The 44,232-nt window shown below is 59.7% G+C and carries 39 protein-coding genes, 1 pseudogene and 1 riboswitch; of the genes and pseudogenes, 14 read left to right on the top strand and 26 right to left on the bottom strand.

The window, feature by feature from the left end; genetic code table 11:
• Positions 1–237: 237 nt before the first annotated feature.
• The 9 genes from AC3WK5_RS27900 to AC3WK5_RS27860 all read right to left on the bottom strand — a co-directional run bounded on the left by AC3WK5_RS27900 (position 238) and on the right by AC3WK5_RS27860 (position 9,119).
• Positions 238–975 (bottom strand): YiaD family glycine zipper/OmpA-like lipoprotein, encoded by a 738-nt coding sequence (locus tag AC3WK5_RS27900; protein ID WP_103320519.1) that lies wholly within the window; start codon positions 973–975, stop codon positions 238–240.
• Positions 976–1,091: 116 nt separating this feature from the next.
• Positions 1,092–1,736 (bottom strand): MBL fold metallo-hydrolase, encoded by a 645-nt coding sequence (locus AC3WK5_RS27895; RefSeq protein ID WP_103320521.1) that lies wholly within the window; start codon positions 1,734–1,736, stop codon positions 1,092–1,094.
• 341 nt (positions 1,737–2,077) lie between these two features.
• Positions 2,078–2,902, bottom strand: coding sequence for a 3-methyl-2-oxobutanoate hydroxymethyltransferase (gene panB / locus AC3WK5_RS27890; RefSeq protein ID WP_054595686.1), 825 nt, complete (start codon positions 2,900–2,902; stop codon positions 2,078–2,080).
• 42 nt (positions 2,903–2,944) lie between these two features.
• On the bottom strand, positions 2,945–3,742 hold the full coding sequence (locus AC3WK5_RS27885) for an alpha/beta fold hydrolase (RefSeq protein WP_103320522.1): 798 nt from the start codon (positions 3,740–3,742) through the stop codon (positions 2,945–2,947).
• Positions 3,739–4,941 (bottom strand): MFS transporter, encoded by a 1,203-nt coding sequence (locus AC3WK5_RS27880; RefSeq protein WP_103322146.1) that lies wholly within the window; start codon positions 4,939–4,941, stop codon positions 3,739–3,741. Before AC3WK5_RS27880 ends, AC3WK5_RS27885 begins: the two co-directional genes overlap by 4 nt.
• A 6-nt stretch (positions 4,942–4,947) precedes the next feature.
• Positions 4,948–6,129, bottom strand: a complete 1,182-nt coding sequence (locus AC3WK5_RS27875; RefSeq protein WP_081013737.1) for an acyl-CoA dehydrogenase family protein — start codon at positions 6,127–6,129, stop codon at positions 4,948–4,950.
• A 44-nt stretch (positions 6,130–6,173) separates the two neighbouring features.
• Positions 6,174–7,301, bottom strand: a complete 1,128-nt coding sequence (locus AC3WK5_RS27870) for an acyl-CoA dehydrogenase family protein (RefSeq protein ID WP_103320430.1) — start codon at positions 7,299–7,301, stop codon at positions 6,174–6,176.
• A 29-nt stretch (positions 7,302–7,330) separates the two neighbouring features.
• On the bottom strand, positions 7,331–7,591 hold the full coding sequence (locus AC3WK5_RS27865; protein WP_054595683.1) for an acyl carrier protein: 261 nt from the start codon (positions 7,589–7,591) through the stop codon (positions 7,331–7,333).
• Positions 7,578–9,119, bottom strand: coding sequence for an AMP-binding protein (locus AC3WK5_RS27860; RefSeq protein ID WP_103320429.1), 1,542 nt, complete (start codon positions 9,117–9,119; stop codon positions 7,578–7,580). Before AC3WK5_RS27860 ends, AC3WK5_RS27865 begins: the two co-directional genes overlap by 14 nt.
• 94 nt (positions 9,120–9,213) lie before the next feature.
• On the opposite strand from AC3WK5_RS27860, the gene AC3WK5_RS27855 reads away from it, so the two are divergent.
• The 4 genes from AC3WK5_RS27855 to AC3WK5_RS27840 all read left to right on the top strand — a co-directional run bounded on the left by AC3WK5_RS27855 (position 9,214) and on the right by AC3WK5_RS27840 (position 14,539).
• Complete coding sequence (locus tag AC3WK5_RS27855; protein ID WP_146016070.1) at positions 9,214–10,143, top strand: LysR family transcriptional regulator; 930 nt, start codon at positions 9,214–9,216, stop codon at positions 10,141–10,143.
• 156 nt (positions 10,144–10,299) lie between these two features.
• Positions 10,300–11,688: an amidase gene (locus AC3WK5_RS27850; RefSeq protein WP_103320426.1), complete on the top strand. Its 1,389-nt coding sequence runs from the start codon at positions 10,300–10,302 to the stop codon at positions 11,686–11,688.
• An 83-nt stretch (positions 11,689–11,771) separates the two neighbouring features.
• Positions 11,772–13,118 carry a citrate-proton symporter gene (locus AC3WK5_RS27845; RefSeq protein ID WP_256585334.1) on the top strand — a complete coding sequence of 449 codons (1,347 nt, stop codon included), beginning with the start codon at positions 11,772–11,774 and terminating at the stop codon, positions 13,116–13,118.
• Between the two features lie 62 nt (positions 13,119–13,180).
• On the top strand, positions 13,181–14,539 hold the full coding sequence (locus tag AC3WK5_RS27840; RefSeq protein ID WP_103320424.1) for an OprD family outer membrane porin: 1,359 nt from the start codon (positions 13,181–13,183) through the stop codon (positions 14,537–14,539).
• A 61-nt stretch (positions 14,540–14,600) separates the two neighbouring features.
• Here AC3WK5_RS27840 and AC3WK5_RS27835 read toward each other — a convergent pair whose 3' ends face one another.
• A complete protein-coding gene (locus AC3WK5_RS27835; protein ID WP_103322147.1) occupies positions 14,601–15,101 on the bottom strand; it encodes a methylated-DNA--[protein]-cysteine S-methyltransferase in 501 nt (166 codons plus the stop codon).
• Positions 15,102–15,262: 161 nt separating this feature from the next.
• Positions 15,263–15,523, bottom strand: coding sequence for a hypothetical protein (locus AC3WK5_RS27830; RefSeq protein WP_054595675.1), 261 nt, complete (start codon positions 15,521–15,523; stop codon positions 15,263–15,265).
• 129 nt (positions 15,524–15,652) lie between these two features.
• Here AC3WK5_RS27830 and AC3WK5_RS27825 point away from each other — a divergent pair, with 129 nt between their 5' ends.
• Positions 15,653–16,336: a response regulator transcription factor gene (locus AC3WK5_RS27825; RefSeq protein WP_103320504.1), complete on the top strand. Its 684-nt coding sequence runs from the start codon at positions 15,653–15,655 to the stop codon at positions 16,334–16,336.
• Positions 16,321–17,640 carry a sensor histidine kinase gene (locus tag AC3WK5_RS27820; RefSeq protein ID WP_103320499.1) on the top strand — a complete coding sequence of 440 codons (1,320 nt, stop codon included), beginning with the start codon at positions 16,321–16,323 and terminating at the stop codon, positions 17,638–17,640. Before AC3WK5_RS27825 ends, AC3WK5_RS27820 begins: the two co-directional genes overlap by 16 nt.
• A gap of 485 nt (positions 17,641–18,125) precedes the next feature.
• On the opposite strand, the gene AC3WK5_RS27815 is transcribed toward AC3WK5_RS27820, so the two are convergent.
• The 5 genes from AC3WK5_RS27815 to AC3WK5_RS27795 all read right to left on the bottom strand — a co-directional run bounded on the left by AC3WK5_RS27815 (position 18,126) and on the right by AC3WK5_RS27795 (position 24,029).
• On the bottom strand, positions 18,126–18,962 hold the full coding sequence (locus AC3WK5_RS27815; protein WP_103320501.1) for an ABC transporter ATP-binding protein: 837 nt from the start codon (positions 18,960–18,962) through the stop codon (positions 18,126–18,128).
• Positions 18,950–19,753 carry an ABC transporter permease gene (locus AC3WK5_RS27810; RefSeq protein ID WP_054595672.1) on the bottom strand — a complete coding sequence of 268 codons (804 nt, stop codon included), beginning with the start codon at positions 19,751–19,753 and terminating at the stop codon, positions 18,950–18,952. Before AC3WK5_RS27810 ends, AC3WK5_RS27815 begins: the two co-directional genes overlap by 13 nt.
• A gap of 9 nt (positions 19,754–19,762) precedes the next feature.
• Positions 19,763–20,749 carry an ABC transporter substrate-binding protein gene (locus AC3WK5_RS27805; RefSeq protein ID WP_103320502.1) on the bottom strand — a complete coding sequence of 329 codons (987 nt, stop codon included), beginning with the start codon at positions 20,747–20,749 and terminating at the stop codon, positions 19,763–19,765.
• A gap of 397 nt (positions 20,750–21,146) precedes the next feature.
• The gene (locus tag AC3WK5_RS27800) at positions 21,147–22,517 is read right to left on the bottom strand and encodes an aspartate aminotransferase family protein (protein ID WP_103320232.1); all 1,371 of its coding nucleotides are present in this window, start codon (positions 22,515–22,517) and stop codon (positions 21,147–21,149) included.
• A 21-nt stretch (positions 22,518–22,538) separates the two neighbouring features.
• Positions 22,539–24,029 carry an aldehyde dehydrogenase gene (locus tag AC3WK5_RS27795; RefSeq protein WP_103320230.1) on the bottom strand — a complete coding sequence of 497 codons (1,491 nt, stop codon included), beginning with the start codon at positions 24,027–24,029 and terminating at the stop codon, positions 22,539–22,541.
• A gap of 245 nt (positions 24,030–24,274) precedes the next feature.
• On the opposite strand from AC3WK5_RS27795, the gene AC3WK5_RS27790 reads away from it, so the two are divergent.
• A complete protein-coding gene (locus AC3WK5_RS27790) occupies positions 24,275–25,189 on the top strand; it encodes a LysR family transcriptional regulator (RefSeq protein WP_054598237.1) in 915 nt (304 codons plus the stop codon).
• 10 nt (positions 25,190–25,199) lie between these two features.
• Here the strand turns inward: AC3WK5_RS27790 and AC3WK5_RS27785 are convergent, their stop codons facing one another.
• From AC3WK5_RS27785 to AC3WK5_RS27765, 5 genes are all read right to left on the bottom strand, one after another.
• Positions 25,200–27,938, bottom strand: coding sequence for a winged helix-turn-helix domain-containing protein (locus AC3WK5_RS27785; RefSeq protein ID WP_103320228.1), 2,739 nt, complete (start codon positions 27,936–27,938; stop codon positions 25,200–25,202).
• A gap of 217 nt (positions 27,939–28,155) precedes the next feature.
• Positions 28,156–29,520 (bottom strand): DUF1329 domain-containing protein, encoded by a 1,365-nt coding sequence (locus AC3WK5_RS27780; protein ID WP_103320225.1) that lies wholly within the window; start codon positions 29,518–29,520, stop codon positions 28,156–28,158.
• Positions 29,521–29,548: 28 nt separating this feature from the next.
• A complete protein-coding gene (locus tag AC3WK5_RS27775; protein ID WP_103320223.1) occupies positions 29,549–31,438 on the bottom strand; it encodes a DUF1302 domain-containing protein in 1,890 nt (629 codons plus the stop codon).
• Between the two features lie 337 nt (positions 31,439–31,775).
• Positions 31,776–33,458: a fatty acid--CoA ligase gene (locus tag AC3WK5_RS27770; RefSeq protein WP_054595665.1), complete on the bottom strand. Its 1,683-nt coding sequence runs from the start codon at positions 33,456–33,458 to the stop codon at positions 31,776–31,778.
• Between the two features lie 145 nt (positions 33,459–33,603).
• A complete protein-coding gene (locus tag AC3WK5_RS27765; protein WP_103320221.1) occupies positions 33,604–34,233 on the bottom strand; it encodes a LysE family translocator in 630 nt (209 codons plus the stop codon).
• A 286-nt stretch (positions 34,234–34,519) separates the two neighbouring features.
• On the opposite strand from AC3WK5_RS27765, the gene AC3WK5_RS27760 reads away from it, so the two are divergent.
• From AC3WK5_RS27760 to AC3WK5_RS27750, 3 genes are all read left to right on the top strand, one after another.
• Positions 34,520–35,485 (top strand): 2-hydroxyacid dehydrogenase, encoded by a 966-nt coding sequence (locus AC3WK5_RS27760; protein WP_103320217.1) that lies wholly within the window; start codon positions 34,520–34,522, stop codon positions 35,483–35,485.
• Positions 35,486–35,518: 33 nt separating this feature from the next.
• Positions 35,519–36,517 carry a methyltransferase gene (locus tag AC3WK5_RS27755; RefSeq protein ID WP_103320215.1) on the top strand — a complete coding sequence of 333 codons (999 nt, stop codon included), beginning with the start codon at positions 35,519–35,521 and terminating at the stop codon, positions 36,515–36,517.
• Between the two features lie 39 nt (positions 36,518–36,556).
• A riboswitch (yybP-ykoY riboswitch) is annotated at positions 36,557–36,680 on the top strand.
• 88 nt (positions 36,681–36,768) lie between these two features.
• The gene (locus AC3WK5_RS27750; RefSeq protein ID WP_054595661.1) at positions 36,769–37,353 is read left to right on the top strand and encodes a TMEM165/GDT1 family protein; all 585 of its coding nucleotides are present in this window, start codon (positions 36,769–36,771) and stop codon (positions 37,351–37,353) included.
• A 225-nt stretch (positions 37,354–37,578) separates the two neighbouring features.
• Here the strand turns inward: AC3WK5_RS27750 and AC3WK5_RS27745 are convergent, their stop codons facing one another.
• Positions 37,579–38,397 (bottom strand): M48 family metallopeptidase, encoded by an 819-nt coding sequence (locus AC3WK5_RS27745; RefSeq protein ID WP_054595660.1) that lies wholly within the window; start codon positions 38,395–38,397, stop codon positions 37,579–37,581.
• Positions 38,398–38,563: 166 nt separating this feature from the next.
• Here AC3WK5_RS27745 and AC3WK5_RS27740 point away from each other — a divergent pair.
• A pseudogene (locus AC3WK5_RS27740) lies at positions 38,564–39,958 on the top strand (methyl-accepting chemotaxis protein); the annotation flags it as partial.
• A gap of 12 nt (positions 39,959–39,970) precedes the next feature.
• Positions 39,971–40,813, top strand: a complete 843-nt coding sequence (locus tag AC3WK5_RS27735) for a methyl-accepting chemotaxis protein (RefSeq protein ID WP_371919156.1) — start codon at positions 39,971–39,973, stop codon at positions 40,811–40,813.
• A 126-nt stretch (positions 40,814–40,939) separates the two neighbouring features.
• Here the strand turns inward: AC3WK5_RS27735 and AC3WK5_RS27730 are convergent, their stop codons facing one another.
• Genes AC3WK5_RS27730 through AC3WK5_RS27720 form a run of 3 tightly spaced genes read right to left on the bottom strand, consistent with a single transcriptional unit; the run spans position 40,940 to position 42,052 of the window.
• Positions 40,940–41,560: an SOS response-associated peptidase gene (locus AC3WK5_RS27730; protein WP_103320210.1), complete on the bottom strand. Its 621-nt coding sequence runs from the start codon at positions 41,558–41,560 to the stop codon at positions 40,940–40,942.
• Between the two features lie 36 nt (positions 41,561–41,596).
• Positions 41,597–41,857, bottom strand: coding sequence for a putative signal transducing protein (locus AC3WK5_RS27725; RefSeq protein ID WP_103320207.1), 261 nt, complete (start codon positions 41,855–41,857; stop codon positions 41,597–41,599).
• Positions 41,858–41,869: 12 nt separating this feature from the next.
• Entirely contained in the window at positions 41,870–42,052 is a 183-nt protein-coding gene (locus AC3WK5_RS27720) for a CPXCG motif-containing cysteine-rich protein (protein ID WP_081013733.1), read from the bottom strand.
• 140 nt (positions 42,053–42,192) lie between these two features.
• Between AC3WK5_RS27720 and AC3WK5_RS27715 the strand changes: the two genes are divergently transcribed.
• The gene (locus AC3WK5_RS27715) at positions 42,193–43,359 is read left to right on the top strand and encodes a 1-acyl-sn-glycerol-3-phosphate acyltransferase (protein WP_103320205.1); all 1,167 of its coding nucleotides are present in this window, start codon (positions 42,193–42,195) and stop codon (positions 43,357–43,359) included.
• Positions 43,360–43,419: 60 nt separating this feature from the next.
• Here AC3WK5_RS27715 and AC3WK5_RS27710 read toward each other — a convergent pair whose 3' ends face one another.
• Complete coding sequence (locus tag AC3WK5_RS27710) at positions 43,420–43,707, bottom strand: hypothetical protein (RefSeq protein ID WP_173859996.1); 288 nt, start codon at positions 43,705–43,707, stop codon at positions 43,420–43,422.
• A 182-nt stretch (positions 43,708–43,889) separates the two neighbouring features.
• On the opposite strand from AC3WK5_RS27710, the gene AC3WK5_RS27705 reads away from it, so the two are divergent.
• Complete coding sequence (locus AC3WK5_RS27705; protein ID WP_054595654.1) at positions 43,890–44,096, top strand: hypothetical protein; 207 nt, start codon at positions 43,890–43,892, stop codon at positions 44,094–44,096.
• The last annotated feature ends 136 nt before the right edge of the window (positions 44,097–44,232 follow it).

The following is a 44,232-nucleotide window of genomic DNA, read 5'->3' as shown; positions in this document are numbered from 1 at the left end:
GCCCTGATGAAAAACCAGAGCGAATACCAACCGAATCGACCGTTGCAGGGTTGTCCTGCAACATAGAATCTCCCACACTGGACCGCGTAGGGCACAGATTTTGTGTCCACCGAAGATCAAATGTGGGAGCGGGCTTGCTCGCGAAGAGGCCCGCACAGGCAACAAAAAAAAAAAGCCCACCCGATCTGCTGAGAATCGGGCGGGCTTTCTACACCTGGGGTTCAGTCAGGTTTTTTGTTACTGGTACTGCTGACCTTGCTGCTGGGCAGGTTGGCCATACTGCTGGCCCGGAATCGCCTTGAGGTTAACCTCTACACGACGGTTCTGCGCCCGACCATTGACATCGCCATTGCTGGCAATCGGGTTATCCGGACCGGCACCACGTGCCGACAGGTTGGCACCGCTGACACCTTGCGACGTCAGGTAAGTTGCCACGCTTTGAGCACGACGCTGGGACAGGTCCATGTTGTGCTGGCGGCTGCCGGTGCTGTCAGTGTAGCCGACGATTTCAATCTGGTTCTGACTGAACTCTTTAAGCGAACCGGCCAGGTTGTTCAGCGGCTGGTAGAAGCTTGGAGCGATGTTTGCCGAGTCGGTACCGAACGTAATGTTGCCCGGCATGATCAGCTTGATCTGATCGCCTTGACGCTGCACTTCAACCCCGGTGTTGGCCATGCTGGCGCGCAGTTTCTTTTCCTGCTGGTCAGCGTAGTAACCGTAACCGGCGGCGGAAGCACCGACAACAGCGGCGCCAATCAGCGCGCCCTTGCCACGGTTGTTGTGGTCGATGGCTGCACCGGCCAAAGCACCGGCCAGCGCACCCAGGCCGCCGTACTTGGCGGTTTTGCTCATGCCCGTGGAGCCCGTGGAGCCGCTGTCAGCCTGCCCCTGATTGTCATACGGGTTCTGGTTGGCACAGCCAGCCAGCATGGCCACGGCAGTAGCGACAATAATCAAACGACTCGAGGTGAACATGGAGAGCTCCTACTTTTACATTCTGTGGTGCAACGGACGTTGGCAATAGACCCCTGCGGGCGTTGGAACACGACCTAAGGCAAAAATTCCATCAGGCCATTACGCAGCCCGGAAAATCAGGCCCGCACAAAAGGATTTTCACGCATTTCATCGCCCAGACGAGTATCGGGACCGTGTCCGGTGATGACTGTCGCCTCTTCATCAAGGGTGTACAAACGCTGCTTGATCGAACGCACGATGGTCGTCTGATCACCGCCCCACAAGTCCGTACGCCCTACCCCGCGACGAAACAGCGTGTCGCCGGCAATCAGCAGCTTAGCCTCAGAAAACCAAAAGCTCATGGAACCCGGTGTATGACCCGGCGTGTGCAATGCCACGCCACAACCGCAGGCAAGCTCTTCATCATCGGCCAACCAACGATCCGGCGATGGCACCGGCGTGTATGGCACCCTGAACATCTGGCACTGCATCTCCAGATTGTCCCAAAGGAACTGATCCTCTTTATGCAGGTGCAACGTCGCGCCGGTTTTCTCTTTCAACTGGCCCGACGCAAGGAAGTGATCCAGATGCGCGTGTGTATGAATGATGCTCACCACCTTCAACCCCAACGCCTCGAGCCGCGCCAGAATCAACTCATGATTGCCACCCGGATCGACAACGATGGCCTTCTTGGTGATCGGATCACCGATGATCGTGCAGTTGCACTGCAACGGCCCAACGGGAAAGGTCTCGCGGATCAGAGCGGGTTTGACAGCGTCCATGGGCGTTCCTGAAAGGTTAATGGCACATTTTTGGCACAGTGCGAAAAGCGATGGCGAGGTTTAGAAAGAAAGGCCCCCACCAATGGCACGCCCAAATCAGACGTAAAGGTTGACCCCAACAGACACACACATTCAATACCCAGCTCGAAGCAAAACCCCGGGCGACCATGATAGAGCGGGAAATGGATGCCGGCGCGTTCGTCAGCCGCAGCGAAGCTGAAGCGACCCCGCTTGTGCATAGACTTCCTCTATCAGTCTGCGCGCAATCCCCTTAAGGTCTGAGTTTTAAGAGGGGATAGCTCGGACGCTTGCCGAGCATTCCGAGTCAAGCAGTATTAATGTCAGCGTTTCACTCCAAAGCAGTGCGAGAGTTCAGGAAAGCAGCCATTGCGGACATCCGATGCGTACTGGCCCACTGCATCGCGGATAACCGCATGGGCATCGACATAACGTTTCGCGAAACGCGGTACGAACTCACCACCAAGACCCAGGATATCTTCGATCACCAGCACCTGGCCATCGCACGCGGGCGAGGCCCCGATTCCGATCGTCGGCACGCGCAGTACCTCGGTCAACTCTCGGGCCAGCGGCTCTGCTACCCCCTCCAGCACAATGCAAAAGGCCCCTGCTGATTCCATCGCCATGGCTGCCTCACAGATAGAGTCTGCCGATTGCTCATCCATACCTTGGGCTTTGAACCCACCCATGGTGTTGACGAACTGGGGCATCAACCCGATATGCGCCATCACTGGAATGCCCCGCTCCACCAGAAACTGCACGGTGGGCGCCATGGCCGCATTACCTTCCACTTTTACCGCTGCGACATTCGCTTCCTTCATCAACCGCGCTGCACTGCGGAAAGCCTGAGCCGGCGACTCCTGATAGGAGGCGAACGGCAGATCAGCCACCACACACGCGCGACGTGTAGCACGCACTACCGCGCGACTGTGTTGGATCGTCTGATCCAAAGTGAAATCCAGTGTGTTGGGCTGCCCGTAGGCAACCATCGCGGTCGAATCCCCCATCAGGATAACGTCGACAAATTCGTCAACGATTTCAGCGAGCGATCGATTGTGCGCGGTCAACGACACGATCTTGCGGTTGCCCTTGCAAGCCCTGATGTCGGGTACGGTTAGACGGCGGGTTTCACTGATTGCGGTACTCATGAAGTTAGCTCCTCGCGAAAATAGCGTTGAAGGAAGGACCTCTTAAATCGACGCGGACGCCAATTCGGCTCTGGGCGATACGCCCGTCATCTGGTCAAAGAATTCGACTATCAGATCAAGTGTGTGGGCGGTCTGATCAAGATGCGGCGAGTGTCCGCAATCGATCAGGTAATGCGGGGTGACCACTGCGGGTACCTTGCGTTGAATCGCGCTCAGCTGCGCCAGCGTTCCGTACTCGTCTCGATCTCCCTGCAACAACAAGACAGGGCAATGGATATCGGCCAGGCACGGCTCAATATTCCAGTCAAGAAAATGATCGGACCTCCAGACACTGCTCCACCCCTCGAAGACTGCTTTGGGGTCGGGGTGAAACAGAGCGAGTTGTCGTTCCAGGTTCCCGGCCAGGAACGAATTTCGCGCGGCGTCGATGCCACTCAAGGTGATGGATTCGACGAAAACATGTGGAGCAAACAGCACCAGCCCCGCAACAGGGAATTTGCTCGCATGGAGCAGCGCGATAGACGCGCCATCGCTATGCCCCACCAGCACTGGATTGCGAAGCTGCAGTTTTTCCAGCAGTTCAGGCAATACCTGCTGCGCCTCCACGTGCATATAGTCAGAACGACGTGGCAAATCCGCTCGAGACGAGTGACCGTAACCATAGCGGCTATAAGTGAGCACTCGGCGTCCGGTCATTGCTGCCAGTCGATAAGGGAAACGTCGCCACATCGCAATGCAACCGAGTCCCTCATGCAGCAGTACAAGCGGAGGAAGATCTGACTCACCGTCGATCAGCAAATAATCAATTTCTCCGCCATTCAGCGAGATCGTCGCCATCATTCACCCCCTACTGCGATAGGCAAACCGGGTGCGGGGCCAAGCCCCAAAACCGCACGGCTGCTGAAAATCACCAATATCGTCACCAGTGCGCCGAACAGGCCAATGGTTGAAGACATATCCCATACGGACAAAAGCAAACCCACCCCGACCACGGGCACAATCAACCCCAAATAGGCCGCGACGAAAAAGCCTGAACTGACCTCCGCAATACGATCGGCAGGAGACAACATCGTCACCAGTCCCAGACCTGCGCGCAGCACCATGCCCGCCCCCATCCCTCCCAAGACCGCTCCCCCCAGGAACAAGGACAAGGATGCAAAATGAAAGGCCAGCCAGACACAGGCCAAAGCCAAGGGCAGCAGCCAGACACCAACGGGAACGACTCGACGGGGCGACAATCGCAACACCAGCAACTGGCCGATTGCAGCACTGCAGAAAGTCAAAAAGACAATGCCTCCGCTCAACAGAAGGCCACTGTGATGCAATCCAATTGCGAGGAAACGACCAGCCAGTGCGGCGAACAAGCCAAGAAAGCTAAAGCCGCACAACACCGACATTGCCACGGCCATAAAGGCTTGCCGCATCTCACTCGGTATCCTCAATCGCTGCAATCGCAACGGTGGGCGAGTACCTCCGTGGATCACTGTTTCGGGTAGCCATGGCAACAGCAAACCCGGCAACAGCATGAACAGCAGCGCGATATAACTGGCATGGAGCGGCTGCGCGGCAGTCTCTGCCACCCAGCCAGACAGTAACGCCCCAAGCCCCAGACCGCTCATGTTGCTCAAGCTGGAGATCAGTGCGGCGAGTGACCGATTACTCAGCAACTCGCTCAGATAGGCAGTCGTGGCCCCCACCATCAACCCTACTGCCATCCCGGACAATATTCGCCCGACGAACAAACCGGCTAACGTGGGCCAGAGCAAAAAACTCAACAGACTGGCAAATGTCAGCCCGAGCCCGAGCCCCAGCACTGCGCGTCTGCCCAACAAATCAGACAATCGACCAAACACCATCAATTTGAACAGGATGGCGAGTGCGTAGGACGCGAATACCAACGTCACCACAAATGGAGACAAGCCTAATTGCGTGGCATAGAGCGGATACAACGGTGTCGGCAAGGTCCCCACCATCATCACCACCAACAACAGATAAGTGCTGAGCCAGGCGGCGCGTCTGAATTGGGTTGGGACTCGCATGAGTCACTACCAGTTAATCTGTCGTGCATCGAACAGATTAACCCCCAGTTGGGCCTTGCCTAAGTACTCCAGACAGTCCATTGGCTTGGCCGGCATAACACTGCAAAAGAACGATTCGCGCAGGAATCGTTCCAGCGGTCGGCTACGATTCAATGTGCTCGCACCACAAATCTTGACCGCCGCCATTGCCATTTTCGGCGCAAGCTCACCGATGAAGTACTTGGCAGCATGCACAGCGGCATTCGCCTCTATCGTTCCGCGCCGTTGCACGATGAGTGTGCCGGCCTCATTCAGCAACGCTCGACCCGCTTGCAACTCAGCCGATAGCCGGCCTACTTCCTGATGGATCGCGCTGGATTCGAGTTGGGAAGGCGTGGAACGCACGGCCTCGGTGATGTGTTGCAGCAACGCGGTAGCAATCCCAAGATAAACACCGGTATAACCGGAAATCATCCAATGAGGCTCACGTACCAGCTTGAATAAAGACATCCCTTCGACTGCCAGAAACAAACGCTGGCGGGTCAAAAGTACATTTTCAAAAGTCATGCTGGCGGTCTGGGTACCATTCATGGCAAACCCGTCCCAAACTTGGCCGTAACGCACACCTTCGTCATTGCGACCGACCACGAAGTGGCTGATTTCGCTGTCGCTGTCGTTACCCTCAGGTTTTGCCGTTACTACGATATAGTCTGCAGCGCCTGCCAACGACACGAAAGACTTGTTGCCATTGAGCAGGAAGCCGCCTTCATGCGGGCGGTAATGTGTCTGGATACCTCGCAACCGCGCACCACTACCCAGCTCTGACGTCGCAGATGCAAACATTTTGTTGTGCGATATCACCTCATCAAATACCCAGGAGCGGAAGGCATCCGCAGCCGCTGACAGCGATTTCCCCGCCGACTCACATAACGAGCCAAGCGCCACATTGTGCATATTGAATCCCAGCGCAGTTGCCGCGTCATACTGAGCAAGTCGCGCCAGAACCTGGCTATATTCCAGATAATTCAGACCCGCCCCCCCAGCCTCGCGAGGGATCAGCAAGCCCAACAGACCAGACTCCTTGATCAGTTGATAGCTCTCGCTACTATCCGATTGTTGGTTATCTACCAACGGAGCCAAGTCGACCAGCCGTGTACCGATGCGATCCACCAACGTGAGAATTTCATCGATTTGATGTGGCAAAGCCATATGCGTTGACCTTATGTGTATGATTCAAAAACTCTAGCGAGCGCTCAGTTCTCGACTGGCAAACCAGCCTGGCGCGCCACGCTGATACGTAGCAGATCGTTCGCCCCCGCATAGGTCATTGACGCCAATGGGCTGATGAGATCGATCGCCCGACCGGAATCGGCGATGTAAGAACGCACACCACCTAACTGGGCTGCCAACTGCGACAGCCGCGTAAAGTCTTCAGAAACCGAAATCTTTACCATCGCGGCCTCACCGCTCAATTGACGAATCGTCACCCCGGCATCGATGCGCCGCGCAATGCCGTAGAGCAGTTTTCGCGAACGGTAAAGGTACATGCTCATGTCGGCCACATGCCCCGCCACCAGGTGACTGGAGCTCATGGATCTACCGAAGTGAGTTCGCTCCCGGCTCCACTCCACCGTCTGATCCAGCATCCTGCGCATGGGGCCTAGCGCATACCCCATCAGCAGCGCTCGTTCCCAGGTCGTGGTCGCGGTCATTACAGAGAAACCCGCACCCTCGCCTCCCAACAGGCTGTGCTCTTCCAACCGCACACCGTCAAAGGTCAACACCCCCATCGGTACGCCGGGCAACGCGGTCTTGTCCAGCGGCTCACTGCGCACTACGCCCGCATCCGACAGGTCAACCAGTGCGACTGATAAATCGAATGGTGATCGGCCCTTGCCGGTACGAACGAACACCAAAGCGTGATCGGCTACCGGGGCGGCGGTAATGAAGCGCTTCTCGCCCGTCAACCGATAACTACCGTCCGCCTGACGTTCAGCCACGGTTTCCATCGACTTCGGATCACTACCGCCCTGCACTTCAGTCAGCGCGTGACACAACAGCGTCTCTCCGGTTTCCAGGCCTGCCAGCTGTTTGCGCTGTTCGGCATTCAGCCAAGGCTGCATAGGCAATTGCATACCGAACAACTGTGAAGCCAGCGCATAGCAAAGGGCAGGGCTCAGACCGCTCATGCCCAATCCTTCCACCATCGCGAGCTTGTTTGTCACGGTGCTATTGGAGGTGCGCAGCAGCCCTGTAGCCGCTGCCAGCAACCATTGCTCGCGGAACGTTTTTCCTTCCAGCTCAGGCAACAAAGCCTGCCCCTGGAGGCAACTCTCCTGCACCGCTTGTTCAACTAACTTGTCTTCGTCTGCGAACAGCATCACTCGCCCTCTCTGTTATCGGCACAGACTCAAGCGAGCTCGACCAGGCTGGCCTCAATAACGGCCCATAGTGCGGCCGGCGTGCGAAATGAAGCCGCGACAACTTTGTTTTCGGGGAACGCTATTTCGAACTTTTTCTCAACGTCGGCGACGATGGATATGATCGTGAGAGAGTCCAGCCAGCCCTCCTCCAATAGCGCCGTATCCGGTACCACATTAAGGTCCGCACCTTGATATTGAGTCAGCAGATTCGAATGAATCAGCGCGCACAGCGTTTCAATGTTCTTCATGACTTGTCTCTTCCATGTTTACACTCAACATGCTTAAAGCACGTCGATCTATTTTGCCGTTGGCAGTCGCCGGTAACTTTCGCGCCATACGAACTCCATCCGGTTGCATCCTCTTCGGCAATGTTGCGCTCAAGCCGCGAACAATCTCATCACGACCTGTACTTGCACTCACCACGTGTACCCAGATCTCACAGTCCGGCGCTGTGCCATGGCGAACTACAACGGCGGCAGTTTCAACACCTGGCAAGGCCAATACCGCACTTTCTATGTCCAGAAGATCAATGCGGTGGCCGCGACGCTTCACCTGATGGTCTCGTCGACCTTGCAGATGAAAGCGACCATCCGCCGCCTGATACCCGATATCCCCCGTGCCATAGGCCAACCTTTCCACTCCATCGCGGAAGTACACTGCACGGCGGGCATCGCGACAGATGCCATCAACCAGATAACCAGCGAATACCGTCGGCCCTGCAACGAAAATCTCACCCTCCGACGCTGCGCGACCGTCGTCACCGATGATGTCGACGTCCACTCCATCAATCGCCCAACCGATCGACGGCAAAACCGTCTCTATACTCGGCAGGCTCACCTGTTCTGCGGTGCACACATTGGTTTCCGTAGGCCCATACAGGTTGTAGAACGGCAAGTCGGGGAATGCAGTCAGATAGCGCTTAAGCAGTTGTGGCGGGAACGGTTCACCCGCGTACAACGCGGCGCGTAGTGCGGACGGCCTCGCTTGCTCAATCGCGCCCTGCTGTAGCAGCATCTGGTACAAGGTCGGTACTGCGTAGAACACTGAGATACACTGCTCACCCAGCCAGCGCGTCACATCGCGAGGAAAAGTCTTGAGGTAGTCTGGCAACAGGCAAAGACAGGCGCCGGCCAGTGCGGTCGAGAACAGATCGAAGGTCGTCAGATCGAAGGTGAGTGCCGCTTGTGATCCAACACGGTCTTCACAGTCCAGAGCAATTGCGCGTGCCGCCCAGGCAGCAAAATGCAGGACGTTGGCATGCGATAGGCATACACCCTTGGGCGCGCCGGTACTGCCTGATGTAAACAAAACATAGCCACCCTCGCACCCGGCATGTCGACGTGGTTGTCCTCGCAAGGGGAACAGCCATAGATCGCCCACTGCGCGAGCGTCGCCAGACTGACCATGAATGGAAACCACCCTGGAGGCTGCTGCCTGGCTTGCAGGGGCAGCCAATAAAAAATCCAGGTCGGCGTTGGCCAACATCCGTGCGCCCCGTTCCGCGGGGTCCTTGACATCCATCGGAGCGACTAATGCCCCCAGCCTTAATGCGGCATAAATAGCCACAACAGCGGCTGCGCTCTTCGCAACATAGATGCCTACTCGATCACCGGCCTGCACGCCTTCCGCACGCATCAACTCGCATAACTTATTAACCGTTTCGTTCAGTTGTTGATAGCTGAATGACGCATCTTCCGCTTGTAGCGCGGGCCTCTGTGGATAGCGCTGTGCAGATTCAACCAGCGTCTGATCAAGCCGAATACAATCACTGAACAAGGTTGGCCTCTACTACTGATTTGATGTTCCCCGTCTTGGCATCCGGACGTTTTTTGGCGGGGCGATAGTAGAAGCATTTCTCCAACCGGAGTGAGTGAACAATTTTTATAAACTCTATGCGGAAATGGAATACAAGATGGACCTGAAGAACTTGCGCTATTTCGTGGAAGTGACTGAGCATGGAAGCTTCTCGAGGGCATCCCACACTATTCACGTCACCCAATCGGCACTTAGCAAAGCCGTTCAATTACTCGAAGAAGAACTGGGTACGACGCTATTGGTTCGCAGCCGTCCAGGCGTGCCGTCACGCTTGACCCCGTCGGGTGAAGTGGTATTCCGCCATGCCAAAGGATTACTGAACCGCAGCAAGCAAATGCTGACCGACGTAAACCTGCTCAATAGCCTCGTCACCGGCGTCCTTCGGCTGGGGTTACCCCCTTTAGGCAGTACCGATCATATAGCGGTCGTGTTGACCGAGTTTCGGCGACGCTTTCCCCAAGTGGAACTCCAATTGTGTGAACAAGGAGGCCAAGCCCTGGAAGAGGCCGTTCGCAAGGGCGAGATAGAGCTGGCTATCAGTCTGCGACCAGAGGGCGACGACCTGGCTTGGCTGCCGATTTGTGAGGAGCCACTCGTTGTCGTCCTGCCGCCTCGCCACCCACTCGCCAGCCGCCATCGACTGACTCTGCCAGATTTGGCGCATCACCCATGGGTACAGCTGCAGGGCGCCTCTATCCTCAATCACCGTATCAAGCTCTGTTGCCCTGCTCTGGACGTCAGTCGCCTACAGGCAGCCAAGAGCGACAACCTGGCCTTTTGCCTGTCATTAGTGGCCGCGAATGCAGGCCTGATGGTATTACCCAGGCTATTGGCTCAACACCATATCCCACCCGGTGTGGAAATCGTCCCGCTCGAATGCGCCGAACTGCAGTGGCAACTCGTCGTAATCTGGCGCAAAAACGCACAGCTGTCGGTAGCGGCACAGCAATGGCTTGAACTGTTGGCAACCGACGCTGGCCAATAACCTGGCATATCCTCGACGTCGTTCCCTGCGCCAAAAAACAAAGGTCTGAACAGAAATGCCCCACCGCTTTTGCTGAACAGGTGTTGGCCGATGCACGGCGGGGTGTATATAGTCGCCCCCATTGCAACCCGCCGGCCCATTCCAAGGAAGAGAATGATGAGTGACCTGCACACCCTTACGGCCGCCGAACTGCTGGCCCGATTCGCCAGCCGGCAACTCACTCCCATCGACTACTACGACCAGCTTCTGAGCCACATCGAACGCTGGGAGCCGCAGATCAATGCGCTCTACGCCTTCGACCCGCAACAAGTGCGTCAGCAGGCCCAGGCCTCCACCGAACGCTGGAACAAAGGCCAACCTAACGGCGCCCTCGACGGTGTGCCGGTGACCCTCAAGGAACTGATCGCCACCGAGGGCCAACCCATCCCGTTGGGTAGCGCCGCCACCCGCCTGACGCCGGCGCTGAAGGATGCACCGCCCGCCGCGCGCTTGCGTGAAGCCGGGGCAATCATCCTGGCCAAGACCACCGTTCCGGATTTCGGCATGCTCTCTTCGGGCCTTTCCAGCTTCCACGGCATCACCCGCAACCCCTGGAACACAGCCAACAACCCGGGTGGATCGAGTGCCGGGGCCGCCGCTGCTGCAGCTGCCGGTTACGGGCCGCTGCACGTCGGCACTGACATCGGCGGATCGGTGCGACTGCCCGCGGCTTGGTGCGGGCTGGTCGGCTTCAAGCCGACACTGGGGCGCATCCCCATCGACCCGTATTACACCGGCCGCACGGCCGGCCCGATGACCCGCACGGTCGATGATTGCGTGTTGTTGATGCAACACCTGGCCCGCCCCGATTCGCGCGACGCTACCAGCCTGCCACCGCTCACCACGCAATGGAGCAATCAGCCGCTGTCGGTAAAGGGCCTGCGTGTCGGCCTGATGCTCGAACCCGGCACCGGCCTCGCACCTGAAGCTTTCGTCTGTAACGCCGTGGAGCAAGCAGCGCGGCTGTTCGAAGCCCACGGTGCCAAGGTCACAGTGATTGCACCGATCATGGACCGCGCCCAGCTCGACGGCCTCGACCAGTTCTGGCGCGCTCGCCAATGGGCTGAGCTGTCGGCCTTGAGCAGCGAGCAATTCGACAAAGTCTTGCCGTATATCCGCGACTGGGCCGCCCCAGGCGCCGATATCACCGGCGTGGAAGCCGTACGGGGCTTCAACCAGACCTTCGAAATGCGCCGCCGCGCCGCGCAGTTGTTCGACACATTCGACCTGGTGCTCTCTCCCACCAACCAGATCAACGCCTTTGCGGCCGACTGGCCGTCACCGAGCAATGACCCGCAGCAACCGTTCGAACACATCGTGTTCACTGTGCCCTGGAACATGGGCGAACAACCGGCGCTGTCGATCAATTGCGGTTTCGCCGACGACGGCATGCCCATCGGGCTGCAGATGATCGCCCCGCGCTTTGCCGATCAGTGGCTGCTGCAAATCGCCAAAACCTACGAAAACTGGCGTGGCGCAATCCACTGCTGGCCGAGTCCTGCCTGACTTCGGCCCCTCAAGAACGCCCCTCCCACCTAGTTGCTCCGGGCCGTCCCGGCCAGAACGCTATCGACCTGAAAGGCAATGGAATGCCCGCACAACCATTGACACGACCCGATCCTGCACTCGACACATCACCTCCGGACGCCGGCAAAAAGAGCATCTTCGCTGTAGTCCTGGGTAACGCCGTGGAATTTTTCGACTTTGGTGTATACGCAACTTTTGCGGTGATGATCGGCCACACGTTTTTCCCGTCCGACAGTGCCTTCGTCAGCCTGATGCTATCGGTCATCGCGTTCGGCACCGGCTTTATCGTCCGGCCCCTGGGTGCGGTGCTGATCGGCGCCTACGCCGACCGCGTCGGGCGCAAACCGGCGATGCTTTTGACCCTGGTGATGATGGCTGTGGGCACCGGCAGCATCGCGATATTGCCCGGCTACGAGACCATCGGCATCGCCGCGCCGATCCTGCTGGTGGTCACCCGCATGATCCAGGGCCTGGCCTGGGGCGGTGAAGCCGGCCCCGCCACTACCTACATCCTTGAAGCGGCGCCCCCCCACAAACGCGGCACCTACGCCTGCTGGCAAGTGGTTGCCCAAGGCGTCGCCGCGATGGTAGCCGGGCTGGTGGGGTTCACCCTGACAAAAGTCCTGTCCCCGGAAGACCTCAATAGTTGGGGCTGGCGTGTACCGTTCGTGTTCGGTCTGCTGGTGTTGCCGATCGGTATCTACATCCGTCGCAATCTTGCTGAAACCTTCCACGGCCACACCGAACAAACCCGCACCGGCGATCTGGTACGGGAAATAGTCGGCAAACACCGGCGCGCTCTGGTGTTGGGGCTGCTGATTCTTTCCGGCAGCACCATCACCCAGTATTTCCTGAACTACATGACCACCTTCGCCCTCACCGAATTGAAGCTGCCCACCAGCATTGCCATGCTCTCGACCCTGGTGGCCGGCGCCGCCATGGCGGTGTGCGCAGTGGCCGGTGGCATGCTCTGCGACCGCTTTGGGCGTCGGGTGATCCTGATGACACCCCGAGTGGTGTTGCTGTTGATCCTGTTCCCGGCCCTGCAACTGATGACCGAGCACCCCAGCCCGGCGACCTTCCTGCTGACCCTGGCGGTACTCTCGGGCCTGCATGGCATGAGCGGCGCAGCGTTGATCGTGCTGCTGGTGGAGAGCTTCCCGAAATCGGTGCGCGCCACCGGTTTCTCCATCGTCTACGCCTTCGGTGTAGCAGCGTTTGGCGGTACGGCGCAGATCATCATTACCTGGCTGATCGGCACCACCGGTGACCCGATGTCGCCAGTCTGGTACCTGCTGATCGCTAACCTTGTGTGCCTGACCGCCGCCTGGTTCGCCAAGGAAACGCGTCCGTCGCTGCCCGAACGCCCCGCCCGCGAAACCCTGCTTGCAGAAGCCCAGGTCCGCTGATAAATGCGCCCCGGGGCCTTCCCGGGGCGGTTGCCTTACATCTGATTTGTATGGGATTTACCATGTATCCACATCTTTTGCTGGCCGTCACTTTGGCATCCGGCACCCAGGCTTTCGCTCAGCCATTCCCCCAAGAGCAGGCCCAAGTTAACGCGCCAGGCTTTCTGGAAGGCAGCACCCTGGACCTGAACCTGCGTCACTACTATTCCAACCAGCACACCAAACGCACCACTCACCTGAGCATCAAGAAACCCGGCGGCATCGAGCCCACCCGTATTCGCGAAACCTGGGTACAGGCGAGCATGCTCAAGTACAGCTCCGGCTATACCCAGGGCCTGATCGGCGTCGGCATGGATGCAGGGATCTTCAGTGCCGTAAACCTGGAGCGCGGCCACGGAAAGGTGGCCAACGGCGGCGACCGGGTGCTGGTGGACGGCGACGGCGATGCGATTCCCACATGGAGTCGCCTAGGGATAGGCGATGTGCGTGTTCGCCTGTCCAACACCGAGCTCAAGGCCGGCCGGCTAATGACCGACAATCCGATCCTGCGCTACAAGGACAACCGCGCCCTGCCCTCCAGCTTCCAGGGCGTGGGCCTGCTCAGCAACGAACTCGACTGGCTGTCGATACAGGGCGGCAGCTTCGAACGGGCGATTCCACGCACCGGCACCGGCGCCGAAAAGCTGACCACCACCTTCGGCAACCGCGCCTACAGTGGCGCGCGCATCAGCTACCTGGGGGCTACGGTCAAACCGGGTTATGGGCTGGAAGCCAGCGTCTACGCCTCGCGTTTCGAAGACATGTGGGACCAGACCTACGTCGGCGTTACGCACCGCATGGGCGACCAAGATAATCTGGCCCTCAAGACTGCCTTCAACTACTACCACACCAGTGATTCCGGCAAAAAGAACCTCGGCTACATCGACAACAACGCCGCCAGCCTGGCCTTCACCACCACTCACCAGGCCCATAGCCTGACGCTTGCCTGGCAGCAAATATTCGGCAACGAGTACTTTGACTATGTGTGGGAATCCACTGGCAACTACATGGCCAACTCGTTATACGCGGACTACAACGGCCCCAACGAAAAGTCCTGGCAACTGCGCTACGACCTGGACTTCACGACCTACGGAGTCCCTGGTCTCACCGCCAGCCTGTGGCACGCCAAAGGCTGGGACATCGACGGCACCCACTACGACGGCGACCGCTACGGCCGCAATACCGGCTACAACGTACGCGGCCTGGACGACGCCAAACACAGCGAAAACGGTTTGATGCTGGGCTATATCATCCAGTCCGGAAAACTCAAAAACTCGGTGCTGCGTACCATCGTCTACAACCACCTCGCCAGCGGCGGGCAGATTGACGGCAGTTACGACGAGTTCCGCATTGTCGCCAACGTGCCGATCAACCTGTTCTGAGGCGCAGTTCAGCGATATGTTCTGACCACCGACTGCGGCCCCCACAACAACATCTCGCCCATCAAAATGCCAACTGCAAGGTCTCCTTCCCCTCCAGACTCAACAAAAACTGCTTCGCCCCCAACCCACCCGCAAACCCGGTCAAACTCCCCGAAGCCCCAATCACCCGATGGCACGGCGCAACAATCGAAATCGGATTTTTCCCATTCGCCGCCCCCACCGCCCGAACCGCTTTCGGGTTACCAATCTGCACCGCAATCTGGCTATAACTGCGCGTCTCCCCAAACGGTATCGTCAGCAGCGCCTGCCAAACCTTCTGCTGAAAATCGGTGCCAGCAAAATCAAGCTCCAGCTCAAAGCAATCCCGCTCACCCGCGAAGTACTCATTGAGTTGGCGCTCAGCCTCAAGCAGCGCCGGGCTGTGGATATCTTCGTGCAACGGGCCAAGGCGAACGCGGTCGGGTTTGTCGTTCTCCCAGAGGATCGCGCAGAGCTTGCTGCCTTTGGCGACCAGGGTGAGGGTGCCGACGGGGGATTTCATCAGTTTGAATACGTACGACATGGTTGACTCCTTGATCCGACAGTAATTTCAGACGTCGCCGGACGCTGAAGGCGATCGTTCATCTGTGTCAGAGGACGTATTCAGAGTAATTGTGGGTTCAAACGCAAGAACTACGTTTCTTGCGATTGAATTTCGCGGGCTGATGCCATCGGCATTTGGCGCTATTGATCTTCAGCGTCCTCAGTCTCTTCAACAAAGTAGCAATCACGGCGTTTGCCGTTGGGGTCGATGATGAAGACGCCCTGCCCTCTGCCGCACTCAAACGAGTGGGGGGTTGAATAGGCTCTTCTCTTGTCGATCCAGGCATTCAGTTGGGAGATGTAGATGGCCATGCCAATGGCGATGCTCAGCACCAGCAGCAAGCACAAAACAAACTGTGCGGTGTAGTGGTCGCTTTCCTTTTCCGAGCCTGCGGGTTGCATGTCGAGGTCCTGTTGTTGAAACACGCCGCCACAATAGGGGCCAGCGGGTTAACGTCAGGTGAACATTGTCGCGAAGAATCGCAACTCCGCTATCCTCTGCCCCACCAGTAAAAAACCGTGGGTCTGTGCGTGCATATTCATCTGTTGTTGGTCGAAGACAACATCGACCTGGCGAACACTGTCATCGAATACCTGGAAATCACCGGGATCGTCTGCGACCACGCCAGTGACGGGCAAATGGGTTTGAACCTGGCACTTGCTCAGCACTATGACGTGATCTTGCTGGACATCATGCTGCCGCGCCTGGACGGTCAGCAGCTGTGTAAAAAGCTGCGCGAGCACGGTAATCAGACGCCGATCCTGATGCTCACCTCGCTGGATGCCCTGGCCGACAAACTCGCCAGTTTCTCGGTCGGGGCCGACGACTATCTGGTCAAGCCGTTCGAGCTGCCGGAACTGGTTGCGCGGATCCGTGCCCTGAGCCTGCGCCGCAGTGGCCAGGCCAGCCGGCTGCAAGTTGCGGACCTGATCATGGACCTTTCAACGCGCAAGGTCAGTCGCAACGGTCAGGAGCTGCACCTGTCACCGACCGGCTGGACGTTGCTCGAATGCCTGATGCGCGCCAGCCCCGCGCCGGTCAACCGCGAACGCCTGGAAGCAGCGATCTGGGGCGACGAACTGCCGGACAGCAACACGCTCAAGGTGCACATGCACCGTCTGCGCAAGGCGGTCGACAAAGACTTCGACGTGGCGTTGATCCAGACGTTACCCGGTATCGGCGTTCAGTTGGGGGCGACATGCGCAAAGGCCTGAGCCTGAAGTGGGTGATCAGTGGCAGTCTGCTGTTGATCATTGCCGTGGTGCTGATCATCTATAACCAGCTGCTGCCGGTGTACACCATGCGCGGGTTCCTGTTTACCGCCAGCGCGATGATGGAAGAGGAAGCGCAATACTTCGCCCGGCATTACCAGCAGGACCCGACGACCCCGCCGCCCGATAACTACTTCGTCAAGAGTGCTATCGGCAAGGAGGCCTTGCCGAAGAACATCCGCGACCTGCTCGACACCACGCCGACATTGGTCTTCGGCGCCGTGCAGTTCTTCAGTGACATGGAATCCGACGACGAGGATGACGGTACGGCCATCCTGATCCACCCGTTGTACGACGGTAAAACGCTGTATATGTACGGCACCGACCACGACCATGAAGCAGGTGGCGTGGTTGAGACGCCGTTGTCCGATGCCTACCTGGAACACGAGTTGGCGATGATCAGCATGATCGGTCTGGCAGTGTTCATTCCCGCGCTGATCATCATCGCCCTGCTGGTGTGGTGGGTGGTCCGGCCACTCGGCCGGCTGACGCAGTGGTCGACCCGCCTGGAATGCGTCGGCGCGGCGCCGAATGGCCGGCCGCATTTCATCTTTCGCGAATTCAATGTGCTGGCCGATTCGCTGGCCCACAGCGTGCAACAGGTTAAAGCCGCAAGCCTGCGTGAAGAGCGTCTGCTGCGCTATACCAGCCATGAACTGCGTACGCCGCTGGCGGTGCTCAAGGCCAATGTCGAATTGCTCGCCGTGCAGTCCGGCGGCGAACTGCCCCCGCCCTTGCAGCGGATCGAACGCTCGGTGCTGAACATGCAGCGGATTGCCGAGACGTTGTTGTGGATGAGCCGCGAGAGCCCGGAAGCGCTGCGCGAAGATCCGCTCGACATGCGCCAGTTGCTCAATGAACTGATCAAGGAACATCGCTACCTGATCGGCAAACGCGATATCGAATTGATCCTGCGCATTAGCGACGAGCCTTGCCGGCTGCCCCTGACCGCGTGCCGCATCGTGGTGGGTAACTTCCTGCGCAACGCCTTGCAATATGCTGACGATGGCAGCGTCGAAATCACCTTCGAACAGCTGCAACTGCGCATCGTCAACCGGATACGCGACACCCCGCTGCATCAGGAATCTACCGATTTCGGTTACGGCCTCGGGCTCGAACTGATGCACCAGCTCTGCGCAAAACTGGGCTGGCACATCGAGGTCGCGCCCGAAAAGAACCGCTTCACGGTTACCCTGAACTTTTCAGCTCAGGCACCGGAGCCGCTCCCGGAGACAACGGACGCCTGAGTCCTTGTCAACACGCCTCCTCCAACTCGTCATGCAGCAAGCCAAAGATTTCGCGCTTCATCTCGATGAGCTTGATGGCGGAATGCGTGGCGATTTGTGGCGAGGGAGCTTGCTCCCGCTGGGACGCAGAGCGCCCCCCAAAACGTTTTGCCAGGCAAACCCCGTCAGCAGGTTTTGCGCCTGCTTCGCAGGCGAGCGGGAGCAAGCTCCCTCGCCACGGGTTTTGTGTCTGGCGCGACACTGCGATTAATGCGCCTCCTCCAACTCGTCATGCAGCAAGCCAAAGATTTCGCGCTTCATCTCTATGAATTTGATGGCGGAATGCGTGGCGATTTGTGGCGAGGGAGCTTGCTCCCGCTGGGGCGCAGAGCGCCCCCCAAAACGTGTTGCCAGGCAAACCCCATCAGCAGGTTTTGCGCCTGCTTCGCAGGCGAGCGGGAGCAAGCTCCCTCGCCACGGGTTTTGTGTCTGATGCAGCACTGCGATTAATGCGCCTCCTCCAACTCGTCATGCAGCAAGCCGAAGATTTCGCGCTTCATCTCGATGAACGAGCGCTCCATGACCATGTCCAGCGTGCGTGGACGCTCGATCGGCACGTCGAGAATCTGTTTGATCCGCCCAGGTCGGGCGCCCATGACGTAGACCCGGTCGCCGAGCAGGATCGCTTCGTCGATGTCATGGGTGACGAACAGCACGGTCTTCTTGCTGTTGCCCCAGACCCGCAACAGCAGTTGTTGCATTTGCAGGCGGGTCTGACTGTCGAGGGCGCCGAAGGGTTCGTCCATCAGCAGGATTTGCGGGTCGTTGGCCAAAGCGCGGGCGATGGCCACGCGCTGCATCATGCCGCCGGAGAGTTGCTTGGCGTAGTTGTCGGCGAAGCCGGTGAGGCCGACTTCGTTGACGTAGTAGTCGACAATTTCCTTGCGCTGGGCCGCCGGCATGCCGCGACGCTTGAGGCCGAACTCGACGTTTTGTCGCACGGTCAGCCAGGGGAACAGCGTGTAGCTCTGGAAGACCATCCCGCGATCCGCGCCGGGGCCTTCGACGTGCCGGCCGCCGACGTAGATCTCGCCTTCGGTGGGTTCGGCCAGGCCTGCCGTCAGGTACAGCAGGCTGGATTTGCCGCAGCCCGAGGGCCCGACCAGCACCGCGAATTGCTGGTCCGGCACTTCGAACGAAACCTTTTCCAGCGCCGTAAACATCCCGCCGTCAGGCTTCTGGTAGCGCAAGCTGACCTTGTCCACTTGCAGCCGTGGCGCGGCGTGCACCAGCGCTGCAGTGGGTGTGGTGAAACGATGATTGGCGGCGGTTACTGAGCCCATGCGGCGATCCTCAGTCGAAGAAAACGGAACAGTTGATCGGTGATCAGGCCCAGCAGGCCGATGATCGCGATCGCCAGAAAGATCACATCCACCTGAAAGCCGCGCATGGCTTTGAGGCTCAGGTAGCCGAGACCACTGGAAGCGGCCACCAGTTCGGCGACCACCAGGTACGTCCAGGCCCAGCCCATGGTGACGCGCAAGGTGTCGAGCACACCCGGCAACGAGGCCGGAGCGATCACATGCAGCACCGCATCGCGGCGATTGGAACCGAGGGTGTACGAGGCGTTGATCAGGTCCTTGGAGATGCCTTTGGAGACATCGGCGATCATCACCAGTTGCTGGAAGAACACGCCGAAAATGATCACCGAGACCCGCTGCTCCAGACCGATACCGATCCACAGGATGAACAGCGGCACAAAGGAGGTCACCGGCAGGTAGCGGATGAAGTTGACCATCGGTTCGAGGAACGCCTGGACGATGCGGAAACTGCCCATCAGCAACCCCAACGGCACCGCCACCAGCGACGAAACGATGAAGCCGACCATCACCACTTCCAGGCTTGCCCAAACGTGGACCCCAAGTGTGCCGTCGCGCGCCAGGCGCACGGCGGCATCGAGTACCGCGCCGGGTGTCGGCAGGAACATGCCCGGCACCACGCCGCCGTACGACAACCCGGCCCAGAGGCCGACCAGCAGCACCCAGGCCAGGCCGCTGGCGCTCCAGATCACCTTGACCGGCAAGCCGGTCTTGGGTGTGATGCAGCGGCTCAACCATGAATTTCGCTTGAACATGACCACCTCCTACAGCGGGCTGACGAAGCGGTTGTCGACCAGTTCGTCGTGGCTGACGTTGTAGGGTTTGCCTTGCAGTTCGCTGGCGGTTTCATTGGCGATTTTGATCAGCGCTGCGCTGTCACCCGGTTTGCCCGGCGAGCCAAGGAGTTTTTCGCTCATGGCCTGATCGTAGAAGCGCACGCCTTTGGCGGCCGCGGCCAGTTCCTTCGGATCGGCGAGGTATCCGCCGACGCCTTTGGCCATGATTGCGTAAGCTTCGTCCGGATGCTCCTGGGTGTACTTCACCGCTTTATACAAACCGGCGACCAGGGCTTTTACGTCTTCCGGTTGTTTCTCGATGACGTTGCAGTTGAGCGCGACCACGTCGACGATCACGCCGGGGGTGGTGCTGCTGTCGATCAGCACTTTGCCTTGCTTCTTGTCACGGACCATCGACAGATGGGGTTCCCAGGTCACGGCGGCCGGTACGCGACCGGCGATGAAGGCGGTGGCGGCATCGTCGGCGGTCATGTTCTGCACGGTGATGTCGCTCATTTTCATGCCGTTCTTTTTCAGCAGGTAGGAGAGCCAGAACTGCGAGGTCGAACCTTCGTTCACCGCCACGGCTTTGCCTTTGAGCTCTTGCAGGCTCATGACGTCCTTGCCCACCAACACACCGTCGCCACCATGGCTGTCATCCAGAGCCGCTACCGCTTTGAAGCAGAACTGCGGGCGATACTTGAGCACTTCATCGATGGTCGAGGCCGAGCCGGAGAGCTGGCCCGAGGCTTGGGCGGCCATGTACATCGAGGCTTCTTCTACCACCGGCAGTTCGACGCTCAGGCCGTTCTCCTTGAAGTAGCCCAGGTCCTGGGCGAGGTAGAGGGTGCCGTAACCGACCCACGTGGTGTGGCCGATGGACAGGGTGCCGGCCTGGGCGCTGGTGGCGACCCCGGCAGCGATGGCGGTGATCGCGAGTGGTTGAGCGAAACGGGTTAGCAAGGACTTGATCATGGAGCACTCCCACAGCTGTTGATTTAGTTTTGTCCTGGGCAGTACGGCCAGCGGCCTTGGAACAGGTGCTACCTGCGGTCTCTGAATGGACCTTGAGGTGGTCAGCGTTCGGCTGACTGGCGAGGTTGATGTTGGCCCAAGGAAGACCATAGGAAAACGAGGAAATATGTCGCCGAGAATGAAGAAAAACCTCGGTAGCGCGCACTGCAAAAGGGCGCTGTGGGCGGGGGTGCCCGGGGTGGGTGCAAGGAATAAAAAATCGGTTGAATGGGAAATAGCTTTCGCGAGCAAGCCCGCTCCCACAGGGGTTCCGTGTCGACCTCATTAACGGGGTTCAACACAGTTCCAATGTGGGAGCGGGCTTGCTCGCGAAGAGGCCCGCAAGAACGCTACAAAATTAGAGCCGGTCGTATTCCTGTGCCGTACGATCCACCGCGCACAAGGTTTTGCCGACCAGTTCATCCACTTCTTCACGCGTGGCAATCAGCGCCGGAGCCATAATCATCCGGCCGAGTGTGGAGCGAATGATCACCCCTTCTTCGAAGCCAATCGTACGGCAGCGCCAGGCGATGTCGTTCTCGTTGGCGAAGCGTTTGCGGCTGGTTTTGTCCTCGGCCAATTGCAAGGCCGCGACCATGCCCACGCCCTGGATATCACCGACCAACGGGTGATTGCCGAACACTTCGCGCAAACATTTCTGCAGGTACGGGCCGATGTCGTCCTTGACCCGCGTGACCACGCCTTCATCGCGCAAGGCCTTGAGGTTGGCGATGGCCACTGCCGCCGCGACCGGGTGCCCGGAATAGGTCAGGCCGTGGGCGAATACCCCGCCCTGCTCCACCAACACCTGGGCCATTTTTTTCGACAGAACCAGCCCGCCCATGGGGATATAACCCGAGGTCAGGCCCTTGGCGATGGACAAGGTGTCAGGCTCGAAACCGAAGTGCTCGTGGGCGAACCATTCACCGGTGCGACCGAAGCCGCCGATCACTTCATCAGCGCACAGCAGCACATCGTACTTGCGGCAGATCCGCTGAATTTCCGGCCAGTAGCTCTCTGGCGGAAAGATCATCCCGCCAGCACCCTGGAACGGTTCGGCGATGAACCCGGCGACCTTGTCGGCGCCCAGTTCAAGAATCTTCTCTTCGAGTTGCTGCGCCGCCCGCAGACCAAATTCGGCGGGCGTGAGGTTGCCTTCGTGGGCGAAAAAATACGGTTCGTCGATGTGCGCGATGTCCGGAATCATCCCGCCCATTTCGTGCATGAACTTCATCCCGCCCAGCGCCGTGGCGGCCAGGGTCGAGCCGTGATAACCGTTCCAGCGGCCGATCATGACTTTCTTGTCGGGCTTGCCGAGGATCGTCCAGTAGCGCCGTACCGTGCGGATCAACACCTCGTTGGCCTCGGAACCGGAGTTGGTGTAGATCGCGTGGCTGTAGTGCCCCGGCAGCAGGCTGAACAACAGCTCGGAGAGCTCGATCACCTGCGGGTGGGTGGTGTGGAAAAACATGTTGTAGTACGGCAACTGCTCCAGTTGCCGGCTCGCTGCGGCGGTCAGATCCTTGCGCCCGTAACCGAGGTTGGTGCACCACAGCCCGGACATGCCATCCAGATAACGCCGACCGTCGTTGTCCCACAGGTGCAGGCGGTCGCCACGGACCATCACCCGTGGCCCTTCGTCGTTGAGGGCTTTCTGATCGACGAACGCGTGGATGTGATGCGCAGCATCGGCGGCCTGATAGTCGCGGGTTTCACGTGGGGTGGTCATCGCCAGTTCTCCTTTTTATTGTCAGCGCAGTTGAAACCAGGTGGTCTTCAACTGGGTGTATTTATCGAATGAGTGCAGCGACAGGTCACGGCCAAAACCGGACTGCTTGCCGCCGCCAAAAGGCACCGTTACATCAAGCGCATCGACACTGTTGACCGACACCGTCCCGGCGCGCAATTGCCGCGCCACTCGGTGGGCGCGGTTGAGGTCGTCGGTCCACAACGATGCGGCTAAACCATAGACGCTGTCGTTGGCCAGTTGCAGTGCGCTGGCTTCGTCATCGAACGCCGTGACTGCCAACACCGGGCCGAACACTTCATCGCGAAACAGCGGCATGTCCGCCGTCACGCCGGTAAAAATCGTCGGCTGAATGAAGTTGTCCGAGCCGTTGAAAATCGACTGCTGACCACCGCACACGCGCTTCGCACCCTGGCGTTCAGCCTGCTGGATGAACTTCATGATTCGCGCCGTTTGCCGGCTGTCGACTATTGCCCCGGCAGTGCTCGACGGGTCCAGTGGATCGCCCGGTTGCCAGCGCTCGACCTGAACCTTGAGGCGCTCGACAAACTCGTCATGGATCGAACGCTCCACCAGCAGCCGCGAGTTGGCCGAGCAGACTTCGCCCTGATTGAAGAAGATCCCGAACGCAGCTTTCTGCGCCGCCAGATCGAGGTCCTGACAGTCGGCGAACACCAGATTGGCGCTCTTGCCGCCGCACTCCAGCCACACCTGTTTGAGGTTCGAGTGCGCCGAGTACTGCATGAAATATTTGCCGACTTCGGTGGATCCGGTAAACACCAGGCAATCGATGTCCGGGTGCAACCCCAAGGCCTTGCCGGCCTGTTCGCCGAGGCCCGGCAGCACGTTCAGCACGCCTGGCGGCACACCCGCTTCCAGCGCCAGCTCGCCCAGACGCAAGGCGGAGAACGGCGATTGCTCGGCCGGTTTGAGGATCACCGAATTGCCGGCGGCCAGCGCCGGTGCAAGTTTCCACGCGGCCATGTCCAGCGGAAAATTCCACGGCACCACGGCGGCTACCACGCCAAGGGCTTCGCGGGTGATGGTTGCCAGCACGTTCTGCGCACTCGGGGCGATCTGGTCGTAGAGTTTGTCGAGGCTTTCGGCGTACCAGCGAAACACCCCGGCGGCGCCTGGCACATCGATGGTGTAGGCGTCCATCACCGGTTTGCCCATGTTCAGCGAATCGAGCAACGCCAGTTCTTCGCGGTTGGCCATGATCAACTCGGCCAACCGTAGCAGCACCTGTTTACGCTCGCCGGGCGAGCGCGCCGACCACACGCCCGACTCAAACGCCTGTCGTGCGCTAATAACCGCCGCATCGACGTCTGCATTACCGCACGCCGCCACCTCGGCCAGCACTGCGCCGGTGGCCGGGTTGATCGCGGCGAAGGTTTGCCCGGACTGTGCCGGCCGTTGTTTGCCCTCAATCAACGCCTGCGTAGGAAACTGCAGCGCGGCGGCCTGGCCTTGCCAATATTCACGCTCGAACACGTTCGGATGCTCCTTGGACTTTTTAGTGTGCGATCGATGGTGGCTCAGGCGGCGGCAGGGGAAAAATAGTAAATATGTGGTCGCAGGCCATGAAAAAACTGGGCAGCCAAACTCCCCGCGTGCGCGCCATGTGGTTATTGTTCAAGCACAACAAAACCGTCGCCCCAGTGGATAAGGGCGGTGCGCAAATTGCTTGGGTTCAACGGTCAAGACTGGCGTCGAATCCATCCACCCCGAGGTTTGCTGTGGCTGCCTACAATCTGCGTCAATTGAAGTACTTCATTACCACCGTCGAGTGCGGCAGCGTCGCCGAGGCGTCGCGGAAGCTGTACATCGCCCAGCCGTCGATTTCCACGGCGATCAAGGGCCTGGAAAACAGCTTTGGCGTGCAGTTGCTGATTCGTCACCACGCCCAGGGCGTTTCCCTGACACCCAGTGGCGCACGTTTCTACCGCAAGGCTCAGGAGCTGCTGCGCATGGCCAAGGAGTTCGAACAGAACGCCCTGGCCGACAACGACGTAGTGTCCGGGCAGATCGATATCGGCTGCTTCGAAACCGTCGCGCCGTTGTACCTGCCGCAATTGATTGCCGGGTTCTCGGCGCTGTATCCGGGGGTGGAAATCCGCATCCGTGACGGCGAGCAGCAAGAGCTGGTACAGAACCTGACCTCGGGCGCTTTCGATCTGGCGATCCTTTACGAGCACGACCTGGACGCCACCATCGAAACCGAACCGCTGATGCCGGCGCAACGGCCTTACGCGCTGCTGCCGGCCGATCATCGTTTTGCCCAGCAAGCGCAAGTGTCCCTGCGTGACCTGTGCCTGGAACCGATGATTCTGCTCGACGTGCAGCCAAGCCGAACCTACTTCGTCAGTTTGTTTGAAGAACTCGGACTGACGCCCAGAATTGCTTTCAGCTCGCCGTCGATCGAGATGGTGCGCGGGATGGTTGGCCAGGGTTTCGGCTTTTCAATTCTGGTCACCCGGCCGCATTCGGAATGCACCTACGACGGGCAGAAAGTGGTGTGCGTCGACATTGTCGAAGACGTCACCGGTTCGGGGTTGGTGGCGGCCTGGCTCAAACGCGGGCAACTGACCAAACCGGCGCAGTTGTTTGCCGATTATTGTCGCGAGCAGCTGACCGCCAAGGCCCGCCCCTGATCGCTGGACGTTACGCCAACAAGCCCAGTTCCTTGGCCCGAGCCACGGCCTGGGTACGGCGTTCGACACCGAGTTTGCCGTTGATGTGGCTGGCGTGGGTTTTGACGGTGTGCAGCGAGATGAACAGCTGATCGCTGATTTCCTGGTTCGAGCAGCCTTGGGCGATCAATTGCAGGACTGCCTGTTCGCGGGCGCTGAGTGCTTCACCGGGGTGCTGCAACTCAACCGTCTCGCGGGCAGTGGCTTGGGGTAAGCGCTCGATCAGGCTCTCACGCAGTGCACCGGTCGGACACTGTGCCAGTTGCTCACGCAGCCAGTCCGGGTGATCGCGCAATAACTCACCAAAAGGTTGCAGGACACCACCGGCCGCCGCCTCGAAGGCCAGCCCCAACGCCTGACGCGCTTCAGGTTCACGGCCATTGTTCAGCAACAGCGCGACCTTCTGATTCAACGCCATCACGCTGAGCATCTGCCTTCCGGTCTTCTGCCCATGTTCCAGCAATGCGTTCAAACGCCCTTCCGCCAGCATCGGCTGCCCTTGGATGGACTCCAGCAGCGCCTGTTGCAGTTCGATGTGCAGCGGCATTTGTGGATGAAACTCCGGCGGTGCCGCAGCTTGCTCGCCGTTGTAGGTTTGACCCAATCGCGCCAGCCAGGCTTCAGCCAGATCGGTGCGGCCCTGAGCCAGCCACAGCTCGCATTTCACCAGTGTGATCATCGCCAGGTAGTAAATCGGTGGCACATCCCAGATGTGCATCAGCCGTTCAGCCTCGGCCAGTTCGGCAAACGCCCGGGCGAACTCGCCATTGCAGCCTTCCAGCTTGGCGATCACGCAATGACCGATCAGCACGCTGATATCGCGACAGGCCCGCGCTTCGTTCAGCCCTGTCCGCAAACGCGCCAGCCCGGCTTCGGGCTGCAGGCGCAGGGTCAGCAGAAAACCTTCGTACAAGGTCAGACGTGCGCGAATCGCATACAGCCGCTGCGGCGATAAACCCTGCAAACGTTGCTGGCCCTGATGCACTTCATCCAGCGAACGGAGAATTTCCCCGCGCGCTTGCAGCACCCGTGCGCGGTCGTAATGGGCCAGCGCTTCGAACAGCGGATTGCCGACCCGTTGCGCCAGCTCCAGCGACTCGCGGTTCAAGCCCCGGGCGCGCCACAGGTCCGCGTCGGCGATCGCCAGGTTGGACAAGGTCGACAGGCACATCAAGCGCTGCCCGTAGCGTTTGTGCGGCAGGCTCTCCAGCGCTTCGGTGCAATACAGCAGCGTCAGTTCACGCTGGCCGCGACCACGCGCGATGATCCCGCTAAGCGCGAGCCACTGCGCCAGCATGGATTTCTGCGCGGTGGCCGACGGTGCCGGCAGGAAGCGACTCAAGTGGCTGGCCAATTCTTCAGCCGCATCGAGCTGGCAGGCCAGCCCCAGCGCCCAGCTGTACAGCACGATCAGTCGCGGAGTGCTGATCAGCAGGCTGTCGGGCAAGTCCATTTTCCAGCGCAGCAGCATGCCGACGTTCTGTTCGGCCAGCAGCTGTTCTTCGGAAAGGTTCTGCACCAGGTTCGCCGCTACATCCAGGTGCCCGGCACGTAATGCCTGCTCCACCGCTTCATCGAGCAGACCCTGGGCGTTGAACCAGCGGCAGGCGCGCAAATGCAGGCTGGCGGTGGGCACCATCGCATTGGCGGTCGGCCGACTGCGCAACAGGTCGGAAAACAGATGGTGATAACGGTACCAATGGCCGTGCTCGTCGAGCGGCACCAGGAACACTTGATGGGACAGCAGAAAGCGCAGGATCTCGGCGCTGTCATGGGCTTCGCGCACGGCGTCGCAGAGCTCGCTGCAGAAGCGCTCTTGCGGTGCGGTGTCGTATAGAAATGCCTGCACTTCGGCGGGCAGGCAGTCGATGACTTCTTCAAGCAGGTAGTCGCGTATCAAGCCTTCGCCACCGTGCAGCGGCTGCGGCAACGCGCCGCCATTGCGCGCTTCAGAGGCAGCCAGCAACCAGAAACGCAGCCCCGCGACCCAGCCTTCGCTGCGCTGGATCAGATTCTCCAGCGCCTCGCCGCGCAATGAGCTGCTGTGTCGATCCAGCAGGGCCTGGGATTCGTCGTGGGTCAGGCGCAGGTCCTGTTCGCTCAGCTCAAGCAATTGCCGCGACAGGCGCAAACGCGCCAGGTGCCAGTCGGGACGCTGGCGACTGGTCACCAGCACCAACAGGCCATCGGGCAAATGATTGAGGAAAAATTGCAGGCAGCGATCGAGCACCGGGCCCTGTGCCAGATGGTAGTCATCCAGAACCAGCAGCAACGGCGCGCTCGGTGACAGGTGAATGGCCAGCTCATCGAGCAGCCCGTCCAGCCATTCTTCGAAGGCGAACGGTTGATGGCGTTGACGCATTTTCAGCAGGCCAAGGGCCTGGCTGCCCAGCTGTGGAAAATAGTTTTGCAGGCCTTCAAGCAGCCGTTCGAGGAAGCGCCCGGGATCATTGTCGCGCGGGCTCAACCCCAGCCAGAGACTTTGCCAATGCGCCGGCAGGCTCTGACAGAACTCCACCGCCAATGAGCTTTTACCGAACCCCGCCGGCGCGCTGACCAGCAGCAATCGCCCTTGCAACCCGGCACTCAGCCGCTCGCACAGACGAGGCCGCAGCACATAGCCGTCGGGCAAGGGGGGCCGGTAAAAACGCCCTTCCAGCACAGGCATTGCCGCACCGGATGGCCTTTGGATTCGGAACAGGTCAGTCATAGCCAACTCTTGTTTAAGTGCTGTTGTCGGCATTGCAGATGTCCGCAGACTAGCGGTAAACCGGAGCGGATTGAAGGTTCCTGCTACAAATGGCTACAAAAAGACTACGAACAAAAGTTACCGGGCTGGTTATGCACCGATCTTTTTTCGAGACAAAAAAAACGCCCCGAACCAGTCGGGGCGTTTTTCGAGGATGCGGCCTCGGTGTTACGACACGTTAGCGAACACCGTCCTGAGCCAGTGCAGCCGGGGTGAAATCACTGGTGCTCGCGGTAAAACCGAAGTCATACGCACGTTTCTCTTCGTTCTTCATGCCCAGCGCCAGATAGCGCCCGGACTGCAGGTCATAGAGGGTTTCCAGGGCATACCACGGCACTTGCTGGTCGTAGTAGTTCTCGGCATGCGCCTCAGCCACGCGCCAGAGTTGACCACGACCGTCGTAGTGATCGATGACCGCGGCTTGCCAGGTGTCTTCGTCAATGTAGAAGTCACGCTTGGCATAAATGTGGCGCTGACCTTCCTTCAGGGTCGCAACCACATGCCAGACGCGACGCAGTTCGTAACGCGCCAGGTCCTGGTTGATATGACCGGCCTTGATGATTTCGTCGTACTTGAGCGTCGGCGAGTCGAGCTTGTAGCTGTCGGAGGCGATGTACATCTCTTTCTTGCCTTCGAGCTTCCAGTCGTAACGATCCGGTGCACCGTTGTACATGTCCAGGTTATCGGAAGTACGCAGGCCATCGGCAGCCGTACCCGGCCCGTCATAAGACACTTGCGGGGCACGCCGCACACGACGCTGACCGGCGTTGTAGACCCACGCCGAACGCGGTTCCTTCACCTGGTCGAGGGTTTCGTGAACCAGCAGCACGCCACCGGCCAGACGCGCCGGCGCGGTCACTTTCTGCTTGAAGTAGAACAGGATGTTGCCCGGGTTTTTCGGGTCGTAATCCTTCATCTTGTCGCGGAACACGAACTGGTCCTGGAAGTACACCAGGCTGTAGGAACCGTTCGGTTGCGGCGTGGCCTGGGTCACCAGACGGGTCACGCTGCCACCGCGATAGCGGGTGATGTGGTTCCAGATGACCTCGACGCCGCTTTTCGGAATCGGAAACGGCACGGCAGTTTCGAAGTTTTCCAGACCGTTGCCGCCGGACACCAGGTTGGTGTTGGTGGCGTTCTTCTTGATGGCGACGAACACCTGATCCGGCACGGTCGCGCCACGATGCGACGGGTAAACCGGCATTTTGAAGGTGTCCGGGTAACGCTTGAACATTGCGTATTGGCCCGGCGCCAGTTTGTCTTTGTACTTGTCGACGTTTTGCGCGGTGATGGTGAACAGCGGTTGCTCACTGGCATACGGGTTGGACAGGAAGCCTTTGCTGTCGACGCTGCCGGCGTTTTTCTCCATGGGTTTCCAGGCCGGGATCGAGCCATCGGCATTGCCTGCCATTTCAGCACCCATCGGCGTCAGGCTCTTGCCCAACTTGTCCGCTTCAGCGGCCGGAACTGCTGCCATGACCGCGGTTGCCAACAGCGAAAGCCCGAGGACACCCGCTTGCAACAGACTTTTGGTTACTTTCATATTCTTGTTCGTCCTGAAGATGCAGTGCTTAGAAGTTCACGCCGACGCTGAGCGCAACGAAGTCGCGATCATCCACGGTGCTGTACTTGCCGCCAAAGAAGTTGGTGTAGGCGAGGCTCGCGGTGTAGGTGTTCTGGTACTCGGCATCGAGACCCAGGCTGACCGCTTTGCGACCTTCCTCGAAGTTGCCGCCAGGGCCTGGCGAGTAACCGCTGACGTCATGCGACCAGGCGACGTTGGGCTTGAGGTTCACACCGGCGAAGACGTCCGGGTATTCCCAGATGGCGCGGGCGCGGTAGCCCCAGGAGTTGGCGGTGGTGAAACCGTCGTTGTTGCAGTTGGAGCTACGGTTGTTGGTCGCAGCACCTGGCCCGGCACCGTTGATGGTGGAGGTGTTAAGAATCTGCGAGCAGGTGTCCAGACCGCCCGTGGCGGGCAGTTCGCCTGGGCCGAAGACCGGATCGCGGCCATAACGGACATCGGACGTGCTTTCGAGGCCACCGACGTGAGTCAGTCCGACTTCACCCACCACAGTCAGACGCTGGGCGCCCATGACCTGATCGAAGAAGTGCGTGAAAGTGGTCTGGATCTGGGTGATTTCCTTGCGGCGATAGCCGTGCAGGTCTTCCCCTGGAACACCCTGGAGCAACGAAGCGTTGGTCAGCGCGCCACCCAGCGGACGAACACCGGCGAAGAGAATATCGGTGGAGTTCAACTGCATCGGCGCATTCGGCCGGTAGCTGATCTCACCGCTCCACGCCGTACCGGTAGGCAGGGTGGTGGAGAAGCTCAGGCCATAGAGGCGGATGTCTTCCGGGTACTCGACGAAGTACTGCGAATTACCCGCGACCAGCAGCGGCCCGAGGGCCTGGAACGGACCGGGCAATGCCTTGACGCCGTTGTAGACCGACTGCGGAGCACCAGTGGCACTGAAGATCGGCGCACGGCTGTGGTAGTTCATGAAATAGGCACCGAACTCGGTGTCCAGCGGATCGAACATGTACTTGAACGCCGCACCCCACTGGCCGCTGTTGCTCGCCTCGCGGTCTTGCCCGCGACGCACCAGCACGCCCTCTTCGTTGACGTTGACACCGTTTGCGGCCAATGGCCCCAAGGCGACGGCGGGGATGGTCGAGCGCTTGTTCAGGACGCGCAGGTTGTCGGTGCAACCGTTGGCAATGATGTCTGGCTGCGAGAAAAAGGTACCGCAGTTGTCGACAACGGTCTGGTCCCAGCCGATCTGGTAAAACGCTTGAGCCGACAGGTTCTCGGTCAGGCTTTGCGAGATGTAGAACATGTTGACCGGGATCAGGCCTTCCTTGATCTCGGCACCGGGACGACGGAATGCAGACACGTCGATCGGGTTGATCGAGTTGATGCCGCCGCCGATGAAGGTGCTTTCACCCCAGTTGACCACCTGCTTGCCCAAGCGCACGGAACCCGGCTCATCGGCAATGGAGTAGTTGTGGTAGACGAAGGCGTCGAGGATTTCCCCACCCGACGACTTGGCGCCTTCCTTGCGTCCCTCATTACTGACGTTCTTGAATTCCAGGTCCTGGTTTTGCAGCGCGAAGTCGTACCAGTATTTACCGCGCACGAAGACGCCGGTATCGCCGTATTTCAGTTCAAGGTCATGGATGCCCTTGAAGATTTTCGAAAAGGCTTGCCCGCTCTTGAAGTTCAAGTGCCCGTCATCGGAGGTCTGGGACAGGCCCTTGCCACCGTTGTTGACACCGATCAGGTTCTTGTTCGGTTGTTGGGTAGACACGCTCATGCCCAGGGAGAGGGACGAGTCGAACTGACCTTCGATTTCACCGACGTTGAAACTGACGCCGAATGCGGGTCCGGCGAGCGTAGAGGCGAGACTGACTGCCAAAGGCAGTTTCGCCCGGCGCCAGAACTGGTTTATTGATGTCATCGACGCTACTCCATGTGCTTTTATTGTTATGGCATTGAGCACTTCTAAAAACGCTCTGAATAACGGGGAGCCCATGTCGTCCCGAAGTCATCCAAAGTTGCATCGCCCCGTTTTGTGCGTTTGCCCCGTTCTTAAAAATCCTTGAGCGGACTATAGCCAGCAGGTAGTACTGCTTGATCCCTCTAAAGTGTGATTTACAGCCCCCACCACTCTGGAACAGTCCTGTTGCCAATCCGACAGATGTCGGCCCGGCAAGGATGGCTGAAAATTCTGAATAAACAAGCCAAGCGCTTGCTTGGTGGGCTTGCCGGGCCCTTTCGGGCCCGGCAAAGGACGCTTACAGCGTCGAAAGGAAGGTGCTGTTGCTGGCCTGCCATTGTGCGATGTCGACGCGGATACGCTTCTTGTCGAGCTTGCCGACACTGGTCTTGGGAATTTCAGTAACAAGGGCGATCTGGCTCGGGATGGCCCACTTGCTCAGGTGCCCCAGTTCGACGAAAGGCTTGAGGTGTTCCTTGAGTTCCCTGGCGCCTATCGCATGGCCTTCACGGAGCACCAGCAAGGCAAACGGGCGCTCGCCCCATTGCGGGTCAGGGATACCGACCACTGCTACTTCCCGTACCCCCGGATGGCGGCTGATCAGGTCTTCGAGGTCGAGGGAGGAAATCCACTCGCCACCGGTCTTGATCACATCCTTGATCCGGTCACGGATGTCGATCACCCCCATGCTGTCCAGGGTCGCCACGTCGCCCGTGTGCAGCCAGCCCCCGGCCCAGAGCTCTTTGCCCTTCTCGGGTTCGTTGAAATAACCTTCGGTGAGCCACGGCGCACGCAGCACCAGTTCGCCCTGGGACTCGCCGTCGGCCGGCAGGAAGTTGCCATCGGCGTCGATGATCGCCGCTTCCACCAAGGGACCCGGCACGCCAGCCTTGATGCGATACGTGGTGCGTTCGTCTTCGGTGCCGGCCATCAGCTCATCGTTAAGGTGAGCGCAGGACACCAGCGGACCGGTTTCCGACATGCCATAGGCGGCGGTCAACTGAATGCCCTTGGCCTTGGCCGCTTCGTACAGCGCGCGGTTCAGGGCGCTGCCGCCGATGACGATTTTCCAGCCGCCGAAATCCGTGCCTTGCGCGGACTTGGCGTTGAGGACCATTTGCAGGATGGTCGGCACGCAATGGGAGAAGCTGACCTTTTCCTTGCGCCACAACTCCACCAGGTATTCCGGGTCGTAGCGGCCGGGGTAAACCTGCTTGAGCCCCAGCATGGTCGCCACGTACGGCAAGCCCCAGGCATGCACGTGGAACATCGGGGTGATCGGCATGTACACATCGTTGGTGCCCAGCAGGCGCACGCTGTCGATGCTGCCCATGATCGTCGACACGCCCATGGTGTGCAGCACCAGTTGCCGATGGGTGAAATACACGCCCTTGGGATTGCCGGTGGTGCCGGTGGTGTAGAAGGTGGTCGCCACCGAGTTTTCGTCGAAATCTTCGAAGGTGTACTGGGTGCTCGCGGCAGCCAGCAGTTGCTCGTACTCGCCGACCAGGTTGGGCAAGTCGGCGGTTTTTTCCGGCAGATCGGTGAGCAGCAGGGTTTTCTCGACCGTGGTCAGGTGCCCGGCAAGCGCCTGGTACAGCCCGACGAACTCACTGTTGACCAGCACGAAGCGGTCCTCGGCGTGGTTCATGGTGTAGAGGATCTGCTCGGGCGACAGGCGCACGTTGATGGTGTGGATCACCGCACCGATCATCGGGATGGCAAACATGCATTCGAGGTAGCGATGGCTGTCCCAGTCCATCACGGCCACGGTATCCCCGGCCTTGACCCCGGCCGCCGTGAGCACGTTGGCCAGCCGCGCGACACGCTCGATGAGGGTCGGGTAGCTGTAGCGCAACTGGTCGCGGTAGACAATCTCGCGGGTTTTCTCGTAACGGCTGCCGGACATCAGCAGCCGCTTGATCAACAGCGGGTATTGATAAGCGCCTTCGGCTGGCGGAATAACGCGCGTCTCCAACATAAGCATCCCTTTATCTGACTACACGGTCGTGACTGAAAAGATAAGCACTTTAGTCAGCCGGAGCGCCAGCTAAATCAGCCAAAGGGATGATTTGCAGAGCCGTACAAATGCTAGCTTTGCGCCAGCATTTGTTTCCGAGAGTGGATCAATGCATTTCGGTCAGGGCCAGCTTCACGCCGATGGCGATCAGCACCACGCCCATCGTGCGGTCGAACCAGTGGCCCATGCGGGCAAAACCGGCCCGTACGCGCTGTTGGCTGAACAGCATTGCCACCAGGCAGAACCAGATCGCGGTGGCCGCAGCCAGGTAAACGCCGTAACCGGCCTGAATCGCCAGTGGTGTATTCGGGTTGATCACCACGGTAAACAGCGACAGGAAAAACAGCGTGGCTTTGGGGTTCAGGCCGTTGGTCACGAAACCTGAGGTAAATGCGCCGCGTGCGGTGCGCTCGCCGGCTTCCTTGTGCAGGTTTTCAGTGGCAGGTTTCGCCGGCTGCGCGCGCAGCGCCTTGAAGCCGATGTACAGCAGGTAGGCGGCCGCCAGCCATTTCAGCGCGTTGAACAGCATGATCGACTGCGAGACGATCAGGCCGATACCGAGCAGCGAGTAGCCCACGTGCAGGAAAATCGCCGAGCCGACACCCAGCGCCGTCCAGGTCCCGGCGCGACGACCGTGGGTCACGGCCTCGCGCACCACCACGGCAAAGTCCGGACCTGGGCTTGCCACGGCAAGCAGGTGAATCAGCGCAACGGTCAAAAACTCTGTCCAGTACATGGGGGGCTCCTCCGGGGTAGGCCGATTAAATAAAAATATCCGAGACAATCTTCACGCCTGTGGCGAGGGGGCTTGCCCCCGTTGGGTCGCGAAGCGGCCCCCAACCCAGCACCGTGTTTTATCAGACAGAACGCATCATCCGCTTTACGACTGCTTTGCAGCCGAACGGGGGCAAGCCCCCTCGCCACAGTTTTGGTGTCTGTTTTAGCTCAGTGCATAACCATTTGTTTCATCTGGTAGGCTCGGCAGAGTACGCCTTCAGACTCCTGCGCAAAAGGTACAGTTAATGACGAACAATCGCCGCGCCGTATTCCTCGACCACAGTTCACTGGACCTCGGCGACCTCGACCTCAGTGGGTTGCAGCAGTGCTTCGATGACTTGCAGCTGCGCTCACTGACCACGCCCGACAACATCGTCGAACGGTTGCAAGGCGCCAGCGTGGCAATCAGCAATAAAGTCCCGCTGAACGCCGAAACCCTCAAGGCCTGCCCCGAACTGCAGCTGATCCTGATCGCCGCCACCGGCACCAACAATGTCGACCTGGCCGCCGCCCGCGCCCAAGGGATTACCGTGAGCAACTGCCAGGGTTATGGCACGCCGTCGGTGGCGCAGCACACGATCATGTTGCTGCTGAACCTCGCCACCCGCCTGAGCGATTACCAGAAAGCCGTCGCTGAAGGTCGCTGGCAGCAGGCCAAACAATTCTGCCTGCTGGATTTCCCGATCGTCGAACTCGAAGGCAAAACCCTCGGCCTGCTCGGCCATGGTGAATTGGGTGGCGCCGTCGCGCGGCTGGCCGAAGCCTTTGGCATGCGCGTGTTGCTCGGCCAATTGCCTGGGCGTCCGGCCCGCGCCGACCGCTTGCCGCTGGATGAGCTGCTGCCGCAAATCGACGCGCTGACCCTGCACTGCCCGCTCAACGAACATACCCGTAACTTCATTGGTGCCCGCGAACTGGCGCTGCTCAAACCCGGCGCCTTTGTGGTCAATACCGCACGCGGTGGGCTGATCGACGAACAAGCCTTGGCCGATGCGTTGCGCAACGGGCATCTGGGCGGCGCGGCGACCGACGTCCTGAGTGTCGAGCCCCCTACCGCCGGCAATCCGCTGTTGGCCGCCGACATCCCGCGCTTGATCGTCACCCCGCACAACGCCTGGGGCAGCCGCGAAGCGCGACAGAGGATTGTCGGTCAACTGACCGAAAACGCCCAAGGCTTCTTCAGCGGTACAGCGCTGCGGGTCGTCAGTTGATAAACTGCCGCACTTTTTTTCAAGGAGCAGAGTATGGATCCGCGCAGTGAAGTACTGCTTCGTCAGGCCGATTTGTTTCAAGGCGAGTTGCTGCTGGCCGGTTTGCCCGCCGATGACTTGCTGGGCAAATTGCCCAACGCTCACGGCTGGTGCTGGCACGCAGGCGACCAGGCAGCGCTGGACGCCCGCTTTGCCGAGCGCAGCCACTTTGGCGTGAATGCTCCGAGCCGCGAGTTTGAAACGGCGGTGGTGTTCCTGCCCAAATCCAAGGACCTGACCGACTACATCCTCAACGCCCTCGCCTCGCGCCTGGCCGGTCGTGAACTGTACCTGGTGGGTGAAAAACGCAGCGGCATCGAAGGCGCGGCCAAACAGTTGAACCCCTTCGGCAAACCGCGCAAGCTCGACAGCGCCCGCCACTGCCAGCTCTGGCAGGTCACCGTGGCCAATGCGCCCGAGGCCAAATCGCTGGAAAGCCTGGCGCAGGAATACGAACTGCCGCTGGCTGAAGGCCCACTGAAAGTGATCAGCCTGCCGGGCGTGTTCAGTCACGGTCGACTGGATCGCGGCAGCGCGCTGCTGCTCGAACATCTGGACAAACTGCCAAGCGGTCACTTGCTGGATTTCGGTTGCGGTGCTGGCGTGTTGGGCGCGGCGGTGAAACGGCGTTATCCACACAACACCGTCACCCTACTCGACGTTGATGCGTTCGCCGCGGCCAGCAGTCGCCTGACATTGGCGGCCAACGGCCTGGAGGCCGAGGTGCTGACCGGCGATGGCATCGACGCTGCACCGATGGGTTTGAGCGCGATTCTGAGCAATCCGCCGTTTCATGTCGGGGTTCACACCGATTATCACGCCACCGAGAATCTGCTGCGAAAAGCAGCCAAACACCTGAAAAACGGCGGCGAACTTCGCCTGGTAGCCAACAGCTTCCTGAAGTATCAGCCGCTGATCGAGGAGCATCTCGGTGTGTGTGCGATCAAGGCTGAAGGGCAAGGTTTCCGGATCTACCGGGCCAAGCGCGGCTAGAAATTAGCGCTTGCCGAATGGATTTTGCCTAGGCAGAATCCGCTCCGTCCTAGGGGAGTAGTCTCCCACGAGCGCCATGCTCGTCCGGCATACGTCAACATACTTGGTCCTCAGACCATGGCGTATGCGACCCAAGCGACCGCACAGACGGATCGCAGGGTTTGACAAGACCTATGACACGCACACCTTACCCGGGGCGGGGAGGCTGTACGTGTCATAGCCGTGTCGACCCGCCCCTTAGGAAAACCCTGATGCTGGATTCTCTTCTCGTTCCCACCGCTGTCGTTGCCTTGGCCGAAATCGGTGACAAGACGCAATTGCTCGCGCTCATTCTCGCCGCACGCTTTCGCAAACCCTGGCCGATCATCGCCGGTATCGTCGCTGCAACCCTGGCCAACCACGCGGCTGCGGGTGCTGTCGGTGCCTGGTTCGGGAGTTTCTTCTCGGATGCGACGCTGCACTGGATCCTCGCCGCAAGCTTTACCGCGACCGCGCTATGGACCCTGGTGCCGGACAAGATGGATGAGGACGAAGCCAGCACTGCGCGTAAATTCGGACCGTTCCTGACCACGCTGATTGCGTTCTTCCTCGCCGAGATCGGTGACAAGACCCAGATCGCCACCGTGATGCTCGCCGCTCAGTACCCTGAGTTGTGGCTGGTGGTCATTGGCACCACGCTCGGCATGCTGATTGCCAACGTGCCGGTGGTGCTGGCGGGTAATTTTGCCGCAGACAAACTGCCCCTGACCCTGATCCGCCGCCTGGCAGCATCGGCGTTCTTCATCCTGGCCATCGTCGCGGTGTACAAGGCGATGCAGAGCAGCGGGTGGGTGTAACACTCTCGACTGACATGTCACTGCCTGGCAGATAACTGTGGCGAGGGGGCTTGCCCCCGTTGGGGTGCGAAGCAGCCCTCCCCCCTGCAACCGAGATCCGCCAGATACACCGCACTCGCTGGCTTTGCGACTGCTGCGCACTCGAGCGCCAGCCCGGTCGAACGGGGGCAAGCCCCCTCGCCACAAGAGCTGCACGACTTCAGCTCTTGTGGCTCACTTCAGGATTCAGGATTTTTTGGCCTTCAGATAAAGCGGCATGACTTTCGGAATCGCTGCCTGGAGCGACGCAACCCGGCTGCTGGATGCCGGGTGAGTGCTCATGAATTCTGGCGGCGAACCTTCGGAAGCCTTGCTCATCTTGTCCCACAGGGTGATCGCCGCGTTCGGGTTGTAGCCGGCGCGGGCGGCCAGTTCCAGGCCGATCAGGTCAGCTTCGTTTTCATTGGCGCGGCTGTTGGGCAAGGTCATGCCGTAGTTGGCCACGGTGTCGGCCAGGGCCAGCGTGTCCTGCCCCAGCCCGAGCAAGGCACCGGCGCCCTGCTTGGCCATTTCGATGCCATAGGCCTTGGACATCGCTTCACGACCATGCTCACGCAAGGCGTGGGCGATTTCATGGCCCATGACTGCGGCGATTTCATCGTCAGTGAGTTTCAGGCTGTCGATCAACCCGGTATAGAAAATGATCTTGCCGCCAGGACCGCAGTTGGCGTTGAGCTCGTCACTCTTGATCAGATTGACTTCCCACGTCCACTGCGCCGAATCAGGACGGAAGACCGGTGCCTGCGCGATCAGCCGATTGGCAATCGCCTGGACCCGTTTGGCCTCGCTGCTGTTCTTGTCCAGCACACCCTTGTTGCTCGCCTCACCCACCGTCTTTTGGTAGGACTGGGCATACATCTGGTTGACCTCATCGGTCGACAGCATGCTGAACATGTACTGCTTGCGCTCCACGCCCACCGCGCCGCCGTTGGTGGTGTTGACCGACTGGCAACCACTGAGCAGCAGACTTGCACCCAGTGCACACAAAACCAATGCCTTACTCATGAACAGCCTCCCTGGAAATATGGCGCGTATCCTAGGCGGTGCTTTGTATCAGCGCTAGATACAACAGACATGTAGCGCCTCATTTACCGATACATTCCCCCCCACTGTCGCAATAAATTCATAAAACACCGTGCCCCGAGAGCACGCGGGCCTGATACCTGTCTCTATGCGACCCGCACAGATCAAAAACAGTCATCGGCAAAAAACCCGCTCATGGACCGCCTCACGTGCGCCGATACAACCCGGCAGACGTCATATTGCGTGCGGAGTCTTTATGAAATTCAAGTCGATCCAGTTTTCTGTCGCCGCGCTTGCCGGCGCCATTGTGCTCAGCGTGGTGGCTGCGCTGGTGCTGTATGCACTGTTTTCCGGCGCGCGAACCCAGGAAATGGTCCAGCAGCGGACCCAGGCGCAATTCGAGCAAGTCATCGAGCAACGCCTGCGTGGGCTGGCGCAAACCCAGGTCAGCCAGATCCAGCGCGAACTCGAAGCGCCCCTGCTGATCGCCGGCGGTCTGGTTCGGGTCAACGCCTTGATCGGCTCCCAGGATGCCGACGGCAAACCGGCGCTTACCCTCAGCCGTGAGCAGTTGATCAGCCTGATCAAGGAAAACGTCGCGAAAAATCCGAAGATTCTCGGCACGTACATCGGCTGGGAACCGAACGCACTGGATCACAATGACGCAGCCTACATCGGCAGTAAAACCGTCGGCATCGACGCCACCACCGGGCGCTTCCTGCCGTGGTGGTTTCGCAACGACAATGGCACGCTGGGCGTCGACAAGCTGGCGGATGTCAACGACCGTACCGTGTTGTCCACGGGTGTGCGCTCCAGTGAGTACTACCTGTGCTCCCAGGAAAGCAAAAAATCCTGTGTGATCGACCCGGCGCCTTACAAGGTCGGCGACAAAATCGTCATGCTCGCCTCCTTTATTGAACCGATCATGCTCAACGGCACCTTTCAGGGCATCGTCGGCGCTGACTTGTCGGTGAACTTCATTCAGGAAATGCTCCTGGCTGCGAACCAGAAGCTTTATAACGGTGCCGGCGAAATGGCCCTGATTGGTGGCAACCAGCGTCTGGTCGCCTACACCAAGGACCCGAGCAAGTTCGGCGAAAAGGTCAGCGACATCCTCGACGCCACTCAGGTTGCCAACCTCGGCAAGCTCAATCGCGGCGAAGTGACCTATAACGTCGACAAGGCCAATGGCAGGATCGAGCTGTACCTGCCATTCGGCATCGGCCAGACCGATGCACGCTGGACCCTGCTGCTGCAATTACCGTTGAACGCGGTCATGGCCGACCTGCAACAACTGCAAGGCGACCTGAACACCCAGCGCAAGGCCGACACCTTCGGCATGGCTATGGTCGGTCTGGTGATTGCCGGCCTGGGCTTGCTGGTGATCTGGCTGGTGGGCCACGGTATCGCCCGGCCACTGAAGCAGATGGTCGCGATGCTCGATGACATCGCCCAGGGCGAAGGTGACCTGACGCGCCGCCTGAGCAGCGACCGCGCCGACGAACTCGGCTCGATCGCCAAGGGCTTCAATACCTTCCTCGCCAAGTTGCAGGCGATGATCACCCAAGTGGTGACCTCGGTGCAGAGCGTCAGCGATTCGTCCGAACACACCGCCGACATCGCCATTCGCACCAACCTCGGCGTGCACAAGCAAATGGCCGAAATCGATCAGGTGGCCACCGCGGTGCAGGAAATGACCGCCACCGCCCAGGACGTGGCGCGCAATGCGACCCAGGCTGCCCAAGCCGCCAGCCACGCGGATCAGGCCGCCGCCCAAGGCATGCAGATCGTGCGCGACACCTCGACCTCGATTGGCGTGCTCGCGGTGGAAATCGGTAAAGCGGTCGGCGTGGTGCAAACCCTGGCCAAGGACAGCGAGAACATCAACGCGATCCTGATCGCCATTCGCGGGATTGCCGAACAGACTAATTTGCTGGCCTTGAACGCCGCCATCGAGGCCGCACGCGCCGGTGAACAAGGCAGAGGCTTTGCGGTGGTGGCCGATGAAGTGCGCAACCTGGCGCAGAAAACCCAACAGGCGACTGAAGAAATCCAGTCGATGATTCAGCAGTTGCAGCAAGGCACGCGCGACGTGGTTCGGGTGATGGAAGACAGCCAGAACAAGACCGACGAAAGCGTGCAGCACGCGGCCAAGGCGGCGCAGGCGCTGGAGACCATCACTCAGGCGGTGTCGGTAATCAACGACATGAACACCCAGATCGCCAGCGCTGCCGAAGAGCAAAGCGCGGTTGCCGATGACATCAACCGCAACGTGATCAATATCGGTCAGGTGGCCAACGAAGTCGCGGGCGGCGCGGATGAGTCGAGCGCGGCCAGCGCCGACCTGACCAAACTGGCCGAGCAGCAGCGGCGGTTGATCAATCAGTTCAGGGTTTGATCATAGGGCCCCTTCGCGAGCAAGCCCGCTCCCACACTGGATCTCCATTGTTCGCGGATTTTGTATCCACTGGGGATCAAATGTGGGAGCGGGCTTGCTCGCGAAGGCGTCAGCACAGACAACTCATCAACCCGGCGTCAGGCATTCCGGCGCATTGAGTTTCGGATCATTCACCAGGTTCGCCAGCACCCGTTCGCGCAAGGCGGCCGGTTCGCTGGCAAGCAGCGCCTGCAAGGTGTGCAACGGGGTTTCGGGGTTGAGCCAGGCCTCTTGACCAGCGGCATCGAGAATCAACGGACGACGCTGATTCGAGGCGGCCTGGGTCACCACCGCCGTGCTCAGCCACACCTGTTCCTGCACCGGATACGCTTCCCAGATCGCCGCAAAAAACAGCGCCGAACCTTCGCCTGGCGTCAGCCAGTACGGGCGTTTACGGGTAGTGCCACGCCATTCGTAAAAGCCGTTGGCCGGCAACAGGCAACGGCGCAAGCGGAAAGCCTCACGAAACATCGGTTGCTCGGCGACGGTCTCTGCCCGCGCATGGGCCGGAGTCTTCGACAGGTCGGTCAGCCACGGTGGCGTCAGCCCCCAGCGCGCGCGGGCCAGCGTGCGCTGCCCCGCCTCGGCGCGCAGGATCAGCACCGAATCATTGGGCGAAATATTCCACTGCGCCTGCTGATCGGCCGGGAAGCCGGGCAAGGCCGCGAACGCGGGGTTCCAACGAAACAGGGCAAAACGTCCACACATGGGGCAACACGACTCTGAACGAAAACGGACGCCAGCCTAACAGACCAGGACGTCGGGGAAGCTATCCGGTTCGTCGCCGGGCATCGGCAGTGCGGTATTGTACGCAGCGATCAACTCGCGCGCGTATTGCGCCTGATCGTTATCCACCGCCAGTCCAAGCAGCCCGAATACCGGCAACTCGCCCGCACCGCCCAGCAGATCACGCCCCACCAGATGCGCCTCGACCCCTTCGCTGGCCAGCATTCCTTGCAGCAACTCGCCTTCCATCAGGTTTTCCGGTTCGTAGATGCGCTGCATAGAAGCCACCCTTCACTCGTTTTCGCTGTGAACCTCGAGCATCCATTCATGACCATCGGTCTGCAGAGTAAATGTGATAGGCCGACAACACACGGGACAATCCTCGATATACGTCTGATCCCCTCCCGACAAATCCAGAACTGCCTCTGACTCTTCACCACAATAAGGACATTCGTAGCGCTCGGTTTCCAGCATCGCGGTCTCCCAAGTGACTTGTGCGTATAATCGCCGGTCTATTTGCAGGGCCATTTTTGTTTGAGCGTATTTTTCAGACTGTACTCCTGCCGTAATCGATCCAATCCATTACTTACCCTAGCCGTTTCTAACAAGAGAGCATGATGGGCGAATTCGATACCATCCGACCTTACGACGACAGCGAAGTCCCAGCGGTGCTGGCACGGTTGCTGGGCGACAAGGCGTTTCTAGATATCCTCACCCACTTCCGCTTCCCGCGTTTTGCCGGTGCTTTTGGCTGGATGCTCAAACCACTTATAGCTTATCGGCTGCGCCGTGAGTTTGCCGGCGTCCGTTCGGTTGCAACGTTGCAGGACAAGGTCGAGTTTTATGTCGACCACACCATCGAGCGGGCCACCGACGGCGTGACCTATACCGGCGTCGAGCAATTCAAGTCCGGCCGCGCCTATCTGTTCCTGGCCAACCACCGTGACATCGTGATGGACCCGGCCTTCGTCAACTACGCGATCTACCACGCCGGCCTGCCGACGCCGCGCATCGCGATTGGCGACAACCTGCTGCAAAAGCCCTTCGTCAGCGATCTGATGCGCCTGAACAAGAGCTTTATCGTGCACCGCTCCATCAGCGGTCGGCGCGAGAAGATGGCGGCGTATCAGTTGCTCTCGGCCTATATCAATCACTCGATCCTCAACGACTGCCAGTCGATCTGGATCGCCCAGGCCGAAGGCCGCGCCAAGGACGGTGACGACCGTACCGAGTCGGCGATCCTCAAGATGTTCCACATGAGCCGCAAGGACGAGCCGTTTGGCGAGGTCATCCAGTCGCTGAACCTGACACCGGTGTCGATCAGCTACGAGTACGACCCGTGCGATCAGGCCAAGGCCCGCGAGCTGTACATCCGCGCTACCACCGGCAGCTACACCAAGGTGCCCGGCGAGGACGATGCAAGCATCGCCAAAGGCATCACCGGCTACAAAGGCCGGGTCCACGTGAACTTCGCGGCACCGATCAGCGAGCTGTTCGAAGACACCAAGCAACTGGCAATCGAGATGGACCGGCAGATCCTCGGCGGTTACCGGTTGTTCCCGGTGCACTACCTGGCGTACGCCCAATGGAGCAACGCCGACCCGCAACTGCAGGTGCCGAGCGCAGCCACACTGTTCCCGGCCGAGGAACTGGCCAAGGCCCAGCAAGAATGGCAAAGCCGCCTCGATGCCTGCCCCGAGGAACATCGGCCGTTCCTGGTGCTGCAATACGCAACACCGGTGCGCAATCAGTACCGGGTCAAAGCGGGTTTGCCGCTGTAAGGTTTCGGTTGAATACAAAAACGGCGCCTCGGGGCGCCGTTTTCATGTGCGATGCGAATCTCAAAAATGCCGGCTGATCCACGACAGCAGTAGCGCCAAGGCCAGGCAGGCAAAGCCGAAACGGTAGCAAAACCGGTTCAGGCGCAGCGTCGCGCTTTCCGGAAACAGCAACGGTTCATCGATCGCCCGTACCGCGCTTTGTGCCTCCAGGTTCTTCAGCGCCAGCCGCTCGCGGCGACGGGTCACGTGCAACAGCCAGGCACCGGGCAAGGCGATCAACAACGCAAAAAGATTCATCAGGCTCCCGGGATGAGCGCTGACAGCAGACCAGCTCATATGCAGCGACATCATGCCCCTCACGTAAAAAACAGCACTTGTGGCCTGAGAACAGCGGCAAGTGGCCAGACGCTTTTTACGCCCCGCACTTTGCACTCCAGTGACCGGTAATTTACTGATTAATGCGCACTGTCACCTGAACGTCACCTTAACAAGCCAGTCTGTCGCCCCTCGAAACCGACACGGAGCCTGTCATGCTGCACGCAGAAATCCAGGATCGCCTCTATCTCATCACCCAAAGCGACGAACAACAAAACCTCGTCGGCAGCCTCGCCTTCAACGTCCAGGACCGCCACTGGCTCGTCTACTGCGCCCTGGGCGGCCACCCACACGCCGATCTGCCGGAAACCGACCTGTTGACCGGCGTGAGCATGCTGGATTTTTATGTAGAAGCGGCCTAGAAGCCGCGCCCCTCCCCCACCACCACTCAGGCCGGCCGGCAGGCCGCCGTGCTTTGCTTTTGATCTTGATCCACCCGCCCCTATCGGGAGGCCGAGTGGAGGTGTTCATCAGGGGGTGGGCGCGCAGCGCCGTACG

Source organism: Pseudomonas sp. FW306-02-D09B (assembly GCF_058782685.1).
Note: the sequence above shows the minus strand (reverse complement) of the source record. Positions and strands in the feature narration are given on the sequence as shown.

Bases quoted from the DNA above. Each gene is read 5' to 3' on its own strand.
- AC3WK5_RS27900 (WP_103320519.1), bottom strand. From the start codon at position 975: ATGTTCACCTCGAGTCGTTTGATTATTGTCGCTACTGCCGTGGCCATG.
- AC3WK5_RS27895 (WP_103320521.1), bottom strand. From the start codon at position 1,736: ATGGACGCTGTCAAACCCGCTCTGATCCGCGAGACCTTTCCCGTTGGG.
- panB (WP_054595686.1), bottom strand. From the start codon at position 2,902: ATGAGTACCGCAATCAGTGAAACCCGCCGTCTAACCGTACCCGACATC.
- AC3WK5_RS27885 (WP_103320522.1), bottom strand. From the start codon at position 3,742: ATGATGGCGACGATCTCGCTGAATGGCGGAGAAATTGATTATTTGCTG.
- AC3WK5_RS27880 (WP_103322146.1), bottom strand. From the start codon at position 4,941: ATGCGAGTCCCAACCCAATTCAGACGCGCCGCCTGGCTCAGCACTTAT.
- AC3WK5_RS27875 (WP_081013737.1), bottom strand. From the start codon at position 6,129: ATGGCTTTGCCACATCAAATCGATGAAATTCTCACGTTGGTGGATCGC.
- AC3WK5_RS27870 (WP_103320430.1), bottom strand. From the start codon at position 7,301: ATGCTGTTCGCAGACGAAGACAAGTTAGTTGAACAAGCGGTGCAGGAG.
- AC3WK5_RS27865 (WP_054595683.1), bottom strand. From the start codon at position 7,591: ATGAAGAACATTGAAACGCTGTGCGCGCTGATTCATTCGAATCTGCTG.
- AC3WK5_RS27850 (WP_103320426.1), top strand. From the start codon at position 10,300: ATGAGTGACCTGCACACCCTTACGGCCGCCGAACTGCTGGCCCGATTC.
- AC3WK5_RS27845 (WP_256585334.1), top strand. From the start codon at position 11,772: ATGCCCGCACAACCATTGACACGACCCGATCCTGCACTCGACACATCA.
- AC3WK5_RS27840 (WP_103320424.1), top strand. From the start codon at position 13,181: ATGTATCCACATCTTTTGCTGGCCGTCACTTTGGCATCCGGCACCCAG.
- AC3WK5_RS27835 (WP_103322147.1), bottom strand. From the start codon at position 15,101: ATGTCGTACGTATTCAAACTGATGAAATCCCCCGTCGGCACCCTCACC.
- AC3WK5_RS27830 (WP_054595675.1), bottom strand. From the start codon at position 15,523: ATGCAACCCGCAGGCTCGGAAAAGGAAAGCGACCACTACACCGCACAG.
- AC3WK5_RS27820 (WP_103320499.1), top strand. From the start codon at position 16,321: ATGCGCAAAGGCCTGAGCCTGAAGTGGGTGATCAGTGGCAGTCTGCTG.
- AC3WK5_RS27815 (WP_103320501.1), bottom strand. From the start codon at position 18,962: ATGGGCTCAGTAACCGCCGCCAATCATCGTTTCACCACACCCACTGCA.
- AC3WK5_RS27810 (WP_054595672.1), bottom strand. From the start codon at position 19,753: ATGTTCAAGCGAAATTCATGGTTGAGCCGCTGCATCACACCCAAGACC.
- AC3WK5_RS27805 (WP_103320502.1), bottom strand. From the start codon at position 20,749: ATGATCAAGTCCTTGCTAACCCGTTTCGCTCAACCACTCGCGATCACC.
- AC3WK5_RS27800 (WP_103320232.1), bottom strand. From the start codon at position 22,517: ATGACCACCCCACGTGAAACCCGCGACTATCAGGCCGCCGATGCTGCG.
- AC3WK5_RS27785 (WP_103320228.1), bottom strand. From the start codon at position 27,938: ATGACTGACCTGTTCCGAATCCAAAGGCCATCCGGTGCGGCAATGCCT.
- AC3WK5_RS27780 (WP_103320225.1), bottom strand. From the start codon at position 29,520: ATGAAAGTAACCAAAAGTCTGTTGCAAGCGGGTGTCCTCGGGCTTTCG.
- AC3WK5_RS27775 (WP_103320223.1), bottom strand. From the start codon at position 31,438: ATGACATCAATAAACCAGTTCTGGCGCCGGGCGAAACTGCCTTTGGCA.
- AC3WK5_RS27770 (WP_054595665.1), bottom strand. From the start codon at position 33,458: ATGTTGGAGACGCGCGTTATTCCGCCAGCCGAAGGCGCTTATCAATAC.
- AC3WK5_RS27765 (WP_103320221.1), bottom strand. From the start codon at position 34,233: ATGTACTGGACAGAGTTTTTGACCGTTGCGCTGATTCACCTGCTTGCC.
- AC3WK5_RS27760 (WP_103320217.1), top strand. From the start codon at position 34,520: ATGACGAACAATCGCCGCGCCGTATTCCTCGACCACAGTTCACTGGAC.
- AC3WK5_RS27755 (WP_103320215.1), top strand. From the start codon at position 35,519: ATGGATCCGCGCAGTGAAGTACTGCTTCGTCAGGCCGATTTGTTTCAA.
- AC3WK5_RS27750 (WP_054595661.1), top strand. From the start codon at position 36,769: ATGCTGGATTCTCTTCTCGTTCCCACCGCTGTCGTTGCCTTGGCCGAA.
- AC3WK5_RS27745 (WP_054595660.1), bottom strand. From the start codon at position 38,397: ATGAGTAAGGCATTGGTTTTGTGTGCACTGGGTGCAAGTCTGCTGCTC.
- AC3WK5_RS27735 (WP_371919156.1), top strand. From the start codon at position 39,971: ATGATCACCCAAGTGGTGACCTCGGTGCAGAGCGTCAGCGATTCGTCC.
- AC3WK5_RS27730 (WP_103320210.1), bottom strand. From the start codon at position 41,560: ATGTGTGGACGTTTTGCCCTGTTTCGTTGGAACCCCGCGTTCGCGGCC.
- AC3WK5_RS27725 (WP_103320207.1), bottom strand. From the start codon at position 41,857: ATGCAGCGCATCTACGAACCGGAAAACCTGATGGAAGGCGAGTTGCTG.
- AC3WK5_RS27720 (WP_081013733.1), bottom strand. From the start codon at position 42,052: ATGCTGGAAACCGAGCGCTACGAATGTCCTTATTGTGGTGAAGAGTCA.
- AC3WK5_RS27715 (WP_103320205.1), top strand. From the start codon at position 42,193: ATGATGGGCGAATTCGATACCATCCGACCTTACGACGACAGCGAAGTC.
- AC3WK5_RS27710 (WP_173859996.1), bottom strand. From the start codon at position 43,707: ATGTCGCTGCATATGAGCTGGTCTGCTGTCAGCGCTCATCCCGGGAGC.
- AC3WK5_RS27705 (WP_054595654.1), top strand. From the start codon at position 43,890: ATGCTGCACGCAGAAATCCAGGATCGCCTCTATCTCATCACCCAAAGC.